The organism is Pseudoalteromonas sp. SR44-2 (assembly GCF_014163745.1).
Taxonomy (GTDB): domain Bacteria; phylum Pseudomonadota; class Gammaproteobacteria; order Enterobacterales; family Alteromonadaceae; genus Pseudoalteromonas; species Pseudoalteromonas distincta.
Genome location: NZ_JACJDW010000020.1, coordinates 1 through 57,671 on the forward strand (window position 1 = coordinate 1; position 57,671 = coordinate 57,671).

The 57,671-nt window shown below is 39.1% G+C and carries 51 protein-coding genes and 1 tRNA gene; 33 read left to right on the forward strand and 19 right to left on the reverse strand.

Annotation, left to right across the window (positions count from 1 at the left end):
- The first annotated feature begins 593 nt into the window (after nucleotides 1-593).
- The 10 genes from tsaE to H5115_RS12970 all read left to right on the forward strand — a co-directional run bounded on the left by tsaE (nucleotide 594) and on the right by H5115_RS12970 (nucleotide 11,322).
- Nucleotides 594-1,061 carry a tRNA (adenosine(37)-N6)-threonylcarbamoyltransferase complex ATPase subunit type 1 TsaE gene (tsaE, locus tag H5115_RS12925; protein ID WP_002957887.1) on the forward strand — a complete coding sequence of 156 codons (468 nt, stop codon included), beginning with the start codon at nucleotides 594-596 and terminating at the stop codon, nucleotides 1,059-1,061.
- Between the two features lie 27 nt (nucleotides 1,062-1,088).
- Nucleotides 1,089-2,432, forward strand: coding sequence for an N-acetylmuramoyl-L-alanine amidase (locus H5115_RS12930; RefSeq protein ID WP_138489744.1), 1,344 nt, complete (start codon nucleotides 1,089-1,091; stop codon nucleotides 2,430-2,432).
- A gap of 36 nt (nucleotides 2,433-2,468) precedes the next feature.
- Nucleotides 2,469-4,316, forward strand: a complete 1,848-nt coding sequence (mutL, locus tag H5115_RS12935) for a DNA mismatch repair endonuclease MutL (protein WP_182755650.1) — start codon at nucleotides 2,469-2,471, stop codon at nucleotides 4,314-4,316.
- Nucleotides 4,317-4,326: 10 nt separating this feature from the next.
- Nucleotides 4,327-5,244, forward strand: a complete 918-nt coding sequence (miaA, locus tag H5115_RS12940; protein ID WP_182755652.1) for a tRNA (adenosine(37)-N6)-dimethylallyltransferase MiaA — start codon at nucleotides 4,327-4,329, stop codon at nucleotides 5,242-5,244.
- A 77-nt stretch (nucleotides 5,245-5,321) separates the two neighbouring features.
- Entirely contained in the window at nucleotides 5,322-5,585 is a 264-nt protein-coding gene (gene hfq / locus H5115_RS12945) for an RNA chaperone Hfq (RefSeq protein WP_002957883.1), read from the forward strand.
- A gap of 15 nt (nucleotides 5,586-5,600) precedes the next feature.
- Nucleotides 5,601-6,890, forward strand: coding sequence for a ribosome rescue GTPase HflX (gene hflX / locus H5115_RS12950; protein ID WP_024597267.1), 1,290 nt, complete (start codon nucleotides 5,601-5,603; stop codon nucleotides 6,888-6,890).
- Nucleotides 6,891-6,990: 100 nt separating this feature from the next.
- Nucleotides 6,991-8,160: an FtsH protease activity modulator HflK gene (gene hflK / locus H5115_RS12955; RefSeq protein ID WP_002957881.1), complete on the forward strand. Its 1,170-nt coding sequence runs from the start codon at nucleotides 6,991-6,993 to the stop codon at nucleotides 8,158-8,160.
- A gap of 5 nt (nucleotides 8,161-8,165) precedes the next feature.
- On the forward strand, nucleotides 8,166-9,044 hold the full coding sequence (gene hflC, locus H5115_RS12960) for a protease modulator HflC (RefSeq protein ID WP_002957880.1): 879 nt from the start codon (nucleotides 8,166-8,168) through the stop codon (nucleotides 9,042-9,044).
- A gap of 214 nt (nucleotides 9,045-9,258) precedes the next feature.
- On the forward strand, nucleotides 9,259-10,572 hold the full coding sequence (locus H5115_RS12965; RefSeq protein ID WP_024597266.1) for an adenylosuccinate synthase: 1,314 nt from the start codon (nucleotides 9,259-9,261) through the stop codon (nucleotides 10,570-10,572).
- A 111-nt stretch (nucleotides 10,573-10,683) separates the two neighbouring features.
- Nucleotides 10,684-11,322 (forward strand): tetratricopeptide repeat protein, encoded by a 639-nt coding sequence (locus H5115_RS12970; RefSeq protein WP_182755654.1) that lies wholly within the window; start codon nucleotides 10,684-10,686, stop codon nucleotides 11,320-11,322.
- Nucleotides 11,323-11,391: 69 nt separating this feature from the next.
- Here H5115_RS12970 and H5115_RS12975 read toward each other — a convergent pair whose 3' ends face one another.
- Entirely contained in the window at nucleotides 11,392-13,239 is a 1,848-nt protein-coding gene (locus H5115_RS12975) for a sodium:proton antiporter (RefSeq protein ID WP_154903610.1), read from the reverse strand.
- Between the two features lie 871 nt (nucleotides 13,240-14,110).
- Between H5115_RS12975 and proB the strand changes: the two genes are divergently transcribed.
- A complete protein-coding gene (proB, locus tag H5115_RS12980; RefSeq protein WP_182755656.1) occupies nucleotides 14,111-15,217 on the forward strand; it encodes a glutamate 5-kinase in 1,107 nt (368 codons plus the stop codon).
- A complete protein-coding gene (locus tag H5115_RS12985; RefSeq protein WP_182755658.1) occupies nucleotides 15,214-16,461 on the forward strand; it encodes a glutamate-5-semialdehyde dehydrogenase in 1,248 nt (415 codons plus the stop codon). Before proB ends, H5115_RS12985 begins: the two co-directional genes overlap by 4 nt.
- A 73-nt stretch (nucleotides 16,462-16,534) precedes the next feature.
- Here H5115_RS12985 and H5115_RS12990 read toward each other — a convergent pair whose 3' ends face one another.
- The 4 genes from H5115_RS12990 to H5115_RS13005 all read right to left on the reverse strand — a co-directional run bounded on the left by H5115_RS12990 (nucleotide 16,535) and on the right by H5115_RS13005 (nucleotide 23,537).
- Nucleotides 16,535-18,742 (reverse strand): EAL domain-containing protein, encoded by a 2,208-nt coding sequence (locus H5115_RS12990; protein WP_182755660.1) that lies wholly within the window; start codon nucleotides 18,740-18,742, stop codon nucleotides 16,535-16,537.
- A 59-nt stretch (nucleotides 18,743-18,801) separates the two neighbouring features.
- On the reverse strand, nucleotides 18,802-22,020 hold the full coding sequence (locus H5115_RS12995) for an ATP-binding protein (protein ID WP_182755662.1): 3,219 nt from the start codon (nucleotides 22,018-22,020) through the stop codon (nucleotides 18,802-18,804).
- Nucleotides 22,020-23,282, reverse strand: coding sequence for a PotD/PotF family extracellular solute-binding protein (locus H5115_RS13000; RefSeq protein ID WP_182755664.1), 1,263 nt, complete (start codon nucleotides 23,280-23,282; stop codon nucleotides 22,020-22,022). The genes H5115_RS12995 and H5115_RS13000 overlap by 1 nt, the downstream gene beginning before the upstream one ends.
- Before the next feature lie 179 nt (nucleotides 23,283-23,461).
- Nucleotides 23,462-23,537 (reverse strand) — tRNA-Ala (locus H5115_RS13005).
- Nucleotides 23,538-23,703: 166 nt separating this feature from the next.
- Here H5115_RS13005 and H5115_RS13010 point away from each other — a divergent pair.
- Both H5115_RS13010 and H5115_RS13015 read left to right on the forward strand, forming a co-directional pair.
- Entirely contained in the window at nucleotides 23,704-24,099 is a 396-nt protein-coding gene (locus H5115_RS13010; RefSeq protein WP_002957870.1) for a hypothetical protein, read from the forward strand.
- A gap of 1 nt (nucleotide 24,100) precedes the next feature.
- Nucleotides 24,101-24,601: a prolyl-tRNA synthetase associated domain-containing protein gene (locus tag H5115_RS13015; RefSeq protein WP_182755666.1), complete on the forward strand. Its 501-nt coding sequence runs from the start codon at nucleotides 24,101-24,103 to the stop codon at nucleotides 24,599-24,601.
- On the opposite strand, the gene H5115_RS13020 is transcribed toward H5115_RS13015, so the two are convergent.
- Nucleotides 24,568-25,716, reverse strand: coding sequence for an MFS transporter (locus H5115_RS13020; RefSeq protein ID WP_182755668.1), 1,149 nt, complete (start codon nucleotides 25,714-25,716; stop codon nucleotides 24,568-24,570). The two genes, H5115_RS13015 and H5115_RS13020, sit on opposite strands and share 34 nt — an antisense overlap.
- Nucleotides 25,717-25,914: 198 nt before the next feature.
- Here H5115_RS13020 and H5115_RS13025 point away from each other — a divergent pair, with 198 nt between their 5' ends.
- From H5115_RS13025 to H5115_RS13040, 4 genes are all read left to right on the forward strand, one after another.
- Entirely contained in the window at nucleotides 25,915-26,454 is a 540-nt protein-coding gene (locus H5115_RS13025; RefSeq protein WP_182755670.1) for a DUF2058 domain-containing protein, read from the forward strand.
- Nucleotides 26,455-26,636: 182 nt separating this feature from the next.
- Nucleotides 26,637-26,960 (forward strand): c-type cytochrome, encoded by a 324-nt coding sequence (locus H5115_RS13030; protein ID WP_002957866.1) that lies wholly within the window; start codon nucleotides 26,637-26,639, stop codon nucleotides 26,958-26,960.
- 165 nt (nucleotides 26,961-27,125) lie between these two features.
- Entirely contained in the window at nucleotides 27,126-27,893 is a 768-nt protein-coding gene (locus H5115_RS13035; protein WP_010554363.1) for a class II aldolase/adducin family protein, read from the forward strand.
- A 26-nt stretch (nucleotides 27,894-27,919) separates the two neighbouring features.
- Nucleotides 27,920-29,095: a mandelate racemase/muconate lactonizing enzyme family protein gene (locus H5115_RS13040; RefSeq protein ID WP_007375956.1), complete on the forward strand. Its 1,176-nt coding sequence runs from the start codon at nucleotides 27,920-27,922 to the stop codon at nucleotides 29,093-29,095.
- A 94-nt stretch (nucleotides 29,096-29,189) separates the two neighbouring features.
- Here H5115_RS13040 and H5115_RS13045 read toward each other — a convergent pair whose 3' ends face one another.
- From H5115_RS13045 to zapB, 8 genes are all read right to left on the reverse strand, one after another.
- A complete protein-coding gene (locus H5115_RS13045; protein ID WP_182755672.1) occupies nucleotides 29,190-29,561 on the reverse strand; it encodes a hypothetical protein in 372 nt (123 codons plus the stop codon).
- A gap of 49 nt (nucleotides 29,562-29,610) precedes the next feature.
- On the reverse strand, nucleotides 29,611-30,450 hold the full coding sequence (locus H5115_RS13050; protein WP_182755674.1) for an amidohydrolase: 840 nt from the start codon (nucleotides 30,448-30,450) through the stop codon (nucleotides 29,611-29,613).
- On the reverse strand, nucleotides 30,447-31,175 hold the full coding sequence (locus tag H5115_RS13055) for an SDR family NAD(P)-dependent oxidoreductase (RefSeq protein ID WP_182682968.1): 729 nt from the start codon (nucleotides 31,173-31,175) through the stop codon (nucleotides 30,447-30,449). The genes H5115_RS13050 and H5115_RS13055 overlap by 4 nt, the downstream gene beginning before the upstream one ends.
- A gap of 21 nt (nucleotides 31,176-31,196) precedes the next feature.
- Complete coding sequence (locus H5115_RS13060) at nucleotides 31,197-31,685, reverse strand: peptidylprolyl isomerase (protein WP_002957860.1); 489 nt, start codon at nucleotides 31,683-31,685, stop codon at nucleotides 31,197-31,199.
- 66 nt (nucleotides 31,686-31,751) lie between these two features.
- The gene (locus tag H5115_RS13065) at nucleotides 31,752-33,221 is read right to left on the reverse strand and encodes a LysM peptidoglycan-binding domain-containing protein (RefSeq protein WP_182755676.1); all 1,470 of its coding nucleotides are present in this window, start codon (nucleotides 33,219-33,221) and stop codon (nucleotides 31,752-31,754) included.
- A 55-nt stretch (nucleotides 33,222-33,276) separates the two neighbouring features.
- On the reverse strand, nucleotides 33,277-34,299 hold the full coding sequence (locus H5115_RS13070) for an MBL fold metallo-hydrolase (protein ID WP_182755678.1): 1,023 nt from the start codon (nucleotides 34,297-34,299) through the stop codon (nucleotides 33,277-33,279).
- A gap of 63 nt (nucleotides 34,300-34,362) precedes the next feature.
- Nucleotides 34,363-34,668 carry a cell division protein ZapA gene (locus tag H5115_RS13075; RefSeq protein WP_002957856.1) on the reverse strand — a complete coding sequence of 102 codons (306 nt, stop codon included), beginning with the start codon at nucleotides 34,666-34,668 and terminating at the stop codon, nucleotides 34,363-34,365.
- Nucleotides 34,668-34,898, reverse strand: a complete 231-nt coding sequence (gene zapB / locus H5115_RS13080; RefSeq protein WP_002957855.1) for a cell division protein ZapB — start codon at nucleotides 34,896-34,898, stop codon at nucleotides 34,668-34,670. Before zapB ends, H5115_RS13075 begins: the two co-directional genes overlap by 1 nt.
- Nucleotides 34,899-35,136: 238 nt before the next feature.
- On the opposite strand from zapB, the gene H5115_RS13085 reads away from it, so the two are divergent.
- Nucleotides 35,137-35,976 (forward strand): 23S rRNA (adenine(2030)-N(6))-methyltransferase RlmJ, encoded by an 840-nt coding sequence (locus H5115_RS13085; protein ID WP_182671457.1) that lies wholly within the window; start codon nucleotides 35,137-35,139, stop codon nucleotides 35,974-35,976.
- Nucleotides 35,977-36,083: 107 nt separating this feature from the next.
- Here the strand turns inward: H5115_RS13085 and H5115_RS13090 are convergent, their stop codons facing one another.
- From H5115_RS13090 to H5115_RS13100, 3 genes are all read right to left on the reverse strand, one after another.
- Nucleotides 36,084-36,902, reverse strand: coding sequence for an META domain-containing protein (locus H5115_RS13090; RefSeq protein ID WP_138489730.1), 819 nt, complete (start codon nucleotides 36,900-36,902; stop codon nucleotides 36,084-36,086).
- A 121-nt stretch (nucleotides 36,903-37,023) separates the two neighbouring features.
- Nucleotides 37,024-37,590 (reverse strand): PhnA domain-containing protein, encoded by a 567-nt coding sequence (locus tag H5115_RS13095; protein ID WP_007586451.1) that lies wholly within the window; start codon nucleotides 37,588-37,590, stop codon nucleotides 37,024-37,026.
- A gap of 78 nt (nucleotides 37,591-37,668) precedes the next feature.
- Nucleotides 37,669-38,418 carry an ABC transporter substrate-binding protein gene (locus H5115_RS13100; protein WP_182755680.1) on the reverse strand — a complete coding sequence of 250 codons (750 nt, stop codon included), beginning with the start codon at nucleotides 38,416-38,418 and terminating at the stop codon, nucleotides 37,669-37,671.
- Nucleotides 38,419-38,567: 149 nt separating this feature from the next.
- On the opposite strand from H5115_RS13100, the gene H5115_RS13105 reads away from it, so the two are divergent.
- From H5115_RS13105 to H5115_RS13135, 7 genes are all read left to right on the forward strand, one after another.
- A complete protein-coding gene (locus H5115_RS13105; protein ID WP_182755682.1) occupies nucleotides 38,568-39,833 on the forward strand; it encodes an EAL domain-containing protein in 1,266 nt (421 codons plus the stop codon).
- A 2-nt stretch (nucleotides 39,834-39,835) separates the two neighbouring features.
- A complete protein-coding gene (locus H5115_RS13110) occupies nucleotides 39,836-40,450 on the forward strand; it encodes a paraquat-inducible protein A (protein ID WP_182755684.1) in 615 nt (204 codons plus the stop codon).
- Between the two features lie 94 nt (nucleotides 40,451-40,544).
- Nucleotides 40,545-40,907, forward strand: coding sequence for a hypothetical protein (locus H5115_RS13115; RefSeq protein ID WP_310736286.1), 363 nt, complete (start codon nucleotides 40,545-40,547; stop codon nucleotides 40,905-40,907).
- Between the two features lie 112 nt (nucleotides 40,908-41,019).
- Entirely contained in the window at nucleotides 41,020-42,396 is a 1,377-nt protein-coding gene (locus H5115_RS13120) for a TolC family protein (RefSeq protein WP_182755686.1), read from the forward strand.
- Nucleotides 42,386-43,966 (forward strand): efflux RND transporter periplasmic adaptor subunit, encoded by a 1,581-nt coding sequence (locus tag H5115_RS13125; RefSeq protein WP_182755687.1) that lies wholly within the window; start codon nucleotides 42,386-42,388, stop codon nucleotides 43,964-43,966. Before H5115_RS13120 ends, H5115_RS13125 begins: the two co-directional genes overlap by 11 nt.
- An 8-nt stretch (nucleotides 43,967-43,974) precedes the next feature.
- Nucleotides 43,975-47,094: an efflux RND transporter permease subunit gene (locus tag H5115_RS13130; protein ID WP_182755689.1), complete on the forward strand. Its 3,120-nt coding sequence runs from the start codon at nucleotides 43,975-43,977 to the stop codon at nucleotides 47,092-47,094.
- Between the two features lie 200 nt (nucleotides 47,095-47,294).
- On the forward strand, nucleotides 47,295-47,750 hold the full coding sequence (locus tag H5115_RS13135) for a hypothetical protein (protein ID WP_002957844.1): 456 nt from the start codon (nucleotides 47,295-47,297) through the stop codon (nucleotides 47,748-47,750).
- 135 nt (nucleotides 47,751-47,885) lie between these two features.
- On the opposite strand, the gene H5115_RS13140 is transcribed toward H5115_RS13135, so the two are convergent.
- Nucleotides 47,886-48,392 carry a glycine cleavage system protein R gene (locus H5115_RS13140; RefSeq protein WP_182755691.1) on the reverse strand — a complete coding sequence of 169 codons (507 nt, stop codon included), beginning with the start codon at nucleotides 48,390-48,392 and terminating at the stop codon, nucleotides 47,886-47,888.
- 380 nt (nucleotides 48,393-48,772) lie between these two features.
- Between H5115_RS13140 and H5115_RS13145 the strand changes: the two genes are divergently transcribed.
- From H5115_RS13145 to H5115_RS13175, 7 genes are all read left to right on the forward strand, one after another.
- The gene (locus H5115_RS13145) at nucleotides 48,773-51,007 is read left to right on the forward strand and encodes an ABC transporter permease subunit (RefSeq protein WP_024605596.1); all 2,235 of its coding nucleotides are present in this window, start codon (nucleotides 48,773-48,775) and stop codon (nucleotides 51,005-51,007) included.
- Nucleotides 51,008-51,022: 15 nt separating this feature from the next.
- A complete protein-coding gene (pstA, locus tag H5115_RS13150; RefSeq protein ID WP_002957841.1) occupies nucleotides 51,023-52,672 on the forward strand; it encodes a phosphate ABC transporter permease PstA in 1,650 nt (549 codons plus the stop codon).
- Between the two features lie 27 nt (nucleotides 52,673-52,699).
- Entirely contained in the window at nucleotides 52,700-53,527 is an 828-nt protein-coding gene (gene pstB, locus H5115_RS13155; RefSeq protein WP_002957840.1) for a phosphate ABC transporter ATP-binding protein PstB, read from the forward strand.
- A gap of 46 nt (nucleotides 53,528-53,573) precedes the next feature.
- Nucleotides 53,574-54,275 carry a phosphate signaling complex protein PhoU gene (gene phoU, locus H5115_RS13160; RefSeq protein WP_007586465.1) on the forward strand — a complete coding sequence of 234 codons (702 nt, stop codon included), beginning with the start codon at nucleotides 53,574-53,576 and terminating at the stop codon, nucleotides 54,273-54,275.
- Between the two features lie 150 nt (nucleotides 54,276-54,425).
- Nucleotides 54,426-55,103, forward strand: a complete 678-nt coding sequence (locus tag H5115_RS13165) for a TIGR00153 family protein (RefSeq protein ID WP_002957838.1) — start codon at nucleotides 54,426-54,428, stop codon at nucleotides 55,101-55,103.
- Nucleotides 55,104-55,142: 39 nt separating this feature from the next.
- Complete coding sequence (locus H5115_RS13170) at nucleotides 55,143-56,411, forward strand: inorganic phosphate transporter (protein WP_024597536.1); 1,269 nt, start codon at nucleotides 55,143-55,145, stop codon at nucleotides 56,409-56,411.
- 82 nt (nucleotides 56,412-56,493) lie between these two features.
- Nucleotides 56,494-57,420, forward strand: a complete 927-nt coding sequence (locus H5115_RS13175; protein WP_002957836.1) for a hydrogen peroxide-inducible genes activator — start codon at nucleotides 56,494-56,496, stop codon at nucleotides 57,418-57,420.
- Between the two features lie 18 nt (nucleotides 57,421-57,438).
- Here H5115_RS13175 and H5115_RS13180 read toward each other — a convergent pair whose 3' ends face one another.
- On the reverse strand, nucleotides 57,439-57,651 hold the full coding sequence (locus H5115_RS13180) for a hypothetical protein (protein ID WP_002957835.1): 213 nt from the start codon (nucleotides 57,649-57,651) through the stop codon (nucleotides 57,439-57,441).
- Nucleotides 57,652-57,671: the final 20 nt, after the last annotated feature.

Genomic DNA, 57,671 nt, shown 5'->3' on the forward strand with positions numbered 1-57,671 from the left:
TGCTCATTTACGACTGCATGGATGCAGAAGGTAGAGCAATGCAGGAGCAACTGCCGAGAACAACTAAATAGGGAATTTCTGCCTACCTATCAACACGTTTTTCCAGCCTCAAAATAGATCACTTAAATAAGCGGATTTGTATTATTTTATGCAAACTATTAAAACTATGAAAAATATGAAAACTATGAAAAATATGAAAACTATTAAAACTAAAGACGTTAAGTTAGTTGGTATTATCTTTTTATCAGAAATACAAAAGCATGCAGGGTAGTTTTCTGGTTTGTGTCATCAACTCCGTTGTTGTTATATATTTTTGGTGTCAGAACTAGTGGGTGAATCACAAAAGTTTGATTATAAGCTTACATATCTCAGTAACTTTAATACTTGCTATAGGCATCTCAGCCGTAGCGTTACTTTTCTCTTACTTTATTTCAATGTTACAGTTTTAAGGTATCGAAAATAGATATTCAAATATAACTTTAATCATTCGCTTGTCTGGTTTTTTTATGTCTAAAACCTCAATTTATCGCCTTAAATGAATATTCTGGTATGATTAGCAAATATGCGCTTTTGAATGAATTTTTGAGGTAATAATGACGCGTAGTTTTGAATTTCATTTAACTGATGAGATTGCCACGGTTGCAATGGGTAATCGCGTTGCTGATATTATAGAGCAAGGTGCGGTTATTTATTTACATGGTGATTTAGGTGCTGGTAAAACAACGTTTACACGAGGTGTAGTGCAAGGCTTTGGCCATACAGGTAAGGTTAAAAGCCCGACCTATACACTAGTAGAACCTTATGAGCTTGAGCGTGCAAATGTTTATCATTTTGACTTATACCGCTTAGGTGATCCTGAAGAACTCGAATACATGGGAATACGCGATTATTTCTCAGCAGACGCAATTTGTGTTGTTGAATGGCCTGAAAAGGGTGGTGAATTTATTCCTGTGCCTGATTTAGATATTACTCTAAGCTATGTGGGTAACGAACGTAAAATTGTTATAAATAGTGCGAGTGAGCGCGGTATAGCAATTGTCGAAAAACTAAATAATCAATAATAATATAGTTAAGGCAGTAATTATCCAATGAGCCGAGGTGTAGTTAAACTTTTTATTTATCTTATGGTTATCACCATAAGCTTGCCGCTATGGGCTAAAAACACAATCAATAGTGTGCGTGTATGGCCGTCTCCAGATAGTACGCGCGTGGTATTTGATTTAAATGATAAGCCCGACTTTAGCTATTTCATGCTTAAAAACCCTAGCCGCCTAGTGATTGATTTAGAAAATACTAGCGAGTTAAAAACATTGCCAGGTGTGCCCCCGAAACATCAAATAGTAAGCAAATTACGTTACTCAAAACCTAAAAATAAACAAAGCGTACGTTTAGTATTTGAATTAAGTGCGCCAATAAAGCCAGTGGTATTTGCCCTCGCACCTACAGGCCCTTATAAAAATAGACTCGTTGTTGATTTATATAATAAAAGCCAAGCTACTACAGTTGTTTCTCCTGCTCAAACAGCCGCTAAAAACCGTCAACTAAGCCAAGAGCGCGACATTGTTATTGCGATTGATGCGGGGCATGGCGGCGAAGACCCTGGTTCAATTGGGCCATCAGGCACCTACGAAAAAACAGTTACACTGCAAATTGCGAAACGTTTAGAGCGCATGATTGATGGCGAGCGTGGCATGATTTCGCGCATGGTACGAAGCGGTGACTATTTTGTAAAATTAAATACCCGTACTAATCGAGCCCGTGAAAAAAAGGCAGATTTTTTTGTTTCTATTCATGCTGATGCATTTACAAGCCCTGGGCCAAATGGTGCCTCTGTGTGGGTTTTATCATTAAGACGTGCTAATTCAGAAATAGGTAAATGGATAGAAGATAAAGAAAAACACTCCGAGCTTTTAGGTGGCGCTGCTGATGTAATGAAAGATGCCGCCAATGAAAAATATCTAGCACAAGCGTTGCTTGATATGTCGATGGACCACTCTATGAAAACTGGCTTAAATGTAGCTGATGAAGTGGTTAAAGAGCTTCGTAAGGTTGCCAAACTGCATAAAAAAGATCCCCAGCATGCGAGCCTTGCAGTACTAAAATCACCAGATATTCCATCTATTTTGGTAGAAACGGGGTTTATATCTAACCCGCGAGAAGAAAAGCTACTTAAAAGCCCTAATCATCAAGAGCGTTTAGCTAAAGCTATATTTACTTCAATTAAAAATTATTATTTGAAAAATCCGCCGGATGATTCGTTATTTGCTAAATTAAAGTCGCAATATCCAACAAAGCATAAAGTACGCCCCGGTGAATCTTTAAGTATGTTAGCGAGTCGCTATGGCGTTACAGTCAATAAATTAAAACAAGTTAATAAGCTTAGTTCTAATACCTTATTTATTGGGCAAGAGCTCGATATACCTCAAAGTTAGTCATTATTATTAGCGCAATGTTTGCTAGGAAGTCTCATGAATATTGAAATATTACCCGCGCGTTTAGCCAACCAAATTGCCGCAGGCGAAGTGGTTGAGCGCCCAGCGTCGGTAGTAAAAGAGCTTGTTGAAAATAGCTTAGATGCTGGCGCAACGCGTATTCAAATTGATATTGAGCGCGGCGGCCACAAACTTATTCGTATTCGTGATAATGGCGCAGGGATAAGTAAAGATGAGCTAACGCTCGCACTTTCTCGCCACGCGACAAGTAAATTAAAATCACTTGATGACCTTGAAAACATTTGCTCACTTGGCTTTAGAGGGGAAGCACTTGCGTCAATTAGTTCTGTGTCGCGTTTAACGCTGAGCTCAAAACCAAAAGAGCAAGAAGCAGCTTGGCAAGCTTTTGCAGAAGGCCGCGACATGGCCGTTCAAGTAAAACCTGTAGCGCATCCCGATGGCACAACCATTGAAGTAAAAGATTTATTTTTTAATACTCCAGCACGTCGTAAATTTTTACGCACCGAAAAAACTGAGTTTAGCCATATTGATGAGTTGATAAAGCGTATTGCGCTTAGTCGCTTTGATGTCTCTATTACACTAACTCACAACGAAAAAGTAGTAAGGCAGTATCGTGCCAAAACTGCTCCCTCTCAGGCTATAACACGCGTAGCACAAGTTGCAGGCAAGGCCTTTGCCGAGCAAGGTTTGCATATTCAATCAGGAGAAGGCGGTTTACAGTTGCATGGTTGGGTGCTGCCTGTCGGCTCAGCGAATACTACTCAGTACACTTATGTGAATAATCGCATGATGCGCGATAAGCTTATTTTGCATGCTATACGCCAGGCATTTGAAGAAGTAAGTGGAACACAAGAGTTACCCGGTTTTGTCATTTATATTGATATTGACCCACGACAGGTTGATGTAAATGTTCACCCTGCTAAGCATGAAGTGCGTTTTCATCAAGGGCGGTTAATTCATGATTTTATATTGCAAGCTATTAAGCAGGTAGTCGTGCCATTGCAAGGCGAATTCACTAACGAATCAGCGAGCACAGAAGCAGAATTCACGCCAGCGTTCATTGAGTCAACGCATAGCAGTGCTAATAATATAGAAAGCGAAGGAGTGTTTGATTACCCTAAATCGCAATTACAGCCGTCTTACTCTGGAAGTGCTGGTAGCTCAAGTTCGTCCTCAGGTACTAGAAGTGTTGGCGGTGCATACCGTGCTGCACCAAGTACGAGCCATCATGACGTAAATGCGTTTTATCAAGGAGTGAGTGAGCAACACGCCGCGCATTTTGATAATGCAGCCAATATATCTGCAGCACAACACCAGTCCGTATCTGTGGATAATGTCTTAAAAGCTGTTTCTATTATAAGTGTTAGTGAAGGAGTGTGTGTCTTTAGTGAAGAACAGCAATTGTATTGCTCACATTTTAAATATGCATTAGTTGATGATTGGCATAGTCAAATTAAAGAGTTCGGAAGTTTAGAAGGGAAAGCCCTTTTGTTACCCGTGCGAGTAAACTTAGAAAAAGAAGATTGCTTACTTATAGAATCCCAGCAATCGTGGTTTACCTTACTTGGTTTTGAACTTGTAATAGAAAAACAATTTGTAATGGTTAAAAAATTGCCAGCGTGTTTATATTTACTTGACGTAAGTGCAGCGGTAGGTGAGCTACTTGATGCGTGTAAAGCAAAACTTGAAAATATAGAGAATTGGTTAGAATGGCAAATGAAATGCGTGCCGACCCGATTTTATTTAAGCAATGTATTTTTAGCGCAACAAATGCGCTTACAAAATAATCCACAAACTATTGAACGCTTGCGTAAAAAAGCAGTTAAAATAGAGCTAAATCACTATTTAACGCAATTAGATTAAGGTATCAGTGTTGAGTAATTTACCAGTTATATTTTTAATGGGTCCAACTGCAGCAGGTAAAACAGCATTGGCAATCTCGCTGTGCGAGCATTTAAATACAGAAATAATCAGCGTAGATTCAGCGCTAGTGTATAAAGGTATGGACATTGGTACAGCAAAACCTGATGCCGAAGAATTAGCCAAAGCTCCGCATCATTTAATTGATCTACTTGACCCGAGTGAAACGTATTCAGTTGCAGATTTTAGGCGCGATGCAGTGCAAAAAATTGACGAATTTCACAGAAAAGGTAAAGTGCCTGTATTGGTTGGAGGTACAATGCTGTACTTCAAATCTTTAATTGATGGTTTATCGCCATTACCTGAAGCAGATACAGAGATAAGAGCAGAGTTAGAAGCGCAAGCGAAAGAATTTGGCTGGCCTCATTTATATAAAGAATTATTTAAAGTTGACCCACAAGCAGCCGAAAAAATAAGTGAAAATGATTCACAAAGAATTAATCGGGCTTTAGAGGTTTACAGGTTAACTGGTAAGACCATGACTGAGTTGCAAATGCAAAAACAGCCGGCTTTACCTTATACTTTTCATCAATTTGCGATTGCACCGCAAGAACGCAGTGAATTACATCGCCGAATTGAAGAAAGGTTTAAAATAATGATTGATCAGGGGTTTGAAAATGAAGTTTCGACCCTATATCTACGTAAGGATTTACACCCCAATATGCCTTCTATTCGTTGTGTTGGTTATAGACAAATGTGGGATTACCTTGCGGGTGAAACAAACCATGATGAAATGGTTTTTCGTGGCATCGCAGCAACACGTCAGCTGGCAAAACGGCAGTTAACGTGGCTTCGTAGTTGGCCTGATGTTACTTGGTTAACAACAGGCGACGAAGAAAACTTGCATCGTGTAGTAAGTTCGCTAAGCTAGTAGTAGTTGAATATTGTTTTTATCAAATAAGTTCAGCCACTTAATTATAATAACACCTAGAACGAAGGAACAATAACATGGCAAAAGGCCAATCGTTACAAGACCCATTTTTGAATGCACTACGACGTGAGCGCATTCCAGTATCAATCTTTTTGGTAAATGGCATAAAATTACAAGGCAAAATTCAGTCATTTGACCAATTTGTTATTTTACTAGAGAACACCGTAAATCAAATGGTTTATAAGCATGCAATTTCTACAGTTGTCCCTGCTCGCGCAGTTAACTTCCAAGCAGTTCAAGGAAGTGATGACACTGAAGAGGCAGAAGCTGGAAACTTTTAATTAGGAGCATAATGTTTGTTTGACCGCTATGAATCCGGCGAACAGGCAATTTTAGTTCATATCGACTTGCCTAAAGAAGGAGATCGTGAAGATCTTCATGAATTAGAAATGTTGGTATCTTCTGCTGGTGTTAGTAGTTTGGCGGTTGTGCAAGGCAGCCGTCAAGCACCACATCCGAAACTATTCGTCGGTACCGGTAAAGCAGAAGAAATAGCTGAGATTGTCAAAATCCACAAAGCAGATGTCGTAATTTTTAATCATCAACTCAGGCCATCACAAGAGCGTAATTTAGAGCGCGTTTGTCAATGTCGTGTGCTTGATAGAACGACGCTAATTCTTGATATTTTTGCCCAACGCGCACGTACCCACGAGGGTAAGCTGCAAGTTGAATTGGCTCAACTTCGCCATATGTCGACTCGATTAATTCGAGGCTGGACTCACCTTGAACGTCAAAAAGGCGGGATTGGTTTACGTGGTCCTGGTGAAACTCAACTTGAAACTGACAGAAGATTACTTCGTGCCCGTATCCAAAATATTCGTGCACGTTTAGCTAAAGTAGCAGTGCAACGTGAACAAGGTAGGCGAGCTCGTACTCGCAACGAAATACCTACAGTTTCATTAGTTGGTTATACCAATGCGGGTAAATCTACATTATTTAATCGAATTACAAATTCAGATGTATACGCGGCCGATCAGTTGTTTGCCACGCTTGACCCGACTCTACGTAAGCTTGAGTTAGGTGATGTTGGCCCTGTTATCTTAGCTGATACAGTGGGCTTTATTCGTCACCTACCACATGACTTAGTTGCTGCTTTTAAAGCAACGCTTACTGAAACTCGCGAAGCTGATTTGCAGTTACATGTTATTGATGCAGCAGACTCACGTCTGCAAGAAAATATTGAACAAGTACAATCGGTGCTTAAAGAAATTGAGGCCGATGAAGTACCACAGCTATTAATTTATAATAAAATTGATGCGCTGGATAACGTAAGCCCACGTATTGATCGAGACGACGAAGGCCAACCTATAAGAGTATGGCTTAGCGCTCAGACTGGTGAAGGGTGTGAATTACTTAGCGAGGCTATCAGTGAGTTACTAGCTAAGAAGATGTTTAACGAAACATTATTTCTTACGCCATTGTATGGTCGCTTAAGAGCTGCATTGTTCAGCTTAAATGCAGTGCATGAAGAGCAATTTGATGAGCAAGGTAATTGGCTGTTAGATGTTAGAATGCCAATGGTTGAGTGGAATCGTTTAATTAAAGAATTTGGTCCTGAAATTGCTGGTTTTATCAACCGTAATTAAAAATTGACGTTTTAATGTCGGTTTTTGTATGAGAAACGCGGTAGATTTGTTAGATTTAACACAATTTCCTAATTTATTTAGATAACAATGGAGTATAGCTATGGCCTGGAATGAACCGGGTAATAATGGCAATGACAAAGATCCGTGGAATAATAAAGGCGGACGTGATCAAGGCCCACCTGATTTAGACGAGGTGTTCCGCAAGTTTAGTAACAAGTTCAGCGGCTTATTTGGCGGGAAAAAATCCGGCAATGGTAGCGGTGGTGGACTTGGCGGAGCCGGTATTTCATTCATACTTATTATCGCCGTTATTGTATGGGCGTTAAGTGGTATTTATACGGTTAAAGAAGCCGAGCGTGGTGTGGTTCTACAATTTGGTAAATATGACCGAATTGCTGATCCTGGTTTGCGTTGGAAAATGACTTTCATCGAAACGGTAATCCCAGTAGATATTGAAGCTGTTCGTTCATTATCGGCTTCTGGTTTTATGCTTACTGAAGACGAAAACGTAGTGAGCGTTGAGTTTCAGGTGCAATACCGTGTTATTGACCCATACCTTTATGAATTTAGCGTAACTAACGCTGATAGTAGCTTAGAAGAAGCGCTAGACAGTGCACTGCGTTATGTTGTGGGCCATGCAAAAATGGACCAAGTATTAACTAATGGCCGTGAGGTTGTTCGTCAAAATACATGGGATGAGCTTAATAAGATTATCGAACCATATAACTTAGGTTTAATTGTTACTGACGTGAACTTTAAAGACTCTCGTCCACCAACTGAAGTTAAAGATGCATTTGATGATGCAATTGCTGCACAAGAAGATGAAGAACGTTTCATCCGTGAAGCAGAAGCATATGCTCGTGAAATTGAACCGCGTGCTCGTGGTCAAGTAACGCGTATGACTCAAGAAGCGGAAGGTTATCAAGAGCGCATTACATTGGAAGCACAAGGTGAGGTAGCTCGCTTTGAAAAGCTTTTACCTGAATATCAAGCAGCTAAAGAAGTTACTCGTGAGCGCTTATACATTGATGCAATGGAAGAAGTGTTAGGGAGTAGTTCTAAAATATTGGTTGATGTTAAAGGCGGCAATAACATGATGTATTTACCTCTTGATAAAATCATGGACAAGCAAGGAACCGCAACACGAGTTGCACTTCCAAGTTCAAGTGATATTCAAGACTTACGTAATAAAGTTAATACGTCGCGCAATAGCTCTGTTAATAGTGGCAATGACCGCTTTAACAACGACCGCTTCAATGATGGGAGATAATCATAATGAAAAACTTTAGTTTAGTAATACTATTAGCTGCCATTGTTATGTCTTTCTCATCGGTATTTGTTGTACCTGAAGGGCAAAAAGCAATTGTAATGTTATTCAGTAAAGTACAAAAAGATAGCGACGATAAAGCGATTGTATATGGCCCAGGCCTACAATTTAAAGTACCATTTTTTAGCCAAGTACGTCGTATTGATGCACGTATTCAAACGCTAGATGGTGCGCCAGATCGCTTTGTTACTAGCGAGAAAAAAGACTTAATTGTTGATTCGTTTGTAAAATGGCGCGTTAATGACTTTAGTGCTTTTTACTTACGTGCTCGTGGCGATAAGCAATATGCTGAAACGCTACTTAAGCAAAAAGTAAACAATGGTCTTCGTACAAACTTTGGTACACGTACAATTCGCGAAATTGTATCAGGTGAGCGTAGCGAGTTGATGGAAGAAGCGTTAGTACAAGCTTCTGAAAGTGCACGTGAGCTAGGTATTGAAGTACTAGACGTACGTGTTAAGCAAATCAACTTACCACAAGAAGTGAGTAGCTCTATTTACCAACGTATGCGCGCTGAGCGTACTGCGGTTGCAAAAGAGCACCGTTCTGAAGGTCAGGAAAAAGCAGAGACTATTCGTGCGGGAGTTGACCGTCGAGTAACTGTAATGCTTGCTGATGCTGAGCGTAATGCACGTTCTGTACGTGGTCAAGGCGATGCTGATGCTGCAGGCATTTATGCTAATGCGTATAACAAAGACCCTGAGTTCTTTAGTTTTGTACGTTCACTTGAAGCTTACAAAAAGACTTTTAAAGATAAGCAAGATGTTATGGTGCTTTCACCAGATAGCGACTTCTTCCAATATATGAAAGGCGCTAAAGCTCAATAGACTTTACGTTAATTATTTAAAAGTTAAAAAGCCTCGCATTTGCGGGGCTTTTTGTTAAATACAAACTAGTGCGTTAAATCACTGTTATTTATGTGGTTATTGGTCAATATTTGGATATAACAATTGCCCGCAGAAAAAATAAGCTGAACAGGGGTGATCTTTACTTTAGTTTTCTGGTAAAATCTCGTCCTAATTTTCTCTAAGTGAATTTACGATGGGTAAAAACGTTGTTGTATTAGGCACCCAATGGGGTGACGAAGGAAAGGGTAAGGTAGTTGATCTCCTTACAGACAAAGCATCTTTAGTAGTTCGTTATCAAGGTGGCCACAATGCGGGTCATACTTTAGTTATCGAAGGTGAAAAGACGGTTCTACACCTTATTCCATCGGGTGTATTACGTGACAATGTTAAATGTGTGATTGGTAATGGTGTAGTTTTATCACCAGAAGCGCTAATGAGAGAAATTGGCATGCTTGAAGAGCGCGGCGTACCAGTTCGCGAGCGTCTTTTAATAAGTGAAGCATGTCCGCTAATCTTGCCTTTCCATGTTGCATTAGATGTAGCCCGCGAAACAGCTCGTGGCGATAAGCCTATTGGTACAACTGGCCGTGGAATCGGTCCTGCGTACGAAGATAAAGTAGCTCGTCGTGGTTTACGCGTAGGCGATTTATTTAATCCTGAAGTATTTGCAGCTAAATTAAAAGAAGTGCTTGAGTACCACAACTTCACTTTAGTTAACTACTACAAAGTAGATGCTGTAGATTTCCAAAAAACGTTCGATGATGCAATGGCTGTTGCTGATATCTTAAAAGCAATGGTTGTAGATGTAACTGAGCTTTTAGATCAAACGCGTTTAGCAGGCGAAAACATTTTATTTGAAGGTGCACAAGGTACGTTACTTGATATAGATCACGGTACTTACCCTTATGTAACATCTTCAAACACTACCGCTGGTGGCGTTGCGACTGGTGCAGGTTTTGGTCCATTAAACCTTGATTACGTTTTAGGTATTATTAAAGCGTACACGACACGTGTTGGTTCAGGTCCTTTCCCTACAGAGCTTTACGACGGTCTTGATAAACAAGATCCAGTTGGTAAGCACCTAGGTGATAAAGGCCATGAGTTTGGCGCTACAACAGGTCGACTTCGTCGTACTGGTTGGTTAGATGCAGTGGCTATGCGCCGTGCAGTTCAAATCAACAGTATTTCAGGTTTTTGTTTAACTAAGCTTGATGTTTTAGATGGCTTAGAAACACTTAAAATCTGTACTGGTTACAAGCTTGAAGATGGCACAGTTACTAACGTAACACCATTAGCGGCTGAAGGTTACGATAAAGTAACACCAGTATACGAAGAAATGCCAGGTTGGTCAGAAAACACTGTTGGTGTAACGAGTCTTGACGGTTTACCAAAAGCTGCGATTGACTACATCAAACGTATTGAAGAAATTACGGGTGTTCCAATTGATATTATTTCTACAGGTCCTGACCGTGTAGAAACTATGGTGCTTCGCAATCCGTTTGCGTAATTACCATTAGATTAAAAAAAGCTGCTTCGTGCAGCTTTTTTTGTGTCTAAAATTCACCTTGGAACGATCTTTGTATATTATTTAACAAGTTTATTTATATAAGTGGTGAACATGCGTTTATTTGACCGTAATTGCGTACTAAGGCTTTCGTTAATTCCGCTGTCTTTATTTATAGCAACCAACAGCTTAGCTACAGAAAGCCCTGCTGCTGTGCCGCTGTATACAGAATCAGAGCTAATTGCGTTAATAAATAAAAATACGCATTTAGCGCGCGTAAAGGCAGATGATTGCCAGTTGGTGCAAGATATAGAAGCACGAGCCAATAAAATGGCATTGCCGTCTTATCAATTTTTATACGGCGATATGCTGGCTTATAACGTGTGCGTTGATCGCAATGTAGAGTTAGGTGTGTATTACATGCGAAAAGCAGCTGAGCAAGGCTTAGCGGCAGCGCTAGAGCAATTGGGACGATACTATGACACTGGTCGCTTAGTTCAGCAAGATAAAGCAATGGCAATTACGTATTTGCGTGAAGCCTCGTCGCAAGGCAATTTAAAAGCACAACTACGTTTAGTTAAATTATTTAATGATGGTTATGGCAGCCCGCGTGATTTTGAAGATGCCTATCGTTGGCTATTCAATTCTATGGTGGCAGATAAAGCGACTCATAGAAAAATTGAGCGAGCGCTGACTAAGTTAGCGCAAAAAATGCCAGATAGTGTGGTTGCTCGAGCTCGCCTTCCTATTTAATGGCTGTTAAAAACAAAACCCTAACTTTTTAAGTTAGGGTTTTTTAGTTTTTACAGACTGTAAAAGTATTTAACTGTCTTCTTTAGCCTTTGTTTGCGGGTCTTTTAAAACTGACATTTTAGGCGGCTGTAATGCAACAACGCGTTCGCCTTCTTGCGGCGGTTTTTCCATGTTGATTGTAAACGGTCTTAGCTTAATTGGTGTATCGTCATCACTGTCTTTATCACCTTTGAGAATAAATAAAGGGATAGCCTCAGGGTTCATTTCTAAGTATTGTTCCCAGCTAAACTCATCCGAGATACGTGTTGAACTAACCTTACCGCCTTTAGCTATAATACTGCTTAAACGTGCATACGAGCCTTCGTCTCCAAACAGTATTTGTCTAGATAAAAACGTTGCGCTGTCTTTATTTGCTTTTGCATGCGACGTTGATGAGCGTAGCGAAAATACATTTTTCTCATTAAGTAAATGCGAAAAGTATTGAACACCTAACGCATTATGATGACGATTTGGCGATAATGCTAATACACTACGAATCGTTGTTAGAGGTAAGTAGCGTTCAGCATGCTCTGATTGCGGGTTACCATAATAACAAGCTAAACCATCCATACGTGCCATTCTGCAGTTTTCCCATGCAGGATCTGACAGGTGAACCGGAATGTTTTGCTCTTGTAAGCCTCGGCCGATTGCACGCGATACATGGTTTGCACCAATAATTAATATTGTATTTGGCGATGGCTGGCGTACACCTAATAGCTTGGCGACAGGAATGGCGGTTAAGCTCTGTAGTACAACGGTAATTATAATTACTGTAAATATAAGAGGTACCATTTTTTCAGCATCCGCAACACCAGACTCCATCATGCTAAGCGCAAATACCGACCCAACGGCTGCGGCGACTATACCGCGTGGAGCTATCCAGGCAAGTACCAAACGAGACTTCATTGGTAAGTCAGTACCAAAGGTCGAAATAGCAATACACAGTGGCCGAGCAACAAAAAGCACGATAGCTAAAAATATAAATACATCGCTGTCGAGCATCATTAAATCAGAGAGCTGTAAGCGTGCTGCAAGTAAAATAAACAGCGTTGATATTAATATCATCGACAAGTCTTCTTTGAACTCAAGTACAGAATCTATTTCTAAATCGTCTTGGTTAGCAAGCCAAATACCAAATACAGTCACTGCTAATAGGCCTGATTCATGGCTTAAATAGTTTGATACAGAAAAACTAATGAGTACTAATGCCAATATACCAAACTTATGTAATTCAAATGGTAGCCACTCGCGGCGCATTAATAGTGTTGTTAACCAACCAGCAGCAACACCAATACTTAATCCAACACCTAGGGTTTTAACTAAAGCAATAATAGTGTGGCTAAATACTTCGCCTTGGCCTACCAGCATTACGGCTTCAAATACTAATACAGCGAATAATGCGCCGATCGGGTCTATTACAATACCTTCCCATCGAAGTATGCGGTCAATGTCTTGTGTTGGGCGCATTGAGTTTAATAGCGGTGCTATAACAGTAGGGCCTGTTACAACTAGCACTGCACCTAATACCGCAGCTACACGCCAATTAAGTTCAAGCAACCAATAGGCGCTGAGGCTAATAACAATACAGGTAGTAAGCATGCCGATGGAGCAAAGGTTCCTTACAACTTTTCCGATTCCTTTTAGCTCTCTGAAATGCAGAGTTAAGGATCCTTCAAATAAAATGATGGCAACACTCAGTGATACAACAGGAAACAGTAAATCACCTAACAATGCATCAGGGTCTAAAACACCACTAAATGGCCCAAGTAAAAGACCAGTAAGCAATAAGAAAAGAATAGCGGGCACTCTAAAAGCCCACGCGACCCATTGGGCAAGCACAGAGCAAAGTGCGATACCGGCTATGTAAATTGCTGACATAGATTAAGAATTCCTTATTTATGACGGTTTGTTTAGAAAGTATAACTTTTGTTAATTATTAATACAGGGGTATACACGGGAAATTCAAATATTACTAATCAATTTTAGCTGCTTATAGAAGATTAGTAGGCTTAAATTATTTTGCGCGTGTTAAGCCGCCTTATTTTAAGCGGTATTAATTGTTTAATTGGTTGAATTTTAATAACAATCTAACACCACAAATGAGAAGGAATTAGCTTCGCTCGAATTTTAACCTTGATTTTTAAGGGGTATTTAGTGTAATATGCTTCGTGTTCTAATAATTAGTTATCTAATGAAGTTTATTGGAAGTAAAAGTGGTTTGTTAATCTTAACGTCATTTTTAATCTTTATAATCATGTATTAGTGGTGTTACTAGTATTCGAACACTACATAATTTCATTTGCCGAACTCTTGGTATGGTTTTGCTAAACAAGTTTATTTAATTATTTAAGTAAATAAAGGTTTGAGTTGAACTATTACTTTCAATGTTTAACCCCCATCGTGGCGGTTAAATCTCGGTCCTTTGGTCTTCACCCTATCTGTTGGTGTATCAGACTTTAGAGGCTCTATGTATGTTGTTAATAAAAAAGCCACACACAGCTTTTTACAGCGATGCATAAACAACACTTTTAAATTTTTTGATTAGTGCTGCTCAATATTATTGGGTTGTTGCTACTTTATACTTAACCTTAAATCTAAGCTTATTGTTTTAGATATGGTTTTTCGCGTGTGTGTAAAAAAAGTGTTGCCTAAATGAAAGAAAAATTCGAAGCTATGTTTTAAACCTAGCTACTTAGTTTTAGCTCGTCTAATTAAGGTGAGCGCAGATAAAATGGAAAGTTGAGCATTTATGCAAAAGTTAAATTGGCGACGTATCGTACTTAAAGTAGGTAGTGCATTAATTGCACCAGATCAAGATGGCTGCCGTTCGCGTTACATATTAACCATCGCACAGTTCATTGTTCGTTGTCGTGCCCGTGGAATCGAGGTGATTTTAGTATCATCGGGTTCTGTAGCGGCTGGCGCGCATTTATTCCCATCAGACAAACCACGCTCTGTGGTAATGAAAAAAGCAATGGCGGCAGCGGGTCAAACAGAAATGATTGCCATGTGGGACCGCTTTTTTGACTTTCCATCTGCGCAGCTATTATTAACGCATGGCGATTTACGTGACCGCGAGCGTTACCAGAGCATCCGTGAAACCGTGTTCACTTTACTTGAACATGGTGTACTTCCTATCATTAATGAAAACGATGCCGTAACCACCGACGATTTACGAGTAGGGGACAACGATAACTTATCAGCAATGGTCGCAGCAGCTGCCGATGCCGATGCTTTATTAATATTCTCAGACGTTGATGGGCTATATGATAAAAACCCTAACTTACATGATGATGCGGTGTTACTGCCTGAAATAAAATCAATTGATGAATCTATTTATGCTATGGCGGGATGTGCTACAAGTGCGGTAGGTACTGGTGGTATGAAAACTAAAATAGAAGCGGCAGAAAAAGCAACGTCACATGGTATAGCGACTTATATTATAAATGGCTTTAAAGAAGAAACATTTATAAAACTGCTAGCTGGAGAAAACCCAGGTAGTGTATTTTTACCGTACGAAAAACCGATGCAGGACTCTATTCATTGGATGACACATACAGCAAATGAGCAAGGGGAAGTTGTTGTTGATGGATCATTTGATGAATCTCTTGAAGGTGAAAGTGGATGTATTCGTGGTGACGAAATCATGGAAGTTCACGGTGAATTTGCCGTGGGTGATACCATTTTAGTACGTAGTGAAGACGGTACGCGTTTAGCTAAAGCGACCGCAAATTATAGTAGCTGTTTGTTAAACTTTATTGCAGACAACGAACAGAGTGAATTCAGCGAAAAAATGCAGGATTCAATTGGACCAGTTATATCTGAAAAACATATCGCATTATTGGAGAAGTCATGAGTTTAATTACGGACATTTCACGTCAGGCAGCTAAAGCTGCACATACACTTGCTTTACTCGATACCGAGACTAAAAACCAAGTATTAGTTGAAATGGCAGCGGCACTAAGAGAGCAAAAAGCATTTATAATAAAAGAAAATGAAAGTGATTTAAGCGCAGCACGCGACAATAACTTAGCAGCCTCAATGATCGACCGCTTAACGTTAAACGATGAGCGTATTGAAGCAATGGCAGAAGGTATTGAAGTAATCGTAAGCCTTGATGATCCTGTTGGTCAGCTGCGTGATATTACTGAGCGCCCAAATGGTATTAAAATTCGCAAAATGCGAGTACCTCTTGGCGTTGTATGTATGATTTACGAAGCACGCCCGAATGTGACAGCAGACGCTGGTGCATTATGTTTTAAATCAGGTAATGGCGTGATTTTACGTGGCGGCAAAGAAGCACTTAAAAGTTCACAAGCTATCGCAAGTGTAATGCACAGCGTACTTGAGAAGCACAATTTACCGGTATCACTTATTTCAGTGATTCCAGATCCAGACCGTGCGCTACTAATGGAACTGATGCAGCAACGCGAAAGCATTGATTTAATCATTCCACGCGGCGGCGAGGGCTTAATTAACTTTGTTACTGAAAACAGTACGATCCCAGTAATTCAGCATTACAAAGGCGTTTGTCATCTATATGTAGATAAAGATGCAGACCTAGAAATTGCGCTTAACTTACTGCTTAACGGTAAAACGCAGCGTACCGGTGTTTGTAATGCACTCGAAGGTTTAGTTGTTCATCAAGATGTTGCAGATGAATTTTTAAATCTGTGTGCAGTCGTATTACGCCAAGAAGGTGTAAAAATAAACGCAGACAGTTTTGCTGCTAAATACTTTGATAACGCAACAGTTCTAGCCGATAGCGAGTTTGGTGAAGAGTACCTAGACTTAGAAATCGCTATTCGCGTTGTTCCAAACTTTACGGCAGCGGTTGAACACATTGCACAGTTTGGTTCAAACCATACAGAAGTAATTTGTACTAAAAATGAAGCTGCTGCAGAGTTATTCCAACGCAGTGTTGATGCTTCTGTAGTGATGGTTAACGCATCGTCTCGTTTTTCTGATGGCTCACAATTGGGTCTAGGCGCAGAGATTGGTATAGCTACTTCCAAGCTACATGCATACGGTCCTATGGGCCTCGAGTCACTAACGACCGAAAAGTATTTAGTTAATGGAGTTGGCCAAGTTCGCGAGTAACCGCAAAAATTAAGTCCATAAAAAGCCGAGCATATTCCATGCTCGGCTTTTTAGTTTATAAATCACGCTACAGTTACTTTAACTTTTTAAACCAATCACTTGCAGGTTCAGGCCTGTGTAAATAATAGCCTTGAAGAATAACCTCAGGATACTCCTGTAGTAAATCAAAGTGGGACTGGTTCTCAACGCCTTCAGCAACTATCTCGAGTTCAAATAAACGACCTAAGCTTACAATCATATCAATAATTAGTTTGTCGTTGTTATCGGTAGGCGCCTCTAAAACAAAAGAACGATCAATTTTAAGTTCTTGTATTGGTAATTGTTTGAGGTAGGTTAAGCTCGAGTATCCAGTACCAAAGTCGTCAATTGATACTCTAATACCTAACTTCTTGAGAAAGTGAACAGCTTCAATAGCCGCTTCCATATGATTAAGCAATGTACCTTCAATTATCTCAATAGTGAGTTGTTGAGGATTAATGTTATGTTGCTTTATCTGTTGGCTAATAAAGTTTAAAAAACGCGCTTCATGAAAGTGCCTGCCACTTATATTAATTGATAAGTTTAACTCAGGGTGAGTTTTACTAAGTTGCGTTAGTATTTCAAGTGCATTTGAAGTTACCCAGCAATCTAAATCGTAAATTATATCTGACTCTTCAGCTATAGATATAAACTCACCAGGACTAATAAAGCCTTTTTGAGGATGCTCCCATCTTAATAAAACTTCAGCGCCTTTAAGGGTTTGGTTTCGATCAAATTGGGATTGTAAATATAGCGATAGCTCATTATTAGAAATAGCTTTACGTAAATCTTGTTCTATTTCAAAACGGCGTTTTGCTTGCTCGCCAAATGAAGTATCAAAAAAGGTAACTCTATTGCCGCCTTTCTCTTTTGCTTTGTAACAGGCCGCTTCACAGTTACGAATAGTCTCAATAGCGCTTTCCCATTGATCTTCTCGTGGAAAAATATACGTGCCAATACTTACTGTTAAGCTAACGTCTTGTTCATCAACCACAAAGGGGTGGTTTACACTTGCAAGTAGCTCTTGGGCTTTATTTTCAGCCATAGCTTGAGCTCTAGCTCTGCCCACACCTTTTTCAACTGTACATAGTACTGCAAACTCATCACTGCCTAAGCGAGCAATAACATCTTTTTTACTCACCTTAGAATGAATTCGTTTAGTTAATTCTTTTAAAATATTATCGCCAGCGAGTAAGCCTAATCCATCATTGATTGAGTGGAAGCTGTCTATATCAATAATATAAATATAGGCATAACTATTTTCGGTACTACAAACTTGAAGTTGTTGCTCTAACTGCTTTAAAAACCCATTTCGGTTGGGTAAACCTGTAAGTTCATCATGCCATGTGAGGTAGTGAATTCTTTCTTGGGTTACTTTAACGCTCGAAATATCACTGAATACACCAATATAGTGAACGTTAGTATCTTGATCGCCTTTAACCAAACTGAGAGTTAGTAGCTCTGGATAAAGTTCGCCATTTTTTCGTCTGGTTACAAGTTCTCCACTCCAATAGCCTGCTTGATTTGCATGTTCCCATACTTGGTCAAAGCTAATGCTAGGATGGTTATTTTGTTTAATATCGTGCAACTGCATTTGTAGTGAGTCTGATTCACAGTAACCGGTTATACGACAAAATGAAGGGTTTACCGCAATAATTTTGCCGTTACTATCGGTAATAACAACACCATCGGCAGTTCCCGTTAGGGCTTGATAAAATAATTTTTGTTTTGATGAGAGTTCTCTTAATTCTTCTTCTCGCTGGCTAAGCTCTTTCGCAAGAGACTCTATTTCGAGTAGCTTGTCGTGCAGATCAAAGTTTTTTTCTATTAACCTGTCTAGCATGCCTTGCGCTGTAATGTGTGTACGAATACGCGCTCTAACTAGAGCTAGTTTATAAGGCTTATGTATGTAATCAATTGCGCCCATTGCAAAGCCTTTTTCTTCAGACTCTTCTTCTGTAAGCGCAGTTACAAATATGACGGGGATGCCTTTGGTATTTTGTTTCGCTTTGAGTATATTACATACTTCGTAGCCGTCCATGCCGGGCATCATTATGTCTAATAAAATCAAGTCAGGCCGAGTTGACTCAATAAAGATCAAAGCCTGCTCACCACTAGTAGAAATACGTACATCGTAGTCAGTTAAAAGTCCTTCTACTAATACGTGTAAATTACTAGGTTCGTCATCAACAATAAGAATTAAAGGTTTATGCTTTTGTTCTGTGGTTAATCCATTATTGTTTGCGAGGTAATTTGAATGCACTATCTGTCCTTCTCTGCGTTCTTTACAATATTAAATCTAGTTCAGGTTAGTGGTTATGCCTAATTTTTATTATCGTTTCTATACTTATCAATAAGCTCAATTACTAACGCGTAGTTAAAGTGATCAATTGCTTCTTTGAGCTTAAATAGAGAGTGGCCTCTATCATATTGATTCATTTCTAGCTGTCTAACCAAACTGCTAGGTACGGGGCGAGCCGTTAATGCTAATGAGTATATATTATCAATAACCGAGTCTTCGTTTTCTAGTTCATGTTGCTGTATATGTTCTTTTTTAAAGCTATCAGCTATCAAAAATTGTTTTACAGCAAAAAGTGTAAGTATTAATTGCTCATTAAAATGAGATAAATTAATACTTTTCTTATCTATTAAGCTTTCCTCAACACTTTGCGCGCTTTGTTGCAGTAGCTCAAAGCCTAATGTGCCGGCCAAGCCTTTGAGTGTATGTACTAGTCGAATTAAGCTTTCTAACTCTCCATTTTTGATTAATATATCAGCTTTAATCGAAAAGTCATTGTAATCGTTGACAAACTGAGTAAATAATTTAGCTAACAATTCGTCATTGTTTTCTAGGTTTTCTTTTGCTAAAGGCAGGTTTATAGTGCTCAGAGATTCGCTACTTTGCAGATGCTTTTCAATACTTTCGTAAAGCGCATCAAAAATAATCGGTTTTACTAAAAAGTCATCCATACCCGCTCTAAACGCTGCTTTTTTATCATTAGGATCTGCGGCTGCCGTAATGGCAATTATGGGAGTTTTGTAGCCTCGTTCTCTTAATATGCTTGTTGCTTCAAGCCCATCCATAACTGGCATTTGAACATCCATAAAAATAATATCGATGTCATTTATCTCGACTTTATCTAATGCATCATGTCCATTATCAGCAATGATCACGGTCATATCTAATCTTGCTAAAAGGGCGGAGGCTATTTCTTGGTTAATTCTATTATCATCAACAACTAATGCATTAAAACCCGAGAATTTAGGGTGAGGCTTTAATTGCTTTTCTTTGAAATTATTTGGTGAAAGCTTTCTTAAAACTTCAACTTCACTATTTTTATTACCGATAATTATAATGTCTATATTTTCATTTTTTGCAATTGGCTCAGGAGACTCTTCATCGGTAATTAATAAAATCAGTGTCAATTTTTCATTAACGTTTTTATTTTGAGCGTACAGTTGTTGTAAAATAAAGTTATCGTTGAGCTCTTTTTTTTCTATCGACATTATTACAATACTAAATGGGCTACTAGGCTGAGACATTTTTGCAATGGCTCTTAATGGTTCTTGTGTTGTTTCTGTCGTTATATTTATATCACTTAGTAAGTCCATTAATTTTTTAATTTGCTCATTATCGGGGCTAATTAATAAGGCGTGTTTTTTAAGCTTTTGTTGCTCAGATAAAGTAAAGGGTAAAGTAAAGAAAAACTCGCTACCTTGATTAATCGTGCTCCTTACTTGTATATCTCCGCCCAGCAATTTAGTTAATTGTTTGCTTATAGTGAGTCCTAAACCGGTCCCACCATACTTTCTTGTTGTGCTTGAATCACCTTGCGAGAAAGACTGGAATATAATTTTTGATTGCTCTTCAGTCATCCCAATACCCGTGTCTTTTATACTAAAGCGAAGGTTTATTGTTTTTTCGTGTTGAGATGTCGCTTCTATAATTAATGATATTTCACCATGCTCAGTAAACTTAATTGCGTTACCTACACAGTTATTTATTATTTGGCTTAAGTGCATTGGGTCGCCAATAAGTTCAAGCCCTGCATCAACGTGTAAAGTAAAATTTAGTAGCAAGCCTTTTTGCTTGGCATTTGTTGAGAATAAATTTTGAACGTTAGAAACAATAGTATGTAAGGTAAAAGGGATTTGCTCTAACTGGACTTTTTCCGATTCTAGTTTAGAAAAATCCAGAATATTATTTAAAATCTGCAATAAATTTTTAGCACTTGAAAAAGCTTTATCTGCGTAATGTTTTTGCCTTGAGGGAAGCTCACTGCTTTGTAAAAGCTGCAACATACCTAATATGCCATTCATTGGAGTGCGAAGTTCATGACTCATATTGGCTACAAAATCTATTTTTGTTTTATTGGCTTTATCGGTTTGCTCCATAGCGCTCGTCAGGTCGGCATTCATTGCTTTCATTTGGGAATTTAATACGCGGGTTTCATTGAGTAGCTCTTTGGTTTGCTTATTTTTTAAATATAAAGCGTTGGCTGCTTTTATTGCCGATGCTATTTCAGTTTGATTTTGGCTGGTATTTGAAATAGTCACTGGCTTTTCGTTGTTCATGTCTTTAAGTAATAAAGTGAGCTGGGTAATCGGTTTTATAACCGATCTAAAAATAAAGTAGCTTAACAATAAAATGATTAACATAATTAAAACGGCAAATATATTTGCCTGTTCTGTATTTTCTGTTAAGTGGCTACTTAGTAGCTCTTCTGTTTCGGTTAGTTTATTTTTTTCTATATTTTTAATTTCATTAGTTAAATACAGCAATTCGTTTTCTATGCCTGTTAGCACTACATTTACAGAAAAAGTGTAGCTGCGGGTGAGTAATACAAGTTTGTTATAAGCTTGTTTTAAGCTTATTGTTTTATTGGAGAAGGACTCATTTATTACAGACGTGCTTGTTAGTTTTTTATGTAAGTAATCTAGGTTTTGTTTTACATTTTGCGCTTCATCAAAGTTAGGTTTATAAAGGTAGCTTACAGCAGCGTGCTTTAAATTACTTATTGTGAGTAAAACATCGTTAAAAATAACTTTATTGTCATTGTTTGAAGGCTCTTCTAATTCACTAATTGTTACTTGTAAGTCATCAATAGGTTGTTTGAACTGAGTAATGTAAAGGTGTTCGCGTTTTTGCCTGTTTATGACAACTTGGCCAAATGTATCTTGGTAATTATTTAAATATTCGCCAAGGCGTATTAGTGAGTTTTGATACTCAGGGGTCTGGTTTAGAGTGTTTGTTTTTAGCTGCTCGAGATTTAGATTTGCCTTATTTAAATAAAAATTAAATTTGGTAATCGTAGTTTCATTTGCATTGTCAATAAATGAGACCGCATGCGCTTGCAGGGAGATAATATCTTTTTCTAAGTTAGTTACAGCTTCACTTTGAATAAGTGCGTTATGTTGCGATTTTTGCAAGTTAAGTAAAGACGTTTGCGAATAGTTAAACAAATAGCTCTGTAAAAGAAGTAATCCAATCAGCGAACACAGAGCTAATATTATTTTTGATTTAATTGAATTTATTATCATTATCGGCTAATCAACTCATACCATTTTTGCAGGCTGTAGTCATAGGTTGGCATAACTGTATTCCACACTGCTACATTACTAAAGCGTTTATGGTAACTACCGCCATTACGTTGCCCACCTGCTTTTACAGCTACGTCGCCATTGGTATTTAATAAATCTATGTTTGTTGCTTTTCCACCGTACCAGTAATCCCATTCAGACTGAGATAGGAGTAGTTTAGAGCGCTGCGGGTTACTAATGTAATAACCTTGGCGAGCAATAAATGCACCAGGCCAGCCTGAAAGCCACCAATTCATATAATCGTAAGCTGCATCTTTTGCGCTACTTTGTATTTGTGACGATAAACACATAACACCATGCCAGCCTCGGTAGCCTTCTTTTGGCGCGGCAAATCGTACATTAATATTTTGGCTGTTTAATGCAGAAACTGCAGGCGAAAACATGCTTTCTATATGGGCTCGCTTACTTCTCATAAATTCAATCGACTCAGGAACCGAATTCCAATAGCCACTAAAGTGACCTTGGCGTTTAAAGTCGAGTAATATACTAAACAACCTATCAAGTTCTGGGCGGGTCATTGCACCTATATTGTTAAATTTTATAAGTCCTTTACTTTGTGCTGCTAGGGCTAGGTCAAATAATCCAATGGTAGGCGCATTTACAATAGCTACTTTACCTCTGTTCTCGTCATCAAGCAGCCAACTCCAGCTTTCTGTTTCGTATGCTATACCTGGCTTAATAAAATCGGTGTTGTAACCAAAAGAGTCAACATTATGCACATAAGGTAAAAAGCTAATATGATCGCTTTCTTGTGCGCTTAACGTGCCATCGGGTTGAACATTTAATAATTTATAGGGAGCATCACCTGCACCAATACTTGCAGTTTCGGTTAGTTTTCCCGTTTTAGTAAGTGGATTTATCTCGTTAAAGTAGGTGAGTCGTTTTTTTTCTATTGGCTGTATAGAACCTGCATCCCAAAGCACATTAATGCTGTTTGACCATTGTTCGTATAAATCAAAGGAGCCAGGGTCCATTGATGCCTTTTGCAAAACGGCAGCGCTGCCTGCGGGAGTAAATTCTATATTAATACCCAAGTCACTCATCGCTTGCTTGCGAATAGCCTCTTGGAGTGTTACATGCGTACCAAGCACTCTTAATGTGACTTTTTTTCGGGCAAAAACATAAGGCGCATGTGTTATTGCAACAGCTGTTAAACCTATTGCAGCTAGCTTTTTTAGCGTTGAACGCTTAGGGTTGTCCATGTTAAGCCTAAAGTACTAATGTGTGACATTATGTATAGCTAAGAACTTGTAAAGACACAAGTTGAATGGATAAATTTAAAATTATATAGAATGAAAAATTAGAATATTAGGGTATCAAAAAATAATAAAAACACTGGAAAAATAGAAGAGTAGAACGAATTTGAAAAGGAGTAGGAAAGTGGTGGAGCTAAGCAGGATCGAACTGCTGACCTCCTGCGTGCAAGGCAGGCGCTCTCCCAGCTGAGCTATAGCCCCACATTCCTAAGTTACATATAATGTAACTGCTTGACTGCTGAGTTCCAAGCGGGACGAACTTTAAGTTTTTTTATAAATTTGGTCAAGTATTTTTTCGTAAATTTTCACTGTTTACGTCAATTTTTGTTAGACTCGGCTTAATTCAAAACTAAAACGATAAAAAACAATGAAAAAATGTGTTCTAGCGCTTATGGTTTTACTCGCTGGCTGTGCCTCAAATGATGAGCCGCCTTTTGAAATAAATAATAAACAGTTTCACGAAAAGCAAGATGAGCAAGGTAATAAGCTTTTTGCTTATGTTGTGTCGGTAAAAGCTAAGCATCGTGAAAACTTTAACCTTGACCGTGGTCCTAATAAGAGACCAAGTCGTGGTGAGGTTAAGCAGTATATAGAGAAAGAGCATTTTGAAGAATCGAGCATTCTGAAGTTACAGCTAGAAGACCAAGCAGTTGAATTATTAAATCAAGAGCTAAAAGATCGTAAGTATTGCGACAACAAGCATGAAGTTAATGATGTTTTATGGCGAGATTTGAGTGTACAACTAAGAGGGCGTTGTTTGTAATATGTTGGCTGATAAAACTAAGTTAGCAGAGCTTTTGGCGCACCTAGATATTAACTATGATGTAATAGAGCATCCGCCGCTACATACTAGCTTAGCGGCAGATGAGTATATGATTGAGCGCCCAGGTACTCGTCTTAAAAACCTGTTTTTACGCGATAACGAAGGCAAGCGACACTTTTTAGTTATTACAGCGCACAATAAGCAACTCGATTTAAAGGCACTATCAAAGCAACAAGGGCTTTCACGCTTAGGGTTTGCATCGAGTGAACGCTTAGCAACGTATTTAAAAGTGGCTCCTGGGTGTGTATCTATGTTGGCTCTTTTAAATGATAAGCAAAACGAAGTGAGCTTATGGGTTGACCAAGATATTTGGCACGGTGATTTGTTTCATTGTCATCCGTTTGAAAACACCCAAACATGGTTGCTTAGTAAAGCTGATTTAGAAACATTTTTTAATTACACAAAGCATCAACCGCGCGTTGTATTTTTACCCTCAAAATAAGCCCACATAATTAACGATAAACCACATAAGCAAACCGCAAGCAGCGTAAACATAAACGCTGTTTGCCCATGATGTTGGTATACCACACCGGGTAATAACGACCCCAATGCGCCACCACTGTAATAAAACGATACATATCCGCCATTGGTTACACTTGGTGGGGCTTTACTGATTTTATTAACGAGCGGTGCGGCAGTTGAATGAATCACAAACATAGCACCACAAAACAAAGTAAATGCGATTAAAAATAAGCTAAGCTGGTGGCTCATTAATAAAATAATACTCACACTATAAAAACTAAATACCGCAGTTAATAAATGCCAAGGCGAAGGGACTTTTTTAAGTAACCAAGGTGCAGCAATAGAGGCGAGGGCACCAATTAAATAACCACTGTAAACCAAACCTATGTCACGAGTATTGGTAATTAAAAACGTGTCTTGTAATATAAACGGTAAGTAATTAAGTAGTGCAGCGAAACAAAAGAACATACAAAAAACGGCGCCGTAAACTTTAAGTACAGCGCCTTCTTTAAGTTGTTTAATGTAATCGAGTGGGGAGAGCTGCGACTGTTTAGCTGGGTTTGTAAAGCGAGAATGCTTAACTGTCAAAGCTAAGCAAATAAGCATAAAAGCAGTTACGTAATAAAAGCTCTGCCAATTCCATAAGTCGCTAAACAAAGCGGCAAGCACACGTCCAAAGTAACCACCAACTATACTGCTACCAATATATAGGGTCATATTTTTTTGAAGTGTATCAGCGCTATAACTCATGCCTATATAGCTAGTCATTGCTGTTAAAGCTGCGGGGAGCGTTAAACCTTGTAAAAATCTGACTAATAATAAAAGCTCAAAGCTAGGTACATAAATAAAAAGTAAGCAGCTAAGGCCTAAAAGCACCATTGCAATACGTAATATAAGTAGTGGATTTATTTTTGCTAAAAATAAACCATAAACGAGCGGGGCAATGGCTAAAGGCAGCATAGTTGCAGTCATTAAGCTGCCAGCTACCGCAGGTGCTACATTAAATTTGCTCGCAAAAAGGCTAAGTAGGGGTTGCGGTGCATAAAGCACAAAAAATATAAATACCGAGCAAACGAGTAGATGAGGTAAACGCATTATATGGCTTGTGCATTTGCTGATTGGTTGTCTGGTATTGTATTAAAAATTGCTTTTAATTCATAATTAAAACCATAGCCATTGCGCTATTTCATGGTTTGTTTTAACTAGTTTGCTAGATTAATGTCGATAGCGCTGTTATTTGAACTCGTTGGTGATTAAAATAGCAATAATATTAGTTTTTAGTGGAACAAAGTCATGGGTTCATTACAAGACCAATTGCTTCAAGCAGGATTAACAACATCGCATAATGCTAAAGTTGCTAAATCAGAAAAGCGTAAGCAACAAAAAAAGCAAAAGAAAGGGGCGACTAGCAACCCAAGTGATCTGCAAAAGCATATTCAACAAACCAAGCTAGAGCAGCAAAAAAAAGCTGAAGAGCTTAACCAAACACGCCAAGTGAGTTTAAAGCAGCGCGAGCAAGAAGCGCGTGTTAAACAAATTTTAGAACACCACAACCAAGACGCTATTCGTGGTGAGCGCACATTTAATTTTACTTATCAAAACAAAGTAAAAAATATCGACGTGAACGAGAAAACGCAAAAAGCGTTATCGGGCGGTCGTTTAGCTATTTGTGTACTAGAAGGGCAATTTTACGTATTAGACGACAAACCAGCACGCAAAGTGGCTGAAGTTGACGAAAAGTATATTGTTTTTCATGTAGAGCCAGAAAACAAACCAAAAGATGAAGATGACCCATACGCAGACTTTGAAGTACCAGATGATATAGTGTGGTAATAGTTATTAAGGGTAAGCTCATTTTTATTTGCTAAAGTATATAAAAGTGAGATAGAAACGAGTTAGCGGTTTTTGGTTAAGTTGATCGTCTAGCGTCGTTTCGTACGTATGCTTTTTATTTGATTGTTTACTACAATCAATAGAACAGTTTTTCTAACCGTCAAAAAAGAAGAGTAAATACAATGAGCAAGATGAAAACACTACTATTAGGCGCGGGTATTACTTTAGCCGCAAGCTTCTCGTTTAATGCAGCAGCTGCCGATGGCGCTGCACTTTATACCGCTAAGAATTGTCAAACTTGTCATGGCGCTGAAGGTAAAGCACCAATTATGGGTATGTACCCTAAACTAAACGGTCAAAACAAAGACTACTTAGTAGCGCAAATGAAAGACATCAAATCAGGTGCACGTAATAACGGTATGACCATGGCTATGAAAGCAATGGTTGCAACGGTAACTGATGAAGAGTTTGAAGCAATTGCAGATTACCTAGCTAACGTAAAATAATTTACGCAGCTATACCATTTTAATACAATTGGTATTTTAGTTTTACAAACAGCCACACAATAGTGTGGCTGTTTTGTTTGGTGTTTGCTATAAAATAGAGACTGCTTTAGACTTCTAAACATCTGTTCGTACAGGTTAATAATGTACGTTTTTAAAAGGCTCATTATGTTTGATTTACCCCAACTCGATTTAAAAAACAAAGTATCAGCACAAGAGTGGCAACTTCGTGTTGATTTAGCCGCGTGTTATAGACTGGTAGAGCACTTTCGTTGGGGGGATTTAATCTATACGCATTTATCAGCACGTTTGCCTGGCACCGACCACTACTTAGTGAATGCGTTTGGTTTAACCTTTGATGAAGTAACTGCCTCTAATTTAGTAAAGGTCGACTTAGACGGCAACATTATTGACGATACGCCATTTAGTATTAATCCAGCTGGATTTACTATTCACAGTGCGATTCACGAGGTACGCGAAGACGCTCATTGTGTTATTCACCTTCATACCAAAGAAACAATCGCAGTCGCTACACAAAAAAATGGTTTATTACCGCTTAGCCAATATTCAATGTTTTCATTGCCATCGCTTTCTTATCATGGTTACGAAGGGCTTGCAGTAAACGACGACGAGCGAAAAGTGCTGCAAGATGATTTGGGCAGCACTAACCATATGTTATTGGTAAATCATGGTGGCTTAACAGTAGGTCCAACGGTAGGCGATGCGTTTATGCGCTTTTATGATTTACAGCGAGCGTGTGAAATTCAACTAGCGCTACAATCAAGCTCGCAAGAGGTGATTGAAGTACCGCAACCTATAATCGACAATATTTATAATCAAGCAAACGTAGTACACAGTGGCAGCACCGGCGGGCAACTTGCGTGGCCTGCAATGTTACGTAAAGCGTATCGACTTGACCCTAGTTTTGCAAAATAACCCATAGCGGTTAATAAGGAATTTTAATGAAAGTAAATCGCGTTGAAGTATTTGATATTCACTGTCCTGATAGACCTTCTTGGACACCTGTGTTTGTACGAATTCATACTGACGAAGGTATTAGTGGTGTTGGCGAAGCCGGCCTTGCATACGATTTAGGTCACAGTGCTGCAGCGGCTATGATTAAAGAAATGGCCGACGCCTTTTTAATCGGCCACGACCCATTTCAAACAGAAAAACTATGGTCACGTATGTTACGTGAAAGTTTTTGGGGTTTAGGCGGCGGACCTGTTGTATATGCTGCAATGAGCGCAATTGATACCGCACTTTGGGATATAAAAGGTAAAGCGCTTGGTTTACCTGTATACCAGTTATTAGGCGGTAAAGTTAACGACAAACTACGCACTTACGCATCGCAATTACAGTTTGACTGGGATAGCGAATTTAAAGCGCTAGTACAACCGCAAGAATATGCAGAAGCGGCTTTAAAGGCGATGGCCGAAGGTTACGATGCAGTAAAAGTAGATCCAATTCAGTACGATAAAGACGGTAACACTTATTACGACCGTACAAAAATAATCTCACGCACTGAAATGAAGCTATACCGTGCACGTATGCAAGCTATTCGCGAAGCAGTAGGCGACGAAGTGGATATTATTTTTGAATGCCACAGTTTACCTGGCGTGACAACAGCCATTCAGTTGGGTGAAATTGCAGAAGAATTTGACTGTATGTACTTTGAAGAGCCAGTTAACTATTTAAACCATTCATTGCATGCAAAAGTAGCAGATAAAGTTAATGTGCCAATTGCTGGTGGTGAACGTTTGTATAATCGCTGGGGTGTGCGCCCGTACTTAGAAGATCAAAGTATTGATGTTCTGCAACCTGATATTGGTTTATGTGGTGGCTTTACCGAAACTAAAAAAGTATGTGATTATGCTGATATTTTTGATGTGCGTATTCAAGCTCACGTATGTGGCGGGCCTGTTGCAACAGCAGCATCACTACACTTAGAAACAGCTATCCCTAACTTTTTGATTCATGAGCACCACACTTATGCGATTAAAAAGTGGAACCGCGAGTTATGTTTACAAGACCCACAACCTAAAAATGGTTTTTTTGAAGTGTCAGAAGAGCCAGGGTTGGGTATTGAATTAAATGATGAGATTGTTATGCGTTCTCAACGCGTAGAAATAAAATAATAGTCTTTTAACCTAACTTTAGGTCATGCATTAAAAAGCCGGTAAGTGATTAGTCACTTACCGGCTTTTAGTTGTTTGGTAAAGTTTTAGCTTGTTATAACTCGTTAATTCTACATTCTACGTCTTTAAGCTCAATAGTGGCTTTACTATCAAGGTGGCGTATATAGCATTGCTTGCCTTTAATCATCAATTCAAACTGATCGGGTGTATTGCGACTTTGCGTGTCGATAATATTATCACCATCCACATTGCTAAGGGTTACTGTGCTGCTGGTAGTAAATACATTCTCAGCTAATTGAGTTTCTTGTATATGTACAAGTGTTTTAATTGCTTTGCTAACGGCTGATTTATTTGGCTTTGACAGTAGAGCATGTTGCAGCTTAGGTGTCGGATCTGGATTTTGAGATATGCAGCCATTGAGAAAAAACGCAGAAAATACAAGGATTAGTAAAAAGGACATTTTCATAAATTGGCCGTATTATTATAAAAAGAGAGTTTAATATAACTAGTTTTACTTAAACTTGGTAGTAGTGCTTAGCGTTTGCATAGCTAAGGTCATGCCATGCCTTATCGTTTGAGCATAACGCCTTATGGGAGTGCCATAGAGTGTTGTAGCTTGTATTTATTTGGCACACAGGAAAGTTGCTTGCAAACATAATACGCTGCTGGCCAAAGTGATTAAAAAGGATATTAAAACACGCTGCTTGTTGCTCACTGGTAAGTTGTAGTAATTCAAAACCAGAGAATTTAATTGCTATGTTGTCGTGCTGAGCAAGTAACTCAGCACCTTGTTGCCAGTCATTTAAATTACTTGGCAGTCCTGCATGATTAATTATAATTTGAAGCTGCGGTAGCTGCTTAGCGTAGTAAGCTATTTGTTTGGTTATTTCGCTATTTTCAATATCAAATTGAGCTTCAAAATGCAGTTTATTTGTAGCCAATAAATTAAGGTTATTAATACAATGAGGGCTTTTTAGTCTCACTGCATTATCTTCTTCGGTTATATCTCTTATACCACAAAGGCTTGAATGAGCCAGTGCATTTAGCGCGTGATTAAATTGCTCTGCGGGCGCATCAATTTGGTTGTAACTAATAGCCTTAAATGAAAGGTTTTTTAAATGCGAGCTTAGCCAGTTTAACTCGTTTATAGGTGATTGATTATCAAACCCAGCCTCAATGTGCACAATACCCGCAAGTTCAAAATCAGTACTTTTAACAAGTTCCTCTGCACTTATTGGTTGTTTAATTCTTTCTAGGTTAGGCCATGCTGGTGGGTTTTCGCCTTGTAGCCAAGTATATTGCCCCTCGGCAAGATTAAAAAAATGCACATGAGGGTCAATAATTTGCATGCTCATTGGGCAGTGTAACCACCATCAATACTTTGTAGGCTGCCTGTAATAAAACTGGCATCGTCACTTGCTAAAAAGCTCACAAGGGCAGCAACCTCATCGGCTTGACCTAATCGGTTAAGCGGTTGAAGACTTGCTTCCTCGGCAACTATTTCTGCTTTGTTTGCGCCACTTTTTGCGCAGTACGCATCTATCGCGTTATGAAATAGCGGGGTTTCTATTGTGCCAGGGCATACCGCATTTACTCTAATATTAAAGCTCGCGTAATCAAGCGCCGTTGTTTTGGCCATTGAGGCAAGGGCATGTTTTGTTAGGTTATATGCAAAAGAGTTTTGCTTACCTATAATTGCTTGATCGGATGCGACTAATATAATAGCGCCGCTATTTTGCGCTTTCATGCTTGGCAATACGCTTTGTACTGCGGCATAGGCGCCTTTAACATTAAGCGCAAAAAGTGCATCGAGAGTTTGCTCGTCGGTGCTTTCTATATTTGCGCTTAAGTGTTTTCCAGCATTAGAAACAAGTACATCAATACGTTTGCTTTGTTCACAGATAGCGTTGATGCAGCTTTGTACCGCCGATACATCACTTACATCACACTGATGAAATATACCAGTTTCGCTTGGCTCTATATCAAGGTTATGTACTTTATAGCCATTACTTAGAAAACGCTTTACAACGGCTAGACCAATTCCTTTTGTACCACCTGTAACTATTGCAACTTTAGACATACTTACTTCCTTTATTGCTAACTAGTGAGAGTGACCGCAGCCGCCTTCAGCGTGCACATGTCCGTGAGAAACTTCTTCACTCGTCGCTTCACGTACAGATACAACTTCAACGTCAAACGTTAGTGTTTTGCCCGCAAATGGGTGGTTTAAATCACAATCTGCGTTAAAACGACCAACCTTAACTATAGTAACCTGATGACGACCTTGGTTAGAGCTAACCATTGCTGTCATACCAGGTTTCCATACTTTAACGTCGCCTTGTAGGTGCTTAAGAGGAATACGTTGAATTAAGTCATCAACACGCTCGCCGTACGATTCACTTGGCTCTAGAGTTACACTAAATTTTTCGCCAGCTTCTTTACCTTCAAGTGCTTTTTCTAAACCAGGAAGCATGCCTTCGCTGCCATGAATGTAAGTAAGTGGCGCTTCGTTTGTGCTACTTTCAATTTGCTCGCCCGCTTCGCTAAGGGTGTAATGAAATTCAACTGCTGAATTTTTGCTAATTTGCATGCTTGTCTCTTCAAATAATAACTATGTTAGGGCGCAATTTTACGCGAAATATACTTGTTTATAAACTTAACGTGGCTGATTTAGTGTTTTTTGTAAATCTAGCAGTAAATCTTTTTTTATTGGGGCTGCTTTTTGCTTTTCAGCCTGTGGTATAAACAGTACTAATTGAGTACCAGGCTTTAAAATGCTCGATGCAGAGAGTTTGTTCCATTTTGCCAAGTCGCTATGAGGTACATCGTAAAGCTGACTTATACTCCAAAGGCTATCGCCTGACTTAACTTCGTAATCTATTTCTATAGTGGGGATCGCAATCTCTTGGTGTTCTAAATAAGGGCTGATTTTGTAATCAACAGTTAATGTGCTTGGCAGGGTTTTAGGTTGTCCAACTAATAACTTTTCTCCAACACCTATTAAATTATTATTTTTATTATTAAGTTGTTTTAAAGCTTTTACAGACATACTAAAACGCTTGGCGATACTGTAAAGCGTATCGTTTTGTTTAACGATGTACTCTCCAGCAAAGTTTGATTTGAAGAACTGGCTTTTTAATAATGCTTCTTGTCTTATAGGCAGCAGTAAAGTATGCGGCCCGTTAGGTGAGCTTTGATTTTTTAAATATCCCTGATTAATAGCATGTAACTGCTTTGAACCTATACCAGAGAGCTTGGCAATGACTGAAAAGTCGAACTGCTGGCCTATGTTCATCTGTGTTGTAAATGGCTTATATGCAAGCTTTGGGCGTTTTATACCCTTTTGTGGGTGTTTAACTAAATAGCTTAAAGCGAGTAACTTAGGTACATAGTCAGCGGTTTCTTTTGGCAGACTGAGCGACCAGTAATCGGTGCTTTTACCGCGTTTTTTATTTTTTTCTATTGCGCGTTTAACGCGGCCTTCACCACTATTATAAGCGGCCAAAGCATGTAGCCAATTACCATCAAAGCGTTTATGTAAGTAACTTAAGTAATCAAGTGCAGCATCGGTTGAAGCAAGTACGTCTTGGCGCCCGTCATACCATTGGTCTGACTTAACACCAAAGTGATGCGCTGTTGCGCCAACTAACTGCCAAACACCAACAGCTTGCTGTGATGAGGCTATTGTTGGTCTAAAATCGCTTTCTACAAATGGTAGTAATGCGAGCTCAATAGGTAGTTGCTTTTGCTCAATTTTTTTTACGATGTGATACAGGTAAGGCGCTGCGCGTTTGCTCACCGTTTGTAAGTAGTTAGGTTGCTTTGCATACCAGCTGATACGCTTTTTTAAAGCGCGATTTTGATAAATCGTAAAGTGTAGATTATTGGCTATATGCACCCACAGATCGGTGGTTTTTGGTGGGCGCTTTTTTACGATTGTTTTTTTGAATTGAAGTGGCGTAACTAGCTCATTAACTTGAGGCGTTTGAGCTACTTCCTCGTCAATATCATAAGTATAGTCAGGCTCAAAATGAGTAAATATTTGTGGAGCTTCTTGTGGTTCTTGCTCCGTTGATTGACAACCAAATAACAAAATACCCAAACAACATAAAACCAAACTGCGCATAGTGATCACTTTTGTAAATTCCTTTTATTATTTTAACACAATCCGTTGTGTTGAGTTATTCTGCGCTTTTTACGCGATTTAGGCCAGCTTGTAAAAAAAAGTTACTCGATTTTATATTAAGCGCTTCTTGTTTATAAGGCTCAATAACTGATTTAGGAAACGACAGCATTAATTGCTCAATACTTTGATCTTTATTGTTTTTAACATGCTCTGTTATGGCTGTTAAAAACGATAGTGGCTGTTTCAGCTGCTCTTTTGTTAATGTGCCGCCGTGGCCAGGTATAATAATAGCGAGCTTTTCGTCGTTAATATATTGCTTAAGCAACGTTTGCCAACTTTTAAGTTCGCCGTGACCAGGGTAAGGAAGCCAGTCAACGATATCGCCACCAATCAGCACACTGCCATTATTAGTAGTAATAGTTAAATCACCGTTAGTATGGGCTTGCTGCGGCTCAAGCGTTACCTCAAAACCACCAAGGTCGATAATTTTACGACTATTAATTACTATTTCGGGTTTGCTAAGCTGATACTCCTGCCAGCGAAAAAGTCGCTTTTTTGCAAGCTTTAACTTATCACGCCATTTAGCTTGCTCTTCTTTAGGGACATTCGCTAATCGTTGGTAGCTCAGCTCAATGCTCTTTTCATAGGTGTCTAGTTTGTCGGTATATGCTGTTTGATAAAGACTAAAATTTTTGTTTACTTGCTGATGAACAACGAGCTTGGCATCAGGATAAAAATTTTGCATAACCGCCATACCGAGCAAGTGATCGTCATGGTAATGCGTGGCAACCAAATAGCATAAAGGTGTTTTAAGGCGTTTTTTTAAATCTTCAGCAAGTTGTTCAACTGCAGCAAAATTGGCACTCGTATCAACCAGTAGGGCACATTTTTCGCCTTCAATTAATACTTGGTTAGAGTCGTAAAAGCGAAGCTTGTCTTGTTGCTTTAAAAACTGAATATGAGGGTTTATTGTATTCCAAATAACGGCAGCGTAGGTGCTAGGTGCTATTGATAGTAAAGTGCATGATAATAGTAAGTGCTTACATGAAGAGGTTATGTTTGAAAGTTTTAACTTCATTTATTATCTCTACGCTGAGGTTTAATTACTTTAATAATAAACAAAAAGCGCAGTATGCGCTTTTTATTTTTGGTGTTTGGGGTCATTTGCCAAATGCTGACTGAGTTTATCAATCAATTGGTCTTGATGCTGTTGTTCAACTGTAGCCTGTGTTTTTGCTTCTAGCAATTCGTGGCTTAAGTTTAATGCTGCCATTAGTAGGGCTTTTTGATCGTTTCTAACGGTTGAGCGTTGTTTCATTTGCTCAACTAAGTCATTTAGATTTTTAGCTGCTGCTATTAATGCATCTTCCTGCCCTTCGGGGCAAGCAAATTGCTGCTCTTTACCTAGCAACTCAACAGTGACCCGCTGGTTTTGCAGCTCAGACATTAGCTAGCCTGTTGTGCGCTTTGTAATTTATCAAGAAGACCAGATAAAGTAGTGCTGGCATCTTTTTGCTTTTCTTCATTTTCTAAAGCTTCAAGCTGTAGTAATTCGTTTTCATCGCTTAGTTTAGTGTTCTGTTCTTTTAAAGTAGCAACATCTGTTTGTAATTGATTATTACGTTCGATTAAAGAATCGATCAGTTGTTCGAGTTGTTGAAGAGTAGTGTTGTTCATAAAGGCGCTCATATAACTGTAATTAATGTCATGCAAATGTAAAGCAAAGTGTGTTGATTTGCCAGCATTTACGGTGGTTTTAGCTGATTTTTCTTCTGCGTTAAGGGATAATTCAGCATATGAGCTTTTTCATTCAGAAATGGTTCACTTTAACACTCTCTTATCTTGGTGTGAGTTGCCAAAGCCTAGTGCTTATGGTTCACTTACGATATTAAATTGCGTATGGCGAAAATAAATAATGCTTAGTTACAGACACTCATTTCATGCGGGTAATCCTGCCGATGTACTTAAACATTTAGTACTGGCACAAGTACTAAATTACCAAACAATTAAAGATAAACCGCTTGATTATATAGACACGCATTCAGGTGCTGGCTTTTTTGAACTGGCAGCTGCTGATGCGCAAAAAACGCAAGAGTATCAAGATGGTATTGAAAAACTTTGGCAACATAAAAGTGAACATGCTGAGCTTAATGAGTACATTGAATTAATTAAGTCATTTAACGACACTGACGAACTTGCATTTTATCCGGGTTCACCAAAAATTGCAGAGCATTACTTGCGCCGCCAAGATAAGGGTTGGTTTTTTGAACTGCACCCGCGCGATTTATTATTACTTGAAGAAAATATGCAAGGTAAGCGCTCCATTCGTGTGCGCGGAGAAGATGGCTTTACCGGCTTAGTAGGATTATTACCACCAGCATCTCGCAGAGCGTGTGTGTTAATTGACCCTCCGTACGAAATTAAAGATGACTACGAAACGGTTGTAAAAACCTTAGTTAAAGCTCATCAGCGTTTTGCTACAGGTACTTATATGATTTGGTATCCGGTAGTAGACAGAGAGCGCATTGATAATATGGAGCAGGGCTTAATTGATTCAGGAATGCGCAACATTCAGCTATTTGAATTAGGCACTGAAGCGGACACTGACGTACACGGCATGACAGCATCTGGCATGATTGTGATTAACCCTCCATGGAAGCTAAAGCAAACAATGGATGCAATAATGCCTGAACTTGTTGATTTGTTGAGTGAGCCAAGTGGTTTTTACAGAAGTGAACAACTCGTTGATGAGTAGCTTTAAATAGTGCTTACAATGAATGATAAAATGCCCAGTTTTGCTGGGCATTTTATTTAAAATCAATACGAATGTGTTAGGTAACACATATATTAGGGAGCTAAATATTAATTAAAATAAACTGCGTTAAAAGTAGCAAGCGTATTACCGCTGTTGTTTTTAAGTTTTAGTGACTCGCCTGTAATTTCCCACTTTGAAGTATTGTTAAGTACGTTAGACATAGCTGCCTCTTGGTCCATATTCTCCGAACACATCTTTTTTGTACTCGCTAACTGACTAAGTGTAATTGTGTGCTGCTCGGTACTATAACTTCCGCTAAAATTATTACAGCCTAAAAAGCCATTAACACGGTAGTCTTTATCGAACTGAATAAACGGCTCTTTAGTTGTAACATTTACTGTTTGAGCATTGATTGTTATTGCTTTCCAGTACGTGTTTGTAAGCGTTACGTCTGGCTTTTCAACGGATACTTTTGAAAGCTCAATTTTATAAGGGCCAGTTAGCTGTGATTCTCTAAATGGGTCGTTATTTGTGGTACTTGTGTAAAGTACTTTGTCTTTATTTATGATTCTGGCGCTTAGGCTATAGCGGTGTTTATCGTTAACTTTACTGGCATCATAAGTTAGCTCTACAGTAAATGGTGGGGCTTGGGTAATATCAATCACTTCTTGGGTTATTATATCTGCTTTTACATCCATTTTAGATACATCCGAAAGCGTAACTATTAACTGTGAACCGGGGCGAAGCATACTGCGATCTTTGTAGCTAACTTGGGTAGTTAGAGTCGATATTGATTTTGCTTGCTCTGTATTTTCAGTCGGCTTTGTTTGTTGATCACAACCGGTTATGGCAAAAGCGCTCAGTGCTAATAAACTAAGTCCTGTAAGTGCTTTTTTACGTGAATGTACTGCTTGATGCTTTTCCATGTTTGTTATCCTTACTCAATATTATCCCCCTAGTGTATTACTTAGTGACTTAATCATTCCTTAACTTATTTTAAACATAAAAAAAGGCGCATTAGCGCCTTTAATAATTAAAAACAAACGATTATTTTTTAACAAATTTAGTTAAAATAACTATGCGCTGGCCGTCAACTCGCCCTTCAATATGTTCAGGGTTGCTGGTTAGGCCAATATTACGAACAGCTGTTCCGCGTTTAGCTGTAAGGCTACTACCTTTAACGTCTAAGTCTTTAATTAGGGTTACAGTATCGCCTGCTTGAAGTACTACACCATTGCTATCTACATGCTTTAAATCGTCATCTTCAGCAAGTGCTTTTTTAGCCCACGTTAGTGTGTCTTCTTCAAGGTAAATCATGTCTAGCGCATCTTGTGCCCAGCCATTATCAGGCGCTAAACGCGAAAGCATTCTGTAAGCTACAACTTGTACTGCAGGAGTTTGGCTCCACATGCTATCGTTTAAACAGTGCCAATGCGTAGGCGTTATTTCGCTGTTATTCTCGATTTGATCTTTACATGTTTGACACGTGTAAATACATTTATCTGAGTGGGTTTCAGTTACCGGTGGTACTTCATAAACAGATAAGTTCTCGGTGGCTGCACACAATTCACATTGATTATTACTACGTTCGATTAAGGCTTTTTCAATACTCATGGGGCTCTTTCTGATTCTGGTCGAGTTAACATTTGCTGCTATTGTACTCCAAAACAGGAGCTCTGCGCCATTAGTCCCTTAATTTTGTGTGGGTATATTACTCATATACTTATCTTCAATAGTTTTTATATATCCTTGAGCGTGAAGGTTTTTAATTGCTAGGTTTATTTGGGGCAATAATTCTCTATGTTTGCTCAATAAGCGAATTCTTAAAAAGCCATGGGAATGCTGTGCGCCAAAGGCAATGTTTATCCCTAACTGCTTTGCCCAATAGAGCGCAGTTAACTTACCTACTAGTGCAGCTTCTACACGGTTTCTTGATAGAGCTGCCATAAGTTCTTTTTCGGATGGAAAGTCAACACGCTCAAAGGTGTTGTCATTAAAGTAATAGTAACCTAGTACCGTTCCTATATTTTTACCCTTCAAGCTATCAACGCTTTGCCAGTGCTGGGCATTTTTAGGCAAGGTAACAATCATTTCTGTGGCATAAATAAGCGGCTCTGAAAAAACATAACGAGGGTCATTTCTCTCACTCTTTGAGAGCCATTCTAATGAAATAACATCAAAATCGATTATTTCATCTTGTAAATATTTGGTAATACGCTTCGTAGGTAGGCCGATATGAGAAGCTGCAATATTGGCATCATCGAGTACTTTTTCAATAATTTCGGGCAATATGCCAGGCTTTTCTGGATCATTTGTATAATATGGATAATGACTCCCTGACGCGCTAACATTATATTTGAGGGGAGTAGGGTTAATGCTGGCATAGCTAAAAAATACAAATAGCAGAGGGCTCAGTACTAATAACCGAATAAAGTTAGTCAAATCTCTACCTTTTATATTAATATTTTATATTAGTGTTGTGTAATTTTAACATTTTTGCAATGACGACTATATTTATCTTATGCGTGTTGCATTAAAGTACACATATTATTGGCTGTTTTGCCATCTTTTATTTATAGGTTTAGAGCCAAGTGAAATTACATAACATACCTGATGAAGCACAAAAAATAACTCAGTTTGTTGCGCGGCAACCTATTTTTGATATAGACCAGAATGTTTTCTCGTACGAATTGCTTTATAGAGATTCAGCCAATAATGCGTTTCCTGTAGGCACTTCTGATGTGCATGCGACAAGCCGCCTGTTTTTTAATGCTTTAATGTTGGTCGGTTTAGATAGACTTACCGCACATCATTTAGCTTTTATAAACTTGTCATCAGAAACTATTCTCGATAACTTCCCCAAACTTTTATTGCCAGAAAATAGTGTTATTGAAATAGTGGAGCGCACGGGTAATATTCCGGCGGTGGCTGAGCGCGTGCAAGAACTAAAAAAAGAAGGGTATGTTTTTGCGTTAGATGATTACGATGGCGATCTAAAATGGGAGCCACTGTTAGCACATGTTGATTATATTAAAATTGAGATAGATGATCCGGTTATTAAAACCAATATGCGCATTAAAAAAATAAAACGCGCAAATCCACATGCAAAAATAATTGTTGAACGAATAGAGACGCATGAACAATTTAATGTATTAAAATTGGCTGGCTGCGATTTATTTCAAGGGTTCTTTTTTTCTCGCCCAGAAATGATTACGTATAAAGGTGTAGAGCCTTCAAAGCTAACCGTTTTTGATCTATTGCGTTTTACAGCAAAAGAAACACTTTGCTTTAAAGAAGTTCATCAACGAGTGGCCAGAGATGTCGCCATAACAGCGAGGGTTTTAAAGCTAGCTAACGCGCGTTCAGGCAAAGCAAATTTAGTCATTACGTCTATTTCACAAGCGGTTATTTATTTAGGTGAGGACACAATAAGACAATTTGTTCGCGTATTAGCAATTAGTGAGTTGGGGGTCGAAAAACCAACCGAATTAACTAAGCTTGCTTTAACGCGGGCTCAATTTATGTCGCTAATATTGGAGCAAAATAATAAAGAGTTGACCGAGCAAGGATATTTGGTGGGTTTGTTCTCGGTGCTTGATGCTATTTTAGATGCTGAATTAAAAGACATAGTTAAAGAGTTTACTTTAGATGCTGCAATATCTGATGCGTTACTATTAGAGAGAGGCATTTTAGGGAACTGTTTATCGCTTATAAAAGAGTTTGAATTAGATAATATAGATGAAGCTATGGTCCATTTGGCCAACATAAACTCAGAGCTGCATATTGGCGATATATTTAATTTTTTATTGGATGCTGTTTTATACAGTGATGACATTATTGAGGCAATAGCAGAATAAATATGCGTAATTGGTTGTCGGTTATAAGTGTAGTGGTTGCTCTTTGTTTATTGTTTCCTGGTATTACAAAACCAGTATTAACAATAGAGGGCAACATAGATAAATCAAAATTAGCGCAGGCGGGCATTGAAATGCTTGCTGAAGAGGGCGATGGTCGGACTCGTAGCATGCTAATGATGTTCTCGAATATGCTAGGGCTTGATAAGTTAGAGGGCGAGATCAGCGCCTATAACAAAACACAAAGTATTTTAGGCACAGTTCAAGAGCTTGCTAGTAATAATAATTTATTTGTAGCTGCTTTAGTGGGGTTGTTTTCTATTGTTATTCCAAGCTTGAAGCTGCTATTACAATTGCTTTATTGTTGCCTACCTTTGAATGGGTTGAAGCAAAAGCTCGGTCTGGTTATTTGTGCATTAAGTAAGTGGAGCATGGTTGATGTATTTGTTATTGCATTAATAGTGACTTACCTAGCAGGTAACGCTCATGGTAAAAGTGGTGAGCTACTTGTTATGAATGCACAATTTGGTGAGGGCTTTTGGTATTTTAGCGCATATTGTATATTTGCAATTATCGCGAGTAACTTAATTAAAACACCTGATAAACCGCAGTTTACATAATTAAAGTATTTGTGGTTGCCGTTAGGTTATCTTACAATCATTTTAAAATTTATTAAAAGGCATAATGTTGCAACGTTTTTACTCTAGTTTACTTATGATAACTTTACTGCTCACTTTTGTGGGTCAGGCAGTTGCGTCTGTAGCTATGGTATGCGAAATGCCACATTTGCCAACGAAAACAGCAACGCATGCCCAAATGCCAATGACACACAGTAGTGATGCAACAGCTGTTGCTAGCATGTCTGAAAATATGATGCAGATGGATTGTTGCGACGACGAAAGTACGCCACAAAATGATTGCAAATGCCCTATCAGTGGCTGCGCTGCTAATTCAATGCTTAATGTTGATACTTTATTTAGCGTTACTTTACTTGAATCTGAAAAAGTAAATATAAGTGTATTTACTACACAAATTAATATACCTCGTTCACTTTACCGCCCTCCTATGTCTGCTTAATAGCAGGATAGGTGTATGTAAAAATTGCGGTAACCCGGTTTATTGGTAATTCCTAAACACCTTTTTTGCTTCCTAATTTAAGAATTTCTTTTATTTTTAGATGGAGCAGGTGATGAACCACGCTGTAAGTATTAAAGCCGTATTATGTAGTGTTGTGTTTTTTAGCACAGCTGTTGATGCGCAAAACAATTCAAATAACCTAAATATCGATACGCTAAAGCAAGCCCGCAATGAGCAAACGCTTAGCTTAACGCAAGCGCTTAATTATGCACTAACGCATGATCCATGGCTAAAAGCGAGTGGCTACCAAGAAGATGCCGCAATAGCACAAAGTATTGCCGCAGGCACCTTACCCGATCCTGTTTTAACGGTTGGCTTACTTAACTTACCTACTAACGGTTATGCGTTTGATCAAGAAGGGATGACGCAGCTTAAAGTCGATTTGAGCCAAAAGTTTAGCCGAGGGAATAGTTTAGCGCTTAAACAAAAGGCATTAGCTCAGTCTGCTCAACAATACCCTTGGCAGCGCGCCGATCGCTTAGCACAAGTAAAAGCAATTGTGATTGAGTCGTGGTTAAACGCGTATCGTGCTCAGCGAAGTATTGCTTTAATTGAGCAAGATAAAGGGCTATTTACTCAGCTTATTGAAATTACCGAAGCAAGCTACGCAAGTACCTTAGGTAAAACACGCCAGCAAGATATTATTCGTGCGCAATTAGAGCTCACTCGCCTTGAAGATAAGTTGGTTATGCTTGAGCAGCAATTTGAAAGTGCTAAAAACCGTTTAGCACAGTGGTTACCTATGAATATGCTTATGCAGCCTTTACACATCGAGTTTACTAAAACAACAGGGCTTGTTGATTTTGCGAGCCTTGAATTTGATGAGCTCATACAGTTGCTTATGGTGCATCCCGCAATTATTGCGATAGAAAAAGCCGTCACCGCAAAGCAAACCGAAGTTGCACTCGCCAAGCAAAGTTACAAACCTCAAATGGGCGTTAATGTAGGTTATGGTTACCGAGATGATACGCCTATGGGGGAGTCGCGAGCTGATTTACTTTCAGTAGGATTTAGCATTGATTTGCCATTGTTTACTGATAACAGACAAGATCAACAGGTTAAATCGGCTATTGCCAGTGCAGAAGCTACTAAAACACAAAAGCTGGTGGCGCTTCAAAAACTCAAAGGCATGTACTTTAAGGAGTTTAGCCAACTCGCTCGTTTGCAAAAACGCGATGCGCTTTATCAAAATACGTTATTACCGCAAATGTCAGAGCAATCTCAAGCAACATTAAATGCTTATACGCGCGACGATGGGGATTTTTCTGACGTGATGCGCGCGCGTATTAGTGAGCTTAACGCCAAAATTGATGCACTGAATATTCAAGTAGATCAACATATTATTACCGCCCGCCTTAATTATTATGCAAGTAGCTTAGACCCCCAAGTAATGAGCGAGCAAACTGGAGAATTACACAATGAATACTAATTTAAAGTTACTTGTTGCCGCCTTAGTTGGCGCGGGCGCATTTGCGTTAATTGGCGCCTTAGTAATGCAGTTTTTACCTAGCAACTCGGTAATGCATGAACAGCAAAGTGCTGAAAAACAGCCCCTATATTGGGTAGCCCCTATGGATAGTAATTACAGGCGTGACGCGCCAGGGCTGTCGCCAATGGGAATGGATTTAGTCCCTGTATATGAAAACGATAGCAACGTTCAGGATGGACCAGGTGCTGTAACTATTTCGCCTGCAGTAGTTAATAACTTGGGTGTAAGAACTGCCAAAGTGCAGCTTAAAACACTTCACAGCGATATAAATACTGTGGGTTATGTGCAATATAACCAAGACCAACTTATTCACATTCATCCGCGTGTAGAAGGCTGGATTGAAAGCTTATACGTTAAAGCGCAAGGTGCACAAGTTAAAGCCGGTGAGCCTTTATATACATTGTATTCACCACAATTGGTGAATGCACAGGAAGAGTTTTTATTGGCGGTTAATCGTAATAATACCGTGTTAATTCGCGCTGCAAAGGCACGTTTAGAGTCGTTAAATGTGTCAGATGGATTTATCGAGCGTTTACAAAAAAATAAAAAGATAATGCAAAATATTACTTTTTACGCAAAGCAAAGTGGTGTGGTAGATGAGCTAACAGTACGAGAAGGCTTTTACGTTAAACCAGGCACATCAATGATGAGTATTGCTCAGCTTGATGAGATTTGGGTAGAGGCAGAAGTGTTCGAGCGCCAATCAGAACAAGTGAGCGTTGGTTTACCTGTAACGATGACGCTTGATTACTTAAAAGGACAAAAGTGGGAAGGTAAAGTTGATTACATTTACCCCGCGCTTGATGCTAAAAACCGGACGCTGCGTGTAAGGCTTAGGTTTGAAAATGCAGATCATCGGTTAAAACCAAATATGTTTGCACAAGTGAGCATTCACGCTAAAGCGAGTGAAGCGCAATTTATAGTTCCTAAAGAAGCGGTAATTCGCACGCAGCATCAAAACCGTGTGGTTATTGCATTAGGTGAGGGTCGTTTTAAATCGGTAGAAGTCGAAGTTGGGCAAATTAATAGTAATGAAGCGGTCATTTTGTCAGGTGTGACGACAGGTGACACGGTAGTGACCTCAGCGCAATTTTTAATAGACTCTGAATCGAGTAAGAGCTCCGACTTTAAACGAATGGAAATACCTAGTTCTAGTATTAGCTCAGGTATGAGTTCGGATTCTGGTTCAGGCTTTAATATGAACATGGATATGCAGCCACAAAGCGCCACGGTTAACGGCACTATTAACGCCATAGATACACAAAACCGCATTATTAATATTAGCCGAGAAGCCATTGAAAAATGGAATCGAGAACCCGCCACAATGGACTTTGTATTAGCGCCAGATATTGATATTAGTCAGTTTGAAAATGCCCAGTATATTAATTTTACTTTTAGCATTATTAACGATGAATTTGTAATTACTAAAGCGCAAAACGCAGAGCTGATTGATCATTCTACTATGCAACCTATGCAACCTATGCAACCTATGCAACATAGTTCTCACTAGGAGCCATTATGATAACTGCCATTATTCGCTGGTCCGTTAGCAATCGCTTTTTTGTGTTGTTGCTTACATTAATTTTACTGGGTGGAGGGTTGTTTGCGATAAAAAATACGCCCGTGGATGCCTTGCCTGACTTATCTGATGTTCAGGTCATTATAAAAACTACTTATCCGGGGCAAGCGCCGCAAGTAGTGCAAGACCAAGTCACATTTCCTCTCACCACAGCAATGCTTTCTGTGCCGGGTGCACAAACTGTAAGGGGTTTTTCGTTTTTTGGTGACTCGTACGTTTACGTTATTTTTGATGAAAAAACTGATTTGTATTGGGCGCGTAGCCGAGTACAAGAATACCTAAGCCAAGCAGCAAACCGATTGCCCGATAGCGCTACGGCAGAGCTTGGCCCTGATGCAACAGGCGTAGGTTGGATTTACTTATACGCACTAATTGATAAAACAAATAAACACGATATTAGTCAGCTACGAAGCTTACAAGATTGGTTTTTAAAGTTTGAGCTACAAACTGTGCCCGGTGTATCTGAAGTGGCTGCTGTTGGTGGCATGGTTAAGCAATACCAAGTCAATGTAGAGCCTGATAAATTACGTGCATATGGTATCCCGCTTAGCCTTATTCAAACGGCGATTCAACAAGGCAACCAAGAGATGGGCGCCTCGGTAGTTGAAATGGCTGAAGCTGAATACATGGTAACAAGCACAGGCTACATTAAAAGTGTTGCTGACCTAGAAGCTATTCCGCTTGGTGTAAACGCTAATGGTACTGCGCTGCAATTGCGTGATGTAGCCGATATTAGAGTCGGGCCGCAAATGCGCCGTGGTATTGCAGAGCTTAATGGCGAAGGCGAAGTAACCGGCGGCATCGTTATTATGCGCTATGGCGAAAATGCACAAAAAACCATTGAGCTGGTAAAAGCAAAATTAGAATCGCTTAAAAAGGGATTGCCAGAGGGCGTTGAAATAGTCCCTGTGTACGATCGCTCCAACTTAATAAATAACGCGGTAGATAATCTAACAAGTAAGCTAATTGAAGAGCTGATTGTAGTTGCTTTAGTGTGTGTGGTGTTTTTGTTTCATGTGCGCTCATCATTGGTGGCAATTATTACGTTACCGCTTGGCATTTTAACGGCATTTATAATTATGTATTGGCAGGGGATTAACGCCAATATTATGTCTTTAGGGGGAATTGCAATAGCGATAGGCGCAATGACCGACGGCGCTATCGTCATGATTGAAAATATGCACAAACATATGGAAAAAACGCCACTTACCAACGAAAACCGCTGGGAAGTTGTGGCTAAATCGGCGAGTGAAGTGGGTCCTGCATTATTTTTTAGTTTATTAATTATTACCGTCAGCTTTATGCCGGTATTTATTTTAGAAGCGCAAGAAGGACGTATGTTTGCGCCACTGGCTTACACTAAAACCTATGCTATGGCGGCGTCTGCTGGGCTTGCGATTACCTTAGTGCCGGTATTAATGGGTTACTTTATTAGAGGTAAAGTTATTTCGGAGCAAAAAAATCCAGTTAACCGATTACTCGTCGCAGCGTATCGCCCACTACTTAACTGGGTGCTTAAATTTCCAAAAATGACATTGGTATTCGCGGTGGTTGTTTCTGTTATTGGCTTTTACCCGGTAAACAAAATAGGCAGTGAATTTATTCCGCCACTTGATGAGGGCGACTTAATGTATATGCCCACAACGTATCCTGGTTTATCGGTAGGTAAAGCGCGCGAAATACTACAGCAAACCGACAAGCTAATTGCCACAGTACCCGAGGTTAAAACAGTATTTGGTAAAGTTGGGCGAGCAGAAACTGCAACAGATCCTGCGCCGCTTACAATGATAGAGACGTTTATTCAGTTAAAACCAAAAGATGAATGGCGCGATGGTATGACCCTTGAAAAACTTAAAAAAGAACTCGACGGTTTGGTTAAGTTTCCGGGGTTGACGAATGCGTGGGTAATGCCAATTAAAACACGTATTGATATGCTCGCAACCGGTATTAAAACTCCCGTGGGCATTAAAGTTGCGGGACCAAAGTTGAGTGAAATTCAAAAAATTGGTCAACAAATAGAAGTGCTTTTAAAAGATCTACAAGGCACCGCATCGGTTTATTCAGAGCGAGTAGCTGGTGGGCGTTATATAAAAGTAGATATAAATCGTGAAAAAGCGGCGCGTTATAGCTTAAACATTAGCGACGTACAGCAAGTTGTATCTACTGCAATAGGTGGTACAAACGTAACTAAAACCGTTGAAGGGCAAGAGCGCTACCCTGTTAATTTACGTTATCCGCAAGCATACAGAGACTCGCCAGAAGAGCTAATGTTGTTACCTATTGTAACGCCTACAGGGCAGCGTATAGCACTTGGTGATGTAGCTGCTGTATTTATTGAAGATGGACCGCCTGGTATAAAAAGCGAAAATGCACGTTTAAACGGTTGGAGTTTTATTGATATAGATGGCGTTGATATTGGTACTTATGTCGAGCACGCTCAGCAAGTGCTCGATAAAGACCTAATACTACCAGCTGGCTACTCAATTACGTGGGCTGGGCAGTATGAATACATGCAGCGCGCTAAAGACAAACTGACTTATGTATTACCACTTACATTAGCGATTATTATTGTGTTGCTTTATCTTAATTTTAGAAGCTTTGCTGAGGTCACTATTATTATGGCTACGTTGCCACTGGCAATGATTGGTGGCGTATGGCTAATGTATTTAGAGGGCTTTAACTTTTCAGTTGCAGTAGGTGTGGGCTTTATTGCCTTAGCTGGGGTAGCGGTAGAAATTGGGGTCATTATGTTGGTGTATTTAAACCAGGCCTATCAAGAAAAATGCATCGAAGCAGAGCAGGCAGATAAGCCACTTAGTTTAGTGCAATTACAGCAAGCTATTATTGAAGGTGCAGGGCTTCGAGTACGCCCGGTTATGATGACTGTCGCGACAATTATTATTGGTTTGCTACCTGTGCTGTATGGCACAGGCACCGGAAGCGAAGTAATGAGTCGAATAGCTGCACCTATGGTTGGCGGTATGGGCAGTGCAATTGTACTCACCTTACTTGTTATTCCTGCGGTTTACCTACTGTGGCGCAAACAAGGACTTAGATAATATAAAGCAACAAGACGATAGAGCAGTGCGGTTACTACTCACGCATTGCTCTATAAAAATTACCTATAATTTGTAAGTTATTCTATTAAATTGCTAACTAATATCCATTTTGAAATTAACATTCTGTTTTTAAATGGTTTTTTAATTGGCACGCTTTACGCAGTGTAGTACCTATACAGTCAACTAAGTAAGGAATGCACATGCAAGTTAAAACAATTAAAGAGGTATACGATTGGACCGTTTTGTTTCATACGCAAATGGCGGCTAATTTTCATAGCGTAAAGGATTTACTCGATGAACATAATGCAATGCTGGTGGACTACTACCTAAATTACGAAAAAAAACTCGCTGAAGATTTAGTCGGGTTTAAAGCGATAACCGAAATAAATACGCTCGATACGTACTGTTATGAATACTTTGCTAAAAATCCTGAGCTAATTACTTTCGAAGACATTAGTAAAGATCAGCAATTTGATGAGAAAGTTATTCAAGCTTACTTATCAGAGCAGCATCAAAAGGTAATTGAATTATACGAATACTTACTTGAGCGCGCTGAAACTCAAAGTGGCCAAGAAAAGCTGCAACAAATACTAGAGCTGGAAAAGCAAGGTATAAAGCAAATGATGCAAAGTACGAATCGTCATATGGATATGTAGCTTTATAAGATAACCATTTAAAATAGCCGATGCTTGCATCGGCTTATTTTATGTCTGCGTTAAATAACCCGCAGAGGGCTTTGATAAACTGCTAGAATAATATGCGTGTCAACGTGTGGCACGCACCTAGGGATGTCAAACTTCTTCTGTATCTACAATTAAATCACTTGTTATTGATTCCAATGCTTCAATGACTTCATCTTTATTCATACCATTGGGTAAAGTAACGGTAGCCACAGCACTAAAAATAGGCACCCCCCAATTAGGCGCACTTTGCTGCCTTGAATTTAAATGAGTAATGTTAGCGCCTTTGTGGCGTATTACACTCGCCAACTCTTGAACAATACCTGGGCGATCGTTACCTGTAATAACCAGATTGATTTGTTCTAATGTTGATGGTTCAATTTCTGTGTTTCCGGTTTCAATTCGAACGTCTAACTTAGGTAACTTATTTAAAGCGCTTTGTAATGATTGAAAGTGTTCCTCAGCAACTTCAAGTTGAATAATACCTGCAAAATGACCTAATAAATGGCTTAAGTTACTGCTTAGCCAGTTGCCATGATTTTGTAACACGATGGATGAGATACTCTCTACTAAACCAGGGCGATCTTGCCCTAAAATAGTTATAACCAACTGCTTCATAAATAATTCTCTTTTTAAGCCCAAAGAAAGTAAATGCATAGGCATTAAGTGTATTGTCTAATCTAAATTGTGTTGTTGTACTCTTTATAAAACGTTGATTTTAAAGTAATAAAAATAAATGTGGTTGTGTTGACTATACGCGGTATTAATAGTCATTCTTTTTTTAGTAAGTACTCTTTTAGTATTGACCTCGATAAATGCTTTGTCCAATTATTTTATAATTTAGTTCACTTAAAAATCATCTATATGAGACTTATTTAGCGATTTTCTTTGCTAGTTTTATTTAGAACCGTTTTAACGTGCTTATTATTACTGCTGTAACATTACTGTCATCTTGATGAAATATAATTTATACAACGTTAAGATTTAAGGGTGTTTTGATGACTTCAAATCCGAATAAACCGACTTTTAATACGGATCGAAGCCGTCTATTTAAAGATCGGTTTGCCAAATTTGGTATAACCGCAGGTGGGATAATGGTATTGGTAGCACTGCTATTAATATTCTTTTACCTTCTTTATGTAGTACAGCCAATTTTTGAATCAGCAAAAGTAGAAAAACGCGATAGCTTTCAGGTCGCTAATTCGCAGCAAATAGCAGGCCTAGGTGTAGAAGAGCAAACTGAAGTTGCTTATTTACTCAGTCAGCAAGGGCAGGTTGATTTTTACAGTGTGCAAGATGGCAGCTTTGGTAAAAAGCTTAAAACATTAAACGCCGAGCTACCAAGTGATGCAACAAGCTTTGCAACTAGCGCGCCTTTTCAAGGGCATTATGCGTTTGGTTTAAAAGATGGCACTGTAATGGTCGTAGCACCTAAATTTTTGGTCACCTTTCCTAATAACGAGCGTAAATTAACGCCTCGTTTAGACTTTCCTCTTGGGGAAATGGCTCTGGAAGTAGATGAACAAGGCTCAGCTATTAAACGCTTTGCATTTAGCCACTATGAAGACAGAACAGCCGTTGTCGCACTTACAGAAGACAAACGGGTGCTTTTTAGCAGTTTTGTTGCTGAAGAGAATATGTTTACTGGCGAAGTTGAGTGGGTTGTTGAGCGCACAGAGCTAGATGTTGAAGGGCGTGTAGATGAGCTATTAATGTCTCCAGATACAACTCGTACTTTTGTACGTTCTGCTAATCAGGTTTACGTATACGATACACGTGACCCAAGTGATGTAGAGCAAATTCAGTTACTTTCAGCTAACGAAGAAAATGCCAATATTGTATCTGCACAATTACTAGCAGGTGCAAACTCATTAATGCTTGCCAATGATAACGGCGAAGTTTCGCAGTGGTTTGAAGTTAACACTGACACTGGCCGCGAATATCAAAAAATACGTTCATTTGAAACGACTAAGCAAAGTAAATTAAATGTATTTACAGAGTTCTACCGTCGTACTTTTTTTACGACTAGCAGTAACGGTGAGCTTGGGGTGTACTACACAACAAGCGAAGCAAAATTATGGCAAGGTAAAGTAAGTGAAGGCGCAATACAAAACTTTGCAATTTCACCGCGTTCAAATGCTGCATTAATTTTGGCGGATAACAAACTAACAGTATTAGAAATACATAACGAGCATCCAGAAGTCACTTGGTCAGCGCTTTGGCAAGAAGTATGGTACGAAGGTTACCCAGAGCCAGGTTATATATGGCAGTCAACATCAGCCAGTGATGACTTTGAATCTAAGTTTTCATTAGTGCCAATTTCGTTTGGTACATTAAAAGCAGCCCTTTATGCGATGTTATTTGCAGTGCCTATTGCGCTTTCGGCGGCAATTTACACGGCATACTTTATGTCGAGTAAATTACGTAAGGTAGTTAAGCCCACTGTTGAAATAATGGAAGCATTACCAACCGTTATTTTAGGTTTTTTAGCCGGTCTTTGGTTAGCTCCATTGATAGAAGAGCACTTACCTGCAATTGTTGGGTTACTCATATTATTACCTTTAGGTATGTTAGCGACAGGTTTAGCTTGGACTAAATTACCAACCAAAATCCGTCATCGAATTCCTGAAGGATCTCATTCAATTATCCTTATTCCGGTCGTTTTACTTATTGGCTGGTTTTCGTTTGCGATGAGTGAATTTGTTGAGCTTTGGATGTTTGACGGCAATGTACGTCAGTACTTAACAAATGAGCTAGGTATGACATTCGATCAACGTAACTCGCTTGTTGTAGGTATTGCGATGGGCTTTGCAGTTATTCCAACTATATTCTCAATTGCAGAAGACGCCGTATTTAGTGTTCCAAAGCATTTATCAAATGGCTCATTAGCATTAGGTGCAACGCAGTGGCAAACACTAATACGTGTTGTATTACTAACAGCAAGCCCTGGTATTTTCTCTGCGGTAATGATGGGACTTGGCCGCGCCGTTGGCGAAACCATGATTGTACTTATGGCAACGGGTAATACACCTATTATGGATTGGAGCATCTTCCAAGGTATGCGTACGCTTGCAGCAAATATTGCAGTTGAAATGCCTGAGTCAGAAGTAGGTAGTTCGCATTACAGAATATTGTTCTTAGCGGCCTTTGTACTATTCATATTCACATTCATTTTTAACACAGTCGCTGAGTTTGTTCGCCAGCAACTGCGTGAAAAATATAGCTCAATGTAAGCGGAGAGACATGACATGGTAAAGCAGTGGTTTAAGTCTGGTTCTCCTTGGATTTGGATGACCGGTGGTGCCGTGAGCATCAGTTTAATTTCAGTTCTAGGCTTATTAGCAATGATAGCCTGGAAAGGATTAAGTTTTTTCTGGCCTTCAGAAGTTGTGCAGTTTGAACTTGAAGGGTCAATTTCAAAACAAACCGTTATTGGCGAAGTTTATGACCGTGAATTAGTACCAAAAACGCGTTTAGCCGCGACAGGTATTGACGTTAGCGGATTTGAAAAAGAAGAAATAGAGCGCTTACTTATTAAAACAGGTAATCGTGAGTATGTAGATTTAGACTTTCGTTGGATATTAGAAACCGATATTAAAAATAAAACAACGCCTGCAACGCTTGCTGTATTTGAGCGTAGTAAAAACGGTAATTTTTATGGTTATGTTGAAAGTGTAATTAAAGATGGTAAACCAGTCGAAGGCGATAAAATTGAAGCTCTACATGAACTTGTAGAGCGTGCCGTGGATTTAAACGACGAAGCACTTGATTTACAAAATGGTGACATTGGGCATATTAACTATGAGCTTGAGCGTCTTCGTTTAAAAGAAAAGGGCTACTTACTAGATAACGCACTCACTGATGAACGTGTTGCTGAGCTTGCTCAAGAGCGTGCTGAATTACGTGCGCAGTATGGTGTACTTGAAAAAGATTTATTTGCACTACGTAAACAAGCTAAACGTGACCACGTAACTGTAAAAGATATGCGCGGTGAAGTAGTTACGATTCCAATGTATCAAGTACTTGATGTTTGGTTTCCAAATGATATGGGCTTTTTTGCAAAGCTAGGACACTACTTTGTGCAGCTAGGTAAGTTTGTATCTGATGACCCACGTGAAGCAAATACAGAGGGCGGTGTTTTCCCTGCTATATTTGGTACTGTGTTTATGGTTATGCTGATGGCTGTAATAGTGACGCCGTTTGGTGTTGTTGCTGCAATTTACTTACACGAGTATGCCGCTAAAAATGCAGTCACTAAGATGATTCGTATTGCGGTGATTAACTTGGCCGGTGTGCCTTCAATTGTGTACGGTGTATTTGGCCTCGGCTTTTTTGTATACATGTTAGGTGGTAGCTTAGACCAATTATTTTACCCTGAAGCGGCACCAACGCCAGTATTTGGTACGCCAGGTGTAATGTGGTCGGCGTTAACGCTTGCTATATTAACTTTGCCAGTTGTTATTGTATCGACTGAAGAGGGCTTATCTCGTATTCCAAGTACCGTACGTGACGGTTCACTAGCGCTTGGCGCAACAAAGGTTGAAACGTTATGGCGCATAATTATTCCAATGGCAAGCCCTGCAATTATGACTGGTTTAATACTGGCAGTTGCGCGTGCTGCAGGTGAAGTTGCACCATTAATGTTAGTAGGCGTTGTAAAAATGGCCCCTACATTACCACTTGATGGTAACTTCCCGTATTTTCACTTAGATAGAAAGTTCATGCACTTAGGCTTTCATATATACGATGTTGGCTTCCAAAGCCCTAATGTTGAAGCGGCACGTCCGCTGGTATACGCCACTGCCTTTTTATTGGTGTCGGTGATTATTACCCTAAACATAACGGCCATTGGTATACGTAACCATTTACGTGAAAAATTCAGATCGCTTGAACACTAATTAGTAAAGATTTTATAGGTAACAAAAATGATTACAGTCGCTCCACAAGTAAACCAAGCTAATATTGGTCAAAAGTTAGACCTAGAAAATTTAACGGATGATCAAAAAGCGCTAGAGATTAAAGACCTCGATCTTTACTACGGTGATAAGCAGGCGCTTAATAAAGTTAATATGAACATTCCTAAAGGCCAAGTAACTGCGTTTATCGGGCCGTCTGGGTGTGGTAAATCAACATTACTGCGTTGTATTAATCGCATGAATGATTTGGTTGATATTTGCCGTATTGAAGGTGAAATATTACTCCATGGTCAAAATATTTACGATAAGAGCGTAGATGTAGCAGCACTTCGTCGTAATGTAGGCATGGTGTTTCAGCGCCCTAATCCATTTCCTAAATCAATTTATGAAAATGTAGTTTATGGCCTGCGCTTACAAGGCATTAAAGAGAAACGTAAATTAGATGAAGTAGTAGAGCAATCACTTCGTGGTGCTGCTTTGTGGGATGAAGTAAAAGATAGATTGCACGATAGCGCGTTTGGCTTATCGGGTGGTCAGCAACAACGTTTAGTTATAGCTCGCTCAATTGCAATTGAGCCTGAGGTACTTTTACTTGATGAACCAACATCAGCACTCGACCCTATTTCTACTTTGGTAATCGAAGAGCTAATAAACGATTTAAAAAACAAATTTACCGTTGTTATTGTTACACACAACATGCAACAAGCAGCGCGTGTATCTGATCAAACAGCCTTTATGTATATGGGCGAATTGATTGAATACTCAGACACAAATACCTTATTTACTACACCAACGAAGAAAAAGACTGAAGATTACATTACCGGTCGTTACGGTTAATTAGCCCGTTATAGCGTGTTGTACAAGATTAAGAGAGAAGGTAACTATGGAACATAATATTAATAAGCATATTTCTGGGCGCTTTAACCAAGAACTAGAAAATGTACGTAACCATGTATTGAGTATGGGTGGCTTAGTTGAGCAGCAATTAAATAGCGCGCTTGATGCGGTGAGTCGTAACGATGCTGAGCTTGCTCAAAAGGTACGTCAGAACGATTACAAAGTAAATGCAATGGAAGTCAGCATTGATGAAGAATGTACGCGTATCATTGCTCGTCGTCAGCCTGCAGCAAGTGACTTACGTTTAGTGATTGCAATTGCAAAAACTATTGCAGATTTAGAACGTATTGGCGATGAAGCTGAGCGAATTGCTAAAGTTGCACTAGACTCATTTACTAAAGATCAACAAGACTTGCTAGTAAATATTGAGAATATGGGCCGCCAAGTTTTAAAGATGTTACATGATGTACTAGACGCATTTGCACGTATGGATGTGCAGCGCGCATTTCAAGTACATAAAGAAGATGCAAAAGTTGACCGTGAATATGAAGCTATCACACGTCAAATAATGACTTATATGATGGAAGATCCACGCTCAATCCCTAAAATTATGGACTTAGTTTGGTCTGTTCGCTCATTAGAGCGCATAGGGGATCGCTGTCAAAATATTGCGGAATACATTATTTATTTTGTAAATGGCAAAGATATTCGTCATACATCTCAAGAAGATATAGAAAAATCGCTATAATTTTTTACCTATTTTTCTTTTTTATTAAAGCGGCTTAGTGCCGCTTTGTGCATTGCAAGCCTTAGTGAAGTAATAAAAAGCGTTCACAATCTTGGTTAATACTGTAAAATTCATGCTGCAAAGCATATCAATTTGATTAAAGGGTCAGTTATGCCTACAAACGCGTTTTTAGGAGTATTTGCAAAATCTCCTATCAAACCAATGGAAGAACACATTAAGAAGGTTCATCAAGCAAGTAAAGCCTTGATACCTTTTTTTAATCACGTATTTAAAGAAGAGTGGGTACAAGCTGAAGAGCTTCGCATCACTATTCGCAATTTAGAACGTGAAGCTGATGATATGAAAAGAGATATACGCTTACAATTGCCACGTGGTTTATTCATGCCGGTAGAGCGTACAGATCTTCTCGAATTAGTAACTCAACAAGATAAAATTGCCAATAAAGCAAAAGATATTGCAGGACGAGTGATTGGTCGTGAAATGACCATTCCTAAAGTTATGCAAGCTGATTTCTTAGCTTACTTAACCCGTTGTGTAGATGCGACTAAACAAGCATCTAAAGCAATTAACGAATTAGAAGAATTGCTAGAAACGGGTTTTAAAGGTCGAGAAGTCACCTTAGTAGAAAAAATGTTAGTTGAATTGGATGCCATAGAACAAGACACGGACGAAATGCAGATAAAAGTACGCCGCCAGCTACGTGATGTAGAGGGTGAGTTAAATCCAATTGATGTTATGTTTTTGTACAAAATCATTGAATGGGTTGGCGAGCTTGCAGATATTGCAGAGCGCGTAGGATCACGTCTTGAGCTGATGTTAGCTCGTTAATTTAAAATCAGTTCAAACACGAAAGATTAAGGTTTTACAATGGATATCATTGCATCTTACGGCACGGTATTAATTTTAATTGCCGCAGCAGTCGGCTTTTTTATGGCTTATGGTATTGGCGCGAACGACGTAGCGAACGCCATGGGTACATCTGTAGGTTCAAAAGCGTTAACAATCAAACAAGCTATTTTTATAGCGATGATTTTTGAATTTGCAGGCGCCTATTTAGCAGGTGGTGAGGTTACATCAACAATTCGTAAAGGAATTATTGATGCAGCACCATTTGCAGATATTCCGGAATTAATGGTTCTGGGTATGATTTCGTCTTTATTTGCAGCCGGCGCTTGGTTATTAATGGCCTCCTTCTTAGGCTGGCCTGTATCTACAACTCACTCAATCATTGGTGCAATCATTGGTTTTGCGTTAGTTGCAGTAGGTACTGAGGCGATTCAATGGGATAAAGTAGGTGGTATTGTAGGTAGTTGGATTATAACACCTGCCATATCAGGCTTTATTGCATACTTAATATTCATGAGTGCACAAAAACTTATTTTTAATACAGATGCACCACTAAAAAATGCTAAACGTTATGTCCCTCTTTATATGGGCTTAGCAGGTTTTATCATGGCATTGGTTACAATTAAAAAGGGCTTAAAGCACGTTGGTATAGACCTAGGCTCAGCTGAAGGCTATGCACTGTCAGTAGGTGTTGCAATAGTTGTTGCTGTGATTGGTAAAATTGCCATATCTCGCTTAAATATTGATCCAAAAGCAGATAAACAAATGCAGTTCAACAATGTTGAAAAAGTATTTGCTGTTCTTATGGTACTAACAGCATGTTGTATGGCATTTGCACATGGTTCCAATGACGTTGCTAATGCAATTGGTCCACTAGCAGCTGTTGTAAACATTGTTGAAAACAATGGTGAAATTGCTAAAAAAGCAGCTATTGCTTGGTGGATTCTACCTCTAGGTGGTTTTGGTATTGTTGCTGGTCTTGCTATTTTAGGCAAAAAAGTAATCAAAACAATCGGTGAAGGTATTACACATTTAACACCTAGCCGTGGTTTTGCTGCTGAACTAGCTGCTGCTTCTACCGTTGTTATTGCCTCAGGTACTGGTATGCCAATCTCTACTACTCAAACCCTAGTGGGTGCGGTATTAGGTGTAGGTATGGCACGTGGAATTGGCGCGCTTAACATGGGTGTTATCAGAAACATTGTAGTTTCTTGGGTAATTACATTGCCAGTTGGCGCTGCCCTTGCTATTGTTATTTTCTACGTACTAAGAACCGCATTTGGGGTTTAATAAAAAAGTACTCAAAGACTTTTAGCTTGAAAAGATCTCAATGCCCTAGGTGTTGGGGTCTTTTTATTTGTGGAAAGAAAAAATGACTAACCTTCCAAGTATTAAACAACTACAGTATTTATTAGCTGTTCATCAACATCAGCACTTTGGCAGAGCCGCTAGCGCCTGCTTTATAGGACAGTCTACTTTAAGTAGCGCTATTCAAAATCTTGAAGAAACACTAGGCTGTCAGCTAATTGAGCGTGAAAATCGCAGCCTTATGTTTACCAGTATTGGTGAAGAAGTTGTTGAGCGTTCTCGTAAAATAATTAACGATACAATTAGTTTAAAAGAACTTACAAAAAGCTTTTTAACACCACTAAGTGGTAAGCTGACTGTGGGGGTTATACCTACAATTGCAAGCTTTATAGCGGCTCCGCTTTATCATTTTTGTAAAGAAACCTTTTGTGATTTAGAGCTGGTATTAATTGAAGATACGAGTGACAAGCTACTGGATAAACTTGAACATGGGCATATTGACTTAGCGCTACTTGCACTGCCGTACGAAACAGATAAATTTCATACACAAGTATTGGCAAAAGATCAGTTTAGTTTAGTGCACCATAAGGATTACAGCGCTGCAAAGGGCGTAGTCGACTTTAACCTATTACCAGAGGCTAGCGTATTCTTATTAGAGCGCGAGCACTGCATGACGGGCCATGCGCTTAGTGCATGTCATTTAAACCGTGCCAGTTGTATTAACCCATTTGAAGCTGCAAGCTTACATACTCTATTAAGCATGGTTGAGCATCAGCTCGGGGTGACTTTTTTACCACAGATGGCGATTAATGCGGGTATTTTAGATAATAAAAATATGGTGGCTACACCATCACAAAGTGATGCATATAGAGATATTGGTATCTTGTGGCGTAAAACTACGGGCCGAATTCGAGACTTTAGGCTATTTAGTCAACAGCTTGAGGTATTTTTAAAGCGTCAATGTAGTTTAGATTTTTCTAAAGCAGAATAATAAGTGAACTAAAGCAGCCTACAAAGGCTGCTTTTGATTTTGAAGATGACTTTCAAAAGGCTCAAGTTCAGGTAAAAATAATAAATAAATCCATACCACCAAGTTAAAGTAAGGCACGCAGCCTAATACAGTAAAAACCTTAACTGGGTAGCCTTTAATATTCGCGTAGCGGTAACACTGATACGCGATTGCAAAATGTATAATCAGTAATAACATAACTAGTTGTGTCATACCTTCTTCCTTAAAAGCTT

What these genes read in the sequence shown, in the direction of transcription:
- tsaE (WP_002957887.1), top strand. Translation starts at nt 594, where the DNA reads ATGACGCGTAGTTTTGAATTTCATTTAACTGATGAGATTGCCACGGTT.
- H5115_RS12930 (WP_138489744.1), top strand. Translation starts at nt 1,089, where the DNA reads ATGAGCCGAGGTGTAGTTAAACTTTTTATTTATCTTATGGTTATCACC.
- mutL (WP_182755650.1), top strand. Translation starts at nt 2,469, where the DNA reads ATGAATATTGAAATATTACCCGCGCGTTTAGCCAACCAAATTGCCGCA.
- hfq (WP_002957883.1), top strand. Translation starts at nt 5,322, where the DNA reads ATGGCAAAAGGCCAATCGTTACAAGACCCATTTTTGAATGCACTACGA.
- hflK (WP_002957881.1), top strand. Translation starts at nt 6,991, where the DNA reads ATGGCCTGGAATGAACCGGGTAATAATGGCAATGACAAAGATCCGTGG.
- hflC (WP_002957880.1), top strand. Translation starts at nt 8,166, where the DNA reads ATGAAAAACTTTAGTTTAGTAATACTATTAGCTGCCATTGTTATGTCT.
- H5115_RS12965 (WP_024597266.1), top strand. Translation starts at nt 9,259, where the DNA reads ATGGGTAAAAACGTTGTTGTATTAGGCACCCAATGGGGTGACGAAGGA.
- H5115_RS12970 (WP_182755654.1), top strand. Translation starts at nt 10,684, where the DNA reads ATGCGTTTATTTGACCGTAATTGCGTACTAAGGCTTTCGTTAATTCCG.
- H5115_RS12975 (WP_154903610.1), bottom strand. Translation starts at nt 13,239, where the DNA reads ATGTCAGCAATTTACATAGCCGGTATCGCACTTTGCTCTGTGCTTGCC.
- proB (WP_182755656.1), top strand. Translation starts at nt 14,111, where the DNA reads ATGCAAAAGTTAAATTGGCGACGTATCGTACTTAAAGTAGGTAGTGCA.
- H5115_RS12985 (WP_182755658.1), top strand. Translation starts at nt 15,214, where the DNA reads ATGAGTTTAATTACGGACATTTCACGTCAGGCAGCTAAAGCTGCACAT.
- H5115_RS12995 (WP_182755662.1), bottom strand. Translation starts at nt 22,020, where the DNA reads ATGATAATAAATTCAATTAAATCAAAAATAATATTAGCTCTGTGTTCG.
- H5115_RS13000 (WP_182755664.1), bottom strand. Translation starts at nt 23,282, where the DNA reads ATGGACAACCCTAAGCGTTCAACGCTAAAAAAGCTAGCTGCAATAGGT.
- H5115_RS13010 (WP_002957870.1), top strand. Translation starts at nt 23,704, where the DNA reads ATGAAAAAATGTGTTCTAGCGCTTATGGTTTTACTCGCTGGCTGTGCC.
- H5115_RS13015 (WP_182755666.1), top strand. Translation starts at nt 24,101, where the DNA reads ATGTTGGCTGATAAAACTAAGTTAGCAGAGCTTTTGGCGCACCTAGAT.
- H5115_RS13020 (WP_182755668.1), bottom strand. Translation starts at nt 25,716, where the DNA reads ATGCGTTTACCTCATCTACTCGTTTGCTCGGTATTTATATTTTTTGTG.
- H5115_RS13025 (WP_182755670.1), top strand. Translation starts at nt 25,915, where the DNA reads ATGGGTTCATTACAAGACCAATTGCTTCAAGCAGGATTAACAACATCG.
- H5115_RS13030 (WP_002957866.1), top strand. Translation starts at nt 26,637, where the DNA reads ATGAGCAAGATGAAAACACTACTATTAGGCGCGGGTATTACTTTAGCC.
- H5115_RS13035 (WP_010554363.1), top strand. Translation starts at nt 27,126, where the DNA reads ATGTTTGATTTACCCCAACTCGATTTAAAAAACAAAGTATCAGCACAA.
- H5115_RS13040 (WP_007375956.1), top strand. Translation starts at nt 27,920, where the DNA reads ATGAAAGTAAATCGCGTTGAAGTATTTGATATTCACTGTCCTGATAGA.
- H5115_RS13045 (WP_182755672.1), bottom strand. Translation starts at nt 29,561, where the DNA reads ATGAAAATGTCCTTTTTACTAATCCTTGTATTTTCTGCGTTTTTTCTC.
- H5115_RS13050 (WP_182755674.1), bottom strand. Translation starts at nt 30,450, where the DNA reads ATGAGCATGCAAATTATTGACCCTCATGTGCATTTTTTTAATCTTGCC.
- H5115_RS13055 (WP_182682968.1), bottom strand. Translation starts at nt 31,175, where the DNA reads ATGTCTAAAGTTGCAATAGTTACAGGTGGTACAAAAGGAATTGGTCTA.
- H5115_RS13060 (WP_002957860.1), bottom strand. Translation starts at nt 31,685, where the DNA reads ATGCAAATTAGCAAAAATTCAGCAGTTGAATTTCATTACACCCTTAGC.
- H5115_RS13065 (WP_182755676.1), bottom strand. Translation starts at nt 33,221, where the DNA reads ATGCGCAGTTTGGTTTTATGTTGTTTGGGTATTTTGTTATTTGGTTGT.
- H5115_RS13070 (WP_182755678.1), bottom strand. Translation starts at nt 34,299, where the DNA reads ATGAAGTTAAAACTTTCAAACATAACCTCTTCATGTAAGCACTTACTA.
- H5115_RS13075 (WP_002957856.1), bottom strand. Translation starts at nt 34,668, where the DNA reads ATGTCTGAGCTGCAAAACCAGCGGGTCACTGTTGAGTTGCTAGGTAAA.
- zapB (WP_002957855.1), bottom strand. Translation starts at nt 34,898, where the DNA reads ATGAACAACACTACTCTTCAACAACTCGAACAACTGATCGATTCTTTA.
- H5115_RS13085 (WP_182671457.1), top strand. Translation starts at nt 35,137, where the DNA reads ATGCTTAGTTACAGACACTCATTTCATGCGGGTAATCCTGCCGATGTA.
- H5115_RS13090 (WP_138489730.1), bottom strand. Translation starts at nt 36,902, where the DNA reads ATGGAAAAGCATCAAGCAGTACATTCACGTAAAAAAGCACTTACAGGA.
- H5115_RS13095 (WP_007586451.1), bottom strand. Translation starts at nt 37,590, where the DNA reads ATGAGTATTGAAAAAGCCTTAATCGAACGTAGTAATAATCAATGTGAA.
- H5115_RS13110 (WP_182755684.1), top strand. Translation starts at nt 39,836, where the DNA reads ATGCGTAATTGGTTGTCGGTTATAAGTGTAGTGGTTGCTCTTTGTTTA.
- H5115_RS13115 (WP_310736286.1), top strand. Translation starts at nt 40,545, where the DNA reads ATGATAACTTTACTGCTCACTTTTGTGGGTCAGGCAGTTGCGTCTGTA.
- H5115_RS13120 (WP_182755686.1), top strand. Translation starts at nt 41,020, where the DNA reads ATGAACCACGCTGTAAGTATTAAAGCCGTATTATGTAGTGTTGTGTTT.
- H5115_RS13125 (WP_182755687.1), top strand. Translation starts at nt 42,386, where the DNA reads ATGAATACTAATTTAAAGTTACTTGTTGCCGCCTTAGTTGGCGCGGGC.
- H5115_RS13130 (WP_182755689.1), top strand. Translation starts at nt 43,975, where the DNA reads ATGATAACTGCCATTATTCGCTGGTCCGTTAGCAATCGCTTTTTTGTG.
- H5115_RS13135 (WP_002957844.1), top strand. Translation starts at nt 47,295, where the DNA reads ATGCAAGTTAAAACAATTAAAGAGGTATACGATTGGACCGTTTTGTTT.
- H5115_RS13140 (WP_182755691.1), bottom strand. Translation starts at nt 48,392, where the DNA reads ATGAAGCAGTTGGTTATAACTATTTTAGGGCAAGATCGCCCTGGTTTA.
- H5115_RS13145 (WP_024605596.1), top strand. Translation starts at nt 48,773, where the DNA reads ATGACTTCAAATCCGAATAAACCGACTTTTAATACGGATCGAAGCCGT.
- pstA (WP_002957841.1), top strand. Translation starts at nt 51,023, where the DNA reads ATGGTAAAGCAGTGGTTTAAGTCTGGTTCTCCTTGGATTTGGATGACC.
- pstB (WP_002957840.1), top strand. Translation starts at nt 52,700, where the DNA reads ATGATTACAGTCGCTCCACAAGTAAACCAAGCTAATATTGGTCAAAAG.
- phoU (WP_007586465.1), top strand. Translation starts at nt 53,574, where the DNA reads ATGGAACATAATATTAATAAGCATATTTCTGGGCGCTTTAACCAAGAA.
- H5115_RS13165 (WP_002957838.1), top strand. Translation starts at nt 54,426, where the DNA reads ATGCCTACAAACGCGTTTTTAGGAGTATTTGCAAAATCTCCTATCAAA.
- H5115_RS13170 (WP_024597536.1), top strand. Translation starts at nt 55,143, where the DNA reads ATGGATATCATTGCATCTTACGGCACGGTATTAATTTTAATTGCCGCA.
- H5115_RS13175 (WP_002957836.1), top strand. Translation starts at nt 56,494, where the DNA reads ATGACTAACCTTCCAAGTATTAAACAACTACAGTATTTATTAGCTGTT.
- H5115_RS13180 (WP_002957835.1), bottom strand. Translation starts at nt 57,651, where the DNA reads ATGACACAACTAGTTATGTTATTACTGATTATACATTTTGCAATCGCG.